The following is a 55777-nucleotide window of genomic DNA, read 5'->3' on the forward strand; positions in this document are numbered from 1 at the left end:
GCCCACACTTATCGGCTGTTAATTTTTAAAGAGCATTTCTGCGAGAAACTTCGCGCTTCTCAGCAGCGCTGCGTTTTCAGCAGCAGAGAAGTGAGATTATGAACCGTGTTTCGCAGCTCGTCAACAACTTTTTAACCACTTCGTTGCGACGCGGGGTCCATCTTCCTGCGCCAGCCGTGCGCCCAACCCGCTGCACACCACCGACTTCGCTTCCCCTCTCCCGCGCCGCGTTTCCGTTAGCGCGAAAGAGGCGTGATTCTATGCACCTCGCCCCCTTCGCGCAAGCCCCTTTGTGAAATTATTTTGAAAAAGCCACCGTGCGCTATCGCGCACGGTGGCTTGGGGCTCGACGGGTCGGGCGACCGCGCAGCAACCAGCGCCAACCAGTCGCCAGACACCTGTCGCGGCGCAGCCCACTCAGCGGTTCTTGAACTCGGGCTTCCGTTTCTCGACGAATGCCGCCATCCCTTCCTTCTGGTCCTCAGTCGCAAACAGCGAATGGAACAGCCGGCGCTCGAAGTGGACACCCTCTGCCAGCGTCGTCTCATACGCGCGGTTCACCGACTCCTTGACCATCATGACCGCCGGCAGCGAGAACTCGGCAATCGTCGCCGCGGCCGCAATCGCCTCGTCGAGCAGCTTGTCGGCCGGCAGCACGCGCGACACGAGCCCTGCTCGCTCCGCTTCGGCGGCGTCCATGAAGCGCGCGGTCAGGCACATGTCCATCGCCTTCGCCTTCGACACCGCGCGCGGCAGACGCTGCGTGCCGCCCGCGCCCGGCATGATGCCCAGCTTGATCTCCGGCTGGCCGAACTTGGCCGTGTCCGCCGCGAAGATGATGTCGCACATCATCGCGAGCTCGCAGCCGCCGCCCAGCGCAAAGCCCGACACCGCGGCAATGATCGGCTTGCGGATCTGACGGACCGTCTCCCAGTTGCGCGTAATGTAGTCGCCCCGGTAAACATCCATATAGGAATAGGTCGCCATCATGCCGATGTCCGCGCCGGCTGCGAACGCCTTCTCGCTCCCCGTCACGACGATCGCGCCGATGCCGTCGTCCGCATCGAACGCCTTCAGTGCATCGCCCAACTCATCCATCAACGCATCGTTCAGCGCGTTCAGCGCCTTCGGACGGTTCAGCGTAACCAGCCCGACACGCCCCCGGGTCTCCGCCAGGATGTTCTCGTAAGCCATCTATTTCTCCTCGATCAATGAAATGAGAAACGCCTCGCACATGCGAATAGTTTGATGCTAACATTCTCCGACCAACCGGTCGGTTAATTAATCGATCCAACCCCTCTCATCGTCCATCAGGCCGCCGCCATGACCCATGCACTGTTCACGAAGCACGAAGACACGTTGAAGCACGCACTCGCCGCCATCGAGAGCCGCGGGTACTGGAGCCCGTTCGTCGAAATGCCGAGTCCCAAAGTGTACGGGGAAAGCGCGAACGCAGACGGCGAAGCAGCTTTCAAGTCGCACCTCGACAAGACGTTCGCGCTCGACCAGCCGGCGTCCGGCGAAACGGTCGGCGCGGAGCGATCGCCGTACGGCATCGCACTGGGCATCCGGTATCCGAAGTCGACGCCCGACGCACTGATCGCCGCCGCAGCCGCCGCGCAACGCACGTGGCGCGAAGCCGGCCCCAGCGCCTGGATCGGCGTCAGCCTCGAAATCCTCGCGCGCCTGAACCGCGCGAGTTTCGAGATCGCCTATAGCGTGATGCACACCACGGGGCAGGCATTCATGATGGCGTTCCAGGCCGGCGGCCCGCACGCGCAGGATCGTGCACTCGAGGCTGTTGCCTATGCATGGGACGAACTGCGCCGCATCCCGGCCGATGCGCACTGGGAAAAGCCGCAAGGCAAGAACCCGCCGCTCGCGATGCACAAGCGCTACACGATCGTCCCGCGCGGCACGGGACTCGTGCTCGGCTGCTGCACGTTCCCGACCTGGAACGGCTACCCGGGCCTGTTCGCCGATCTGGCAACCGGTAACACCGTAATCGTCAAACCGCATCCGGGTGCGATCCTGCCGCTCACAATCACGGTCCGGATCGCCCGCGACGTGCTGCGCGAAGCCGGGTTCGATCCGAACGTCGTCACGCTCCTTGCGACCGAGCCCAACGACGGCGCCCTCGTTCAGGACCTCGCGCTGCGCCCCGAGATCAAGCTGATCGACTTCACGGGCAGCACGCAGAACGGCACGTGGCTCGAACGCCATGCCCACCAGGCACAGGTCTACACCGAGAAGGCCGGCGTCAACCAGATCGTGATCGACTCGACCGACGACCTGAAGGCCGCAGCCAAGAACATCGCGTTCTCGCTGGCGCTGTACTCCGGCCAGATGTGCACGGCGCCGCAGAACATCTATGTGCCGCGCGACGGCATCCGGACGGCGGACGGCCATGCGAGCTTCGACGAAGTCGCGCAAGCCATCGCGGTTGCCGTGCAAAAACTCACCGGAGACCCGGCACGCTCGGTCGAACTGATCGGCGCAATTCAGAACGACGGCGTGACCGCACGTATCGAGGACGCCCGCCAGCTAGGCCGCGTACTCGCCGACAGCGTGGCCCTTCAGCACCCCGCGTTCCCCGATGCCCGCGTGCGCACACCGCTCGTGCTGCAACTCGACGTGACCGATCGCGAGAAATTCACGCAGGAGTGGTTCGGCCCGATCTCGTTCGTGATCGCGACCGACTCGACCGCGCAGTCGCTCGATCTCGCCGGTGAAATCGCGGCGGAACATGGCGCGCTGACCTTCTCCGTCTACAGCACCGACGACGCAATCGTCGACGCCGCCCACGACGCAGCGGTGCGCGGCGGTGTCGCGCTGTCGATCAATCTGACGGGCGGCGTGTTCGTCAACCAGTCGGCCGCGTTCTCCGATTTCCACGGCACGGGAGCCAACCCGGCTGCCAACGCGGCGCTGGCCGACCCGGCGTTCGTCGCCAACCGGTTCCGCGTGGTGCAAAGCCGCGTCCATGTTGCCCCGAAGGCGGTACCCGCGGAAGCTGGCCAAACGGCATAACCCGAATGGCGGACGTGCAAACGCCGCCACGTTCTCTACCATGAACGAATCCGCCACCCGGCGGGTTCGTTGCCCATCGATACGCCCATGACAGACGCCTACATCTGCGACGCGATTCGCACCCCCATCGGCCGCTACGGCGGCGCCCTGAAAGATGTCCGTGCCGATGATCTCGGCGCGGTGCCGCTCAAGGCGCTGATCGAGCGCAATCGCCACGTCGACTGGACGGCGATCGACGACGTGATCTACGGCTGCGCGAACCAGGCAGGCGAAGACAACCGCAACGTCGCGCGCATGTCGGCGCTGCTCGCGGGCCTGCCGACCGCCGTGCCGGGTACGACGCTGAACCGGCTGTGCGGCTCCGGGATGGACGCGGTCGGCACGGCCGCGCGCGCGATCAAGTCGGGCGAAGCGCGCCTGATGATCGCCGGCGGCGTCGAGAGCATGACGCGCGCGCCGTTCGTGATGGGCAAGGCCGCGAGCGCGTTCGCACGCCAGGCCGACATCTACGATACGACGATCGGCTGGCGCTTCGTCAATCCGCTGATGAAACAGCTTCACGGCGTCGATTCGATGCCGGAGACGGCCGAGAACGTCGCGGTCGACTACAACATCAGCCGTGCCGACCAGGACCTGTTCGCGTTGCGCAGCCAGCAAAAGGCCGCGCGTGCGCAGCAGGACGGCACGCTCGCCGAGGAAATCGTCGCCGTCACGATTGCGCAGAAGAAGGGCGATCCGGTGGTCGTGTCGCGCGACGAACATCCGCGCGAGACGTCGCTCGAAGCACTCGCGAAGCTGAAGGGCGTCGTGCGCCCGGACGGCTCGGTGACGGCCGGCAATGCATCGGGCGTCAACGACGGCGCGTGCGCGCTGCTGCTCGCCAATGCACAGGCAGCCGATCAGTACGGCCTGCGCCGCCGCTCGCGCGTCATCGGCATGGCGACGGCAGGCGTCGAGCCGCGCGTGATGGGCATCGGCCCCGCGCCGGCCACGCAGAAACTGCTGCGCCAGCTCGGCATGACCATCGACCAGTTCGACGTGATCGAGTTGAACGAGGCGTTTGCGTCGCAGGGTCTCGCGGTACTGCGCATGCTCGGCGTCGCCGACGACGATCCGCGCGTGAACCCGAACGGCGGCGCGATCGCGCTGGGCCATCCGCTCGGCGCATCGGGGGCCCGGCTCGTGACCACGGCGCTCCATCAACTCGAGCGTACGGGCGGCCGCTTTGCGCTCTGTACGATGTGCATCGGCGTCGGCCAAGGCATCGCACTCGCGATCGAACGCGTGTAACCGACACGCCGCGCGCCTATAACGAAGTCATGAAGGAGACACTGCATGTCCTACCAAGCGATTCAGCTGGATATCGATCAGGCCGCGCGCGTGGCCACGATCACCCTCAACCGCCCCGACAAGCTGAACAGCTTCACGCGGGCGATGCATCGCGAACTGCAGTCGGCTCTCGATGAAGTCGAAGCGGCCGGCGCACGCGCGCTGATTCTGACGGGTGCGGGGCGCGGCTTCTGCGCGGGCCAGGACCTCGCCGACCTCGACTTCACGCCGGGCGCGTCCACCGACCTCGGCACGCTGATCGACGAGCATTTCAATCCGCTGATCCGCCGCCTGCAGCGTCTGCCGCTGCCGGTGATCGCCGCCGTCAACGGCACGGCGGCCGGCGCCGGCGCGAATCTCGCGCTCGCATGCGATCTCGTGTTCGCCGCCCGCTCGAGCAGTTTCATCCAGGCCTTCGTCAAGATCGGGCTCGTACCCGATTCAGGCGGCACGTGGTTCCTGCCGCAACGCGTCGGCATGGCACGTGCGCTGGGGCTCGCGCTGACCGGCGACAAGCTCGGCGCCGAACAGGCCGAACAGTGGGGCCTGATCTGGCGTGCGGTCGACGACGACGCACTCGCCACGTCGGCCCGCCAGCTCGCGACCCAGCTCGCGCAGCAGCCGACGCTCGCGATCGCATCGATCAAGCAATCGATGCGCGACAGCGTCACGAACACGCTCGACCAGCAGCTCGACCTGGAACGCGACATGCAGCGCAAGCTGGGCCAGTCGCTCGACTATGCGGAAGGCGTGAAGGCATTCGTCGAGAAGCGTGCTCCACGCTTCGAGGGGCGTTGACATGACGGCCGCCACCGCCACGCTCGATCCCGATTCGCTCGCCCGCGCCACCGCACAGGCCATGTACGACGCCGACGCATGCAGCCGCGCATTCGGCATGGAAATCGCGGAAGTACGCGCCGGCTACGCACGCCTGCAGATGCGCGTGCGGCCCGAATTCCTGAACGGGCATCGGACCTGCCACGGCGGGATCATCTTTACGCTCGCCGATTCGACGTTCGCGTTCGCGTGCAACTCGTACAACCTGAATACGGTCGCTGCCGGCTGCTCGATCGAATTCCTGCGCGCCGTGCACGGCGACGACGTGCTGACGGCCGAGGCGATCGAACAGGCGCGCGCCGGCCGCCACGGCATCTACGACATCCGCGTCACGAACCAGACAGGCGAAACGGTCGCGATGTTTCGCGGCAAATCCGCCCAGATCAAGGGCACGGTCATCCCGGAAGACCGCTGACGTCAACGGCTCGCACATAACAAACACTGGAGACATGCATGACTACCTCGCTACCGCTCGAGCCGATCGAGACCGCCTCACGCGACGAGCTGACCGCGCTGCAGCTCGAACGCCTCAAGTGGTCGCTCCGGCATGCGTATGACCACTCTCCCGTCTATCGTCGCAAATTCGACGACGCGGGCATGCATCCCGACGACCTGAAAACGCTCGCCGACCTGTCGCGCTTCCCGTTCACGACGAAAGGCGACCTGCGTGACAGTTACCCGTTCGGGATGTTCGCCGTGCCGCAGGACCAGATCTCGCGCATCCACGCGTCATCGGGCACGACCGGCAAGCCGACGGTCGTCGGCTATACGGCCGGCGACATCGACACGTGGGCGAATCTCGTCGCGCGCTCGATCCGCGCCGCCGGCGCACGTCGCGGCGACAAGGTACACGTCAGCTACGGGTACGGCTTGTTCACCGGCGGGCTCGGCGCGCACTACGGCGCCGAACGTGCAGGATTGACCGTGATCCCGTTCGGCGGCGGCCAGACCGAGAAGCAGGTACAACTGATCCAGGATTTCCGGCCCGACATCATCATGGTGACGCCGAGCTACATGTTGTCGATCGCCGACGAAATCGAGCGCCAGGGCCTCGATCCCGTGCAAAGCTCGCTGCGCATCGGCATCTTCGGCGCGGAGCCATGGACCAACGACATGCGCGTCGCGATCGAGCAGCGGATGGGCATCGACGCGGTCGACATCTACGGGCTGTCCGAAGTGATGGGCCCCGGCGTCGCGTCCGAATGCGTCGAGACCAAGGACGGCCCGACCATCTGGGAAGATCACTTCTATCCGGAAATCATCGATCCGGAAACCGGCGAAGTGCTGCCGGACGGCGAATTCGGCGAGCTCGTGTTCACGTCGCTGACGAAGGAGGCGCTGCCGATCATCCGCTACCGGACACGCGACCTCACGCGCCTGCTACCCGGCACCGCTCGCACGATGCGCCGGATGGAAAAGATCACCGGCCGCTCGGACGACATGATGATCGTGCGTGGCGTCAACGTGTTCCCGACGCAAATCGAGGAACAGTTGCTCAAGCAGCGCGCGCTCGCACCGCACTATCAGATCGTACTGACGAAGGAAGGCCCGCTCGACGTGCTGACGCTCAACGTCGAGCCCTGTCCCGACACCGCTCCGGATACGGCGGCGATCCACGCGGCGAAACAGGCGCTCGCGCATGACATCAAGTCGCTGATCGGCGTGACGGCCGTGATCAACGTGCTGCCCGTGAACGGGATCGAGCGCTCGGTCGGCAAGGCACGCCGCGTCGTCGACAAGCGCAAGGGCTGACGGCAGACGCTGCGCGTGCGTCGCGCGGAGAGGCAATCCCGTTGCGCAACAAACGAAACAGCCCGATCGGCCAACGCCAATCGGGCTATTTATTGTGTTCCGCGACGTCGTTCAACGCGACAGGCGCATCACACGAACTGAACCCACACGGGTACACCGCTCTCAAACCGACGCACTCCACGCGCACCGTCGCGCCCACGAATACCCCGCCTCATGCGCGGGCGGCTCCCGAGCAGCCGATGCCGCCTTACGTCACGAATTCGGGAACAGCAGCCACATCCGGCCGACCTGCTTCATCCGGCCGGCCTGGTCGCCTGCGTCGTCGCCGAGTCCCCAGAAATAGTCGGCCCGCACGCCGCCCTTGATCGCGGAGCCCGTATCCTGCGCGAACACGAGCCGGTTCATCGGCGTATTCGTCAGCGGGCGCGTGGTCTGCAGGAACACGGGCGTGCCGAGCGGGATCGACGACGGATCGACCGCGATCGAACGCTCCGCCGTCAGCGGCACGCCGAGCGCGCCGATCGGGCCGTCCGCGCCGCCGTGCGGCGCGTCTTCCTTGCTCGGCATGTCGCGGAAGAACACGAACCGCGGATTCGTGTCGAGCAACGCGTCGACGCGGTTCGGATTCGCCTTCGCCCACGCCTTGATGCCCTGCATCGTCGCTTGTGCAGGCGTCAGCTCGCCGCGATCGAGCAACCACTTGCCGATCGAGCGGTACGGCTGGTTGTTGGTACCGCCGAAGCCGACCCGCATCACCGAACCATCGTCGAGCAGCACGCGCCCCGAGCCCTGCACCTGCAGGAAGAACGCCTCGATCGGATCGTCGACCCACACGAGTTCGTTGCCGTTCAGGATGCCCGCACGCTCGAGCTGCGCGCGCGCAGGCAGCGCGGCGCCCGGGCGATAACCGGCCGGCCAGCGATAGAGCGCGTATTGATACGGGCCGCGGCGCACGCGCGAGCCATGCAGCAGCGGCTCGTAATAGCCGGTCACGAGCCCGTCGAGCGTGCCGTCGGTGTTCGCGAGCTGGAACGGCGTGAAATACGTTTCGAAGAAGGTGCGTGCGCTGCTGACATCGAGCTCGTCGAGCCGGTCGGCGGCCGCGCAAGCGCGCTGCCAGGCCGGCTGGCGCGCGAGCCGCGCGCAGTTCTGCCGCAGCGCGGCCGTCGCGCCGAGCAGCGAATCGTCCTGCCAGCCCGGCACCTGCTGCCACGCAACCGGCGTGAGCCGCTTCGCGGCAACCTGCCCCGGCACGATCGCCGCGCCGGTCGGCGGCTTGAGCGCAGACGTTCGCGTCGGCGCGCCGCCGCACGCGGCCAGCAGCGCCGCCGCCGCGGCCGCCGCAACCCAGCCGGCCAGCCGGGGCCCAAACCACATACAATGTCCGTTCTTGATGGAAACCGCCATGTCAGATTTTCTCGACCAATATCCGATGCTCATCTTCGCGCTCGAAGCCTTCGTAGCGCTTGCCCTGCTGATCTTCATCGTCGTGTGGACGTCGTCGGGCAGAAAGAAGCACGCCCGCAACAACGATCGCCAGCCGCGCTGACGCGCTCCGCGCGCGCTCAATGCAGCGTGCGCGGCATGTGCAGTGCAAACTCGTCGACCGGCGCCTCGAAACGCTCGCCGTCCTCCGCCACGCAGAAGTACGCGCCACGCATCGTACCGACCGGCGTCGCGATCACGGCCCAGCTCGTGTATTCGAACTGCTCGCCCGGCTGCAGCAGCGGCTGGTGCCCGACGACGCCGAGCCCCTTCACTTCCTGCACGTGGCTCTCGCTGTCCGTGATGATCCAGTGACGCGCGATCAGCTGCGCCGCGACCTGCCCCGTGTTGCGGATCGTCAGCGTGTACGCGAATGCGTATTGACGGCGATCGGGGTCGGATTGTTCCGGCAAGTAGCTGGTTTTCACCGAAACGGTGAACTGATACTGACTCATGGTGTTTCCACTGGAGGGTGACTGTCCGTGCCGGCATGGGCGACGGGGCCGCGGACGCGCCGCTTTGGTTCGGCATTCTGCTTGATGCGGAATCGGGCCGCAACCGCACGGCCTGCCGCCGCGAGCCGGCCGCCGGGCGGTAGAATGTCGGTTTTGCGCCGCAACGTCCCCGCTCCCCCTGCCATGACCCAATTCCGCATCGCTCCCAGCATCCTGTCGGCCGATTTCGCACGGCTCGGCGAAGAAGTCCGCAACGTGGTCGCCGCCGGCGCCGACTGGATCCACTTCGACGTGATGGACAACCATTATGTGCCGAACCTGACGATCGGCCCGCTCGTGTGCGAAGCGATCCGCCCGCACGTGCAGGTGCCGATCGACGTGCACCTGATGGTACGCCCGGTCGACCGGATCGTGCCCGATTTTGCGAAGGCCGGTGCGAACCTGATCAGCTTCCACCCGGAAGGCTCCGATCATATCGACCGCACGCTGTCGCTGATCCGCGACCACGGCTGCAAGGCCGGCCTCGTATTCAACCCGGCCACGCCGCTGAACTATCTCGACCACGTGATGGACCGCCTCGACTTCGTGCTGCTGATGTCGGTCAACCCCGGCTTCGGCGGCCAGTCGTTCATTCCGGAAACGCTGAACAAGCTGCGCGAAGCACGCGCACGTATCGACGCGTACACCGAGCGTACGGGCCGCGAGATCCTGCTCGAGGTCGACGGCGGCGTGAAGACCGACAACATCGCGGAAATCGCGGCGGCCGGCGCCGACACCTTCGTCGCCGGTTCGGCGATCTTCGGCAAGCCCGACTACCGCAAGGTGATCGACGAGATGCGCGCCGCGCTCGCCACCGTCGAGCGGAGCTGACGCCGTGGCCGAATCGTCGCTCGCCGGCCGTGCGCCGGCCGGGGCCGCAACGAACGCCGCCCCGATCCGCTTCGCCGCGCCGCGCATCGACGCGGCGCTGATCGATCTCGACGGCACGATGGTCGACACGGCCGACGATTTCACAGCCGGCCTGAACGGGATGCTTGCGCGGCTCGACGCGCCGGCCACATCGCGCGACGAAGTGATCGGCTACGTCGGCAAGGGCTCCGAACACCTGATCCGGAGCGTGCTGAAGCCGCGCTTCCCGGCCGGCGAGGCGCATGCGCGCTTCGACGACGCACTGGCGATCTACCAGACCGAATACGCGAAGATCAACGGCCGCCATACGCGCCTCTATCCGGACGTGGCCGCCGGTCTCGACGCGCTGCGCGCGGCCGGCATCCGGCTCGCGTGCGTGACGAACAAGCCGCACCGCTTCGCGGTCGAGCTGCTCGAACAATACGGGCTGGCCGATTGCTTCGGCATCGTGCTCGGCGGCGACAGCGTCGCACGCAAGAAGCCCGACCCGCTGCCGATGCTGATGGCCTGCGACGCACTCGGCGTCGCGCCGGACGCGGCGGTCGCGATCGGCGACTCGGAAAACGATGCGCTGGCGGGCCGCGCAGCCGGGATGGCGACACTGACGGTGCCGTATGGCTATAACCACGGCAAAGCTATACAAACGATAAATTCGGATGGTATAGTCGATTCGTTGCTGGTCGCGGCCCGCGCGATCACCGCGCACAACGCCGGCCGGCCAACCATCTGATTATTTCTTCCATCCGCATGTTTCTGAATAAAAAACGGAGTCTGAGCAGCATCGACCGGGGAGCCTGGCCCTGGCGTCGCTGGTCGCGCTAACCTCTTCGATGAGGTACGCTGAAGCACGTCTTCAGCGCCGTTTTTTATCTCGCTGCGCATCCGCGCGCCGATCGTCGCACCACCTCGAGTTCCACCGCGTCCGAACGCTTGCGTTCAGGATCGGCCGCAGGCTCGCGACGTTCACGCCCGGAGTGCCGGCCGGCAACAGGCACTTCTCGATCGACCGCCCTTTCGCCGACGGCAACCCGCGCAGCGTCAAGTGATCCCTGGCGCACGCGCCGCTCGTCCCGAACAGGACCGGAACATGACCGAACTCGAATTCCAATCGCTCGCGAACGAAGGCTACAACCGTATCCCGCTGATCGCGGAAGCCCTCGCCGATCTCGAAACGCCGCTGTCCCTCTACCTGAAGCTGGCCCAGCCCGAACGTGCGGGCGCCAACTCGTTCCTGCTCGAATCGGTGGTCGGCGGCGAACGCTTCGGCCGCTACTCGTTCATCGGCCTGCCCGCCCGCACGCTCGTGCGCACCCGCAACGGCGTGTCGGAAGTCGTGCGCGACGGCCAGGTCGTCGAGACGCATGACGGCGACCCGTTCCAATTCATCGAATCGTTCCAGGCGCGCTTCAAGGTGGCGCAGCGTCCGGGCCTGCCGCGCTTCTGCGGCGGTCTCGCCGGCTACTTCGGCTACGATGCGGTGCGCTACATCGAGAAGAAGCTCGCAAACACCGCGCCGCGCGACGATCTCGGCCTGCCCGACATCCAGTTGCTGCTGACCGAGGAAGTCGCGGTGATCGACAACCTCGCCGGCAAGCTGTACCTGATCATCTACGCGGACCCGGGCCAGCCGGAAGCCTACGCGAAGGCGAAACAGCGCCTGCGCGAACTGAAGCAGCGCCTGCGCACGACCGTGCAGCCGCCCGTCACGTCGGCGAGCGTGCGTACCGAGACGTTCCGCGAGTTCAAGAAGGAAGACTATCTGGCCGCCGTGCGCCAGGCGAAGGAATACATCGCGGCCGGCGAACTGATGCAGATCCAGGTCGGCCAGCGGCTGACCAAGCCGTATCGCGACAACCCGCTGTCGCTGTATCGCGCGCTGCGTTCGCTGAATCCGTCGCCGTACATGTATTACTACAACTTCGGCGATTTCCATGTGGTCGGCGCATCGCCGGAAATCCTCGTGCGCCAGGAAAAGCGCGGCGAAGACCAGATCGTCACGATTCGCCCGCTCGCCGGCACGCGCCCGCGCGGCAACACGCCCGAGCGCGACGCGGAACTCGCGACCGAGCTGCTCAACGATCCGAAGGAGATCGCCGAGCACGTGATGCTGATCGACCTCGCGCGCAACGACGTCGGCCGCATCGCCGAGATCGGCTCGGTGCAGGTGACCGACAAGATGGTCATCGAGAAGTACTCGCACGTGCAGCACATCGTCAGCTCGGTCGAAGGCAAGCTGAAGCCCGGCATGACGAACTACGACGTGCTGCGCGCGACGTTCCCGGCCGGCACGCTGTCCGGTGCGCCGAAGGTGCGCGCGATGGAACTGATCGACGAGCTCGAGCCGATCAAGCGCGGGCTGTACGGCGGTGCGGTGGGCTACCTGTCGTTCTCGGGCGAGATGGATCTCGCGATCGCGATCCGCACGGGCCTGATCCACAACGGCAACTTGTATGTGCAAGCGGCGGCCGGCGTCGTCGCGGATTCGGTGCCCGAATCCGAATGGCAAGAGACCGAGAACAAGGCGCGCGCGGTGCTGCGTGCGGCCGAACAGGTCCAGGACGGCCTCGATAGCGACTTCTGACCGGAGACTGACCATGCTGCTCATGATCGACAACTACGACTCGTTCACCTACAACCTGGTCCAGTACTTCGGCGAACTGGGCGAGGACGTGCACACGTACCGCAACGACGAAATCACGCTCGACGAAATCGCGCGCCTGAATCCCGACGCGATCTGCCTGTCGCCGGGCCCGAGCAACCCGCAGCACGCGGGCATCACGCTCGACGTGCTGCGCGAATTTTCGGGCAGGAAGCCGATTCTCGGCGTCTGCCTCGGCCACCAGGCGATCGGCGAAGCATTCGGCGGCCGCGTCGTGCGCGCGAAGACCATCATGCACGGCAAGGTGAGCCGGATCGAAACGGACTGCCGCGGCGTGTTCGCCGACCTGCCGAAGCATTTCGACGTCACGCGCTATCATTCGCTCGCGATCGAGCGCGAATCGCTGCCCGACTGCCTCGAGGTGTCCGCGTGGACCGACGACGGAGAAATCATGGGCGTGCGCCACAAGACGCTGCCGGTCGAGGGCGTGCAGTTCCACCCGGAATCGATCCTGTCCGAGCACGGCCATGCGCTGCTCGAGAATTTCCTGAAGCAGGCCCGCGCCGCGGCCGCGCAAGCCGCCTGACCGGAGCCTCATGATGACGATTACCCCGCAGGAAGCGCTGCAGCGCACGATCGAACACCGCGAGATCTTCCACGACGAGATGCTGCACCTGATGCGGCTCATCATGCGCGGCGACATGTCGCCCGTGATGGCCGCCGCGATCATCACCGGGCTGCGCGTGAAGAAGGAGACGATCGGCGAGATCGCCGCCGCCGCGACCGTGATGCGCGAATTCGCGAACCACGTCGACGTGCAGGACAACTCGAACTTCGTCGACATCGTCGGCACCGGCGGCGACGGCTCGCACACGTTCAACATCTCGACCGCGTCGATGTTCGTCACGGCGGCGGCCGGCGCAAAGGTCGCGAAGCACGGCAACCGCGGCGTGTCGAGCAAGTCAGGCAGCGCCGACGTGCTCGAGGCGCTCGGCGTGAACATCGACCTGCAGTCGGACCAGGTCGCCGCGTCGATCGCCGAAACGGGCATGGGCTTCATGTTCGCGCCGAACCATCACCCGGCGATGAAGAACATCGCGGCCGTGCGCCGCGAGCTCGGCGTGCGCACGATCTTCAACATCCTCGGCCCGCTGACCAATCCGGCCGGCGCGCCGAACCAGTTGATGGGCGTGTTCCACCCCGACCTCGTCGGCATCCAGGTGCGCGTGATGCAGCGCCTCGGCGCGCAGCACGTGCTCGTCGTATACGGCAAGGACGGGATGGACGAGGTGTCGCTCGGTGCCGCGACGCTCGTCGGCGAATTGCGCGACGGCAAGGTGCACGAATACGAGATCCATCCGGAAGACTTCGGCCTGCAGATGGTGTCGAACCGCACGCTGAAGGTGGAAAATGCCGAAGAATCGCGCACGCTGCTGCTCGGCGCACTGGACAACCAGCCGGGCGTCGCCCGCGAGATCGTCACGCTAAACTCGGGTACTGCGCTCTATGCGGCGAACGTCGCCGAATCGATCGCGGACGGCATCCAGCTCGCCCGCGAAGCGATCGCGAGCGGCAAGGCACGCGCGAAAGTCGACGAACTCGTGCGCTTCACGCAGCAGTTCAAGCGCTGACTCCCCTTACGACTCAAGCAGGAACCCACATGAGCGACATTCTCGACCGAATCATCGCCGTCAAGCGCGAAGAAGTCGCGGCGGCCATGCGCAGCACGCCGCTCGAGGCACTGAAGCTGGACGCATCCGCGCGCGACCTGCGCGACTTCGTCGGCGCGCTGCGTGCGAAGCACGCGGCCGGCGACGCTGCCGTGATCGCCGAAATCAAGAAGGCAAGCCCGTCGAAGGGCGTGCTGCGCGAGCATTTCGTGCCGGCCGACATCGCGCGCTCGTATGCGGCGCACGGCGCCGCGTGCCTGTCGGTGCTGACCGACGAGCAGTTCTTCCAGGGCAGCGTCCGCTACCTCGAAGAGGCGCGCGCGGCCTGCACGCTGCCGGTGCTGCGCAAGGACTTCATCGTCGACGCGTACCAGATCCTCGAAGCACGCGCGATGGGCGCCGACGCGATCCTGCTGATCGCCGCCGCACTCGACACGCCGCTGATGCAGGACCTCGAAGCATACGCGCACTCGCTCGGCCTCGCGGTGCTGGTCGAAGTGCACGACCGCAACGAGATGGAGCAGGCGCTGACGCTCAAGACGCCGCTGCTCGGCATCAACAACCGCAACCTGCGCACGTTCGAGACGTCGATCCAGACCACGCTCGACATGCTCGACATGATTCCGCAGGACCGGATCGTCGTGACCGAATCGGGCATCCTGTCGCGCACCGACGTCGACACGATGCGCGCGGCGAACGTGAACACGTTCCTCGTCGGCGAAGCGTTCATGCGCGCCGATCAGCCGGGCGAGGAGCTCGCACGGATGTTCTTCTGATGGCGATCGAAAAGGAAATCAAGCTCGCGCTGCCGGCCGGCCAGGCCGGTGCCGCGCGGCGCTTCTTCGAGACGCTGACCGGCGAACCCGGCCGCGACATCACGCTCGCGAACGTCTATTACGACACGCCCGATCTGGCGCTGGCCCGCTCGAAGAGCGCGGTGCGCGTGCGCCGCGCGCCGCAAGGCTGGCTGCAGACGTTCAAGACCGTCGGCAGCGCGGAAGGCGGCCTGCATCGCCGCCACGAATGGGAACTGCCTGTGGCCGGCGATGCGCTCGAGATCGATGCGCTCGTCGCGGCCTGCGACGTGCCGGAAGCCGCCGCTGCGCTGCGTGACGCGGCGAGCGCGCTGCGCGCACTGTTCCGCACGGATTTTTCGCGTACGCTGTGGCGCATCGCAATCGGCGGCGCAACCGTCGAAGCCGCGGTGGACCTCGGCGAGATCGTCGTCCAGGCGGACCACGAAACACGCCGCGAACCGATCAGCGAAATCGAACTCGAACTGATCGACGGCCCGGAAGCGGCGCTCGCGACGCTCGCCGCCGAACTGCAGCAGGCGCTGCCGGGCCTCGCTCCCGAAAACATCAGCAAGGCGCAGCGCGGCTACCGGCTGCGCGCGCAATAAACACGCATCACGCATGGCAACCCGCAAGACTTCCCGCGCGCCGCAACAGGCGTCGCTGTTCGACGATCCCGTGCCGGAAACGGCACCGGCCGATATTCCGTCCCCGACTTCCGCGTCGCCCTCCGCCGAGCGCAAGCCCGCAAAGAAAGCCGCCGCTTCGGCCCCGGCCTCCGCAGCGCCGCAGCCCGTTGCCGCTGACGTCCCGCATCTCGCCGCGCAATTCGACGCGCTGCCGGCCGCCTGGCGCGACGTGCTGAAACCCTTTACCGACAGCGACGCGTACGCGCCGCTGTGCCGCTTCGTCGACGACGAGCGCGCGGCCGGCAAGGCGGTCTACCCGACCGACGTGTTCCGCGCACTACGCCTCACAAGCCCGGACGACGTGAAGGTCGTGATCCTCGGCCAGGACCCGTACCACGGCGACGATCGCGGCACGCCGCAGGCGCACGGCCTCGCGTTCTCGGTGCCGCCGGCCGTCCGCACACCGCCGTCGCTGCGCAACATCTTCAAGGAAATCGCCGCGAACTTCGGTCACGACACGCCGCGCCACGGCTGCCTCGACACGTGGGCGCGCCAGGGCGTGCTGCTGCTCAACACCGTGCTGACAGTCGAGCGCGGCGCGGCCGCGAGCCACGCGAAGCGCGGCTGGGAGCAATGCACGGACACGCTGATCCGCGAACTCGCAGGCCGCCACCGCGGGCTCGTCTTCATGCTGTGGGGCGCACACGCGCAGGCGAAGCGCGCGCTGTTCGACGCGAGCGCGCATTGCGTGCTCGAGGCGCCGCATCCGTCGCCGCTGTCCGCGCACCGCGGCTTCCTCGGCTGCCGCCATTTCATGCTCGCGAACGACTATCTGGTCGAAGCTGGCCGCGAACCGATCGACTGGCGCCTGCCGGAAGTGGCCGAAACACTCGCGTAACGGCCGCGCCGGCTTTGTCGCCGGCCGGAATGCAAAAACGCCGCGCCCCTTCGGGGACGCGGCGTTTTTTTCGGACGATGCAGCGGGTGCGTCGCACCCGCATCGACCTTACGCGGCAGCGATCGCTTCGCGTGCGCTGGCGAGCGCGGCGCTCTGCGCATCCGGGCCCAGGTTCAGGCCTTCCGCGAAGATGAAGCTCACGTCGGTCATGCCGACGAAGCCGAGGAACGTGCGCAGGTAGGGCGTCTGGCTGTCGTTCGGCGTACCGGCGTACTTGCCGCCGCGGGCCGTCACCACGTGGACCTTCTTGCCCTTGATCAGGCCTTCCGGACCGTTCTCGGTGTAGCGGAACGTGACGCCTGCGCGTGCGATCCAGTCGAAGTACGTCTTCAGTTGCGACGAGATGCCGAAGTTGTACATCGGCGCGCCGATCACGATGATGTCGGCGGCTTGCAGCTCGGCGATCAGTGCATCGCTCTTAGCGACGATCGCATTCTGCTCCGCGCTGCGCTGGTCGGCCGGCGTGAAGAACGCGCCGAGCACCGATTCGTCGAGGTGCGGCAGCGCATCGGCCAGCAGGTCGCGAACCACGACCTTCGCGCCGGGGTTCGATTGTTGCAGCTTTGCCGTCAGTTCGTTGGCCAGCAGCGTGGATTGCGCGCCTTGCGAACGCGCAGCGGAATTGATTTGCAGAATGGTCGTCATGTCAGGCTCCGGTTGGGTTGCGCTTCGGTAGCGCGAGTGACGCCATTGTGCGTGGCCGCATTTGCCGGAAAAAGCGGGTTCAGGGCGACGGATTGTTGCAACAGCAGAACAATCCTCGATCGCGCCCCGATTGCTGCTGCCGTGCACTCAGCCCTTCAGCCAGGCCTCCCGGGCCTTCGATGCCGTGGCCGGCTTCGCTGCCGCCGTCAACCGGTAGCGCGTGACCTCCGGGCCGTCGAGCTTCAGTTTCGCGGTACGCAGCTCGTCGCGGCGAAACGCGTGAACCTCGACCTTGTCGCCCGGCCGGTAGCGCGCGAGCAGCGCGTCGAGGTTCGTGCCCGTGACGCGCAGCCCGTCGACCGCGATCAGCGTATCGCCGGCCGACAGCCCCGCGCGATGCGCGGCGCCGCCTTCATAGACAGCCGCGAACGTACAGTCCGCGCCGCCGCGCAAGCGCGCACCGATCGTCGGCTTCGCGGCCGCGCCGTTCGCGACATCCGGCGCGAGCGTGACGCCGAACGGCGCGAGCAGCTCGCCGAGCGGCAGGTCGCGCGTGCCGTGCACGGCGTCGGCGAACAGGCGACCGAGCGCGACGCCCGTCGCTTCTTCGATCAACGTCTCGACTTCATCTTCCGCGACGCCCGCCTGCTTGCCGCGATAGAAATCGCGCCCGTAGCGTTGCCACAGCAGGCGCATCACGTCGTCGAGCGACTTCCGGTTGCGCGTCTGCGCGCGGATCGCGAGATCGAACGCGAGCGCGACGAGCGAACCCTTCGTGTAGTAGCTGACGATCGCGTTGGTCGCGTTCTCGTCCTGGCGGTAGTACTTGATCCACGCGTCGAACGAGCTTTCCGCGACGCTCTGCTTGAGCCGCCCAGTGCCGCGCAGCACGCCGCCGATCGTGCGGCCGAGCGCCGCGAAATATTCGTCCTGCGACATCAGCCCGCTGCGCACCAGCATCAGGTCGTCGTAATACGACGTGAAGCCTTCGAACAGCCACAGCAGCGACGTGTAGTTCTCGCGCGTCAGGTCGTACGGCACGAACGCCGCCGGCTTGATGCGCTTCACGTTCCACGTATGGAAGTACTCGTGGCTGCAAAGGCCGAGATATGTGCGGTAGCCTTCGGTCGTCTCGGGCCGCCCCTTCACCGGCAGGTCGGTGCGATTGCAGATCAGTGCGGTCGATGCGCGATGCTCGAGGCCGCCGTAGCCGTCGCTGACCGCGAGCGTCATGAACACGTAGCGGTCCATCGGCGCCTTCTTCGATTTCGGCTCGAACAGCGCGATCTGCGCTTCGCACACGCGCTTCAGGTCGGTGCGCAGCCGCTCCAGGTCGAGCTGCGTCACGCGCCCCGCGACCACGATGTCGTGCGGCACGCCATGCGCGTCGAACGTCGCGAGCGCGAATTCGCCGATCGTCACCGGATGGTCGGAAAGCTCGTCGTAGTTCGCTGCGCGATACGCACCGAAGCCGTAGCGCTTCGTGCCGCGCGCCTCGGGCAGCGCGGTGCCGAGGCGCCACGCGCGGAATGCCGCGCCGGCCGGCTTCGCGATGTCGACTTCGCACGGCGCGTCCTCGCGGCCGGCGACGCTCAGGAACACGGCCGTCGCGTTGAAGAAGCCGCCCGATTCGTCGAGATACGCGGAGCGCACCGACAGGTCCCACGCATACACGTCGTAGCGCAGCGTCAGCGCGCCGCTCACGGGCGCGGCCTGCCACGTGTGCTTGTCGGTCTTCGCGATCCGCACCTTGCGGCCTGCGTCGTTGAACGCGCCGAGCGTCACGATGTTGCGCGCGAACTCGCGCACGAGGTAGCTGCCCGGAATCCACACCGGCAGCGAGAAGCGCTGGCCTTCGGGGTCGGGGTCGGCGACCGTCACCGACACTTCGAACAGGTGCGCGGCAAGATCTTTCGGAACAATCGAATAGCGGATCGGCTGGGTCATCGTGGCAATCGGTCGAATACGGCGGCGAAAACGAAGAGAGGCGCCGGCAGATCATGCGGGCGCCCCTCGCTGGCCGGGCCATGCGGCCCGGCGTGTCGGTCGGTTACTTGCTCGAGGCGAGCGCCTGGTTGAGCTGGTCGGCCGATACCGCGCCCGGCAGGCGGCGGCCGTCCGGCAGGAAGATCGTCGGCGTGCCCGTGACGTTCATCCCGCGGCCAAGCGCGAGGTTCTTGTCGAGCGCGCTGGTATCGCAGGTACCGGCGCCGGACGGCGCACGGTGGTCGAGCATCCAGCCCTCCCACGTCTTCGCGCGGTCGGTCGCACACCAGATCGCCTTCGACTTCACGGTCGAATCCGGCGACAGCACCGGGTACAGGAACGTGTAGACGGTGACGTTGTCGACCGACTGCAGCGTCGTCTCGAGCTTCTTGCAGTACGGGCAGTTCGGATCGGAGAACACCGCGATCTTGCGTGCGCCGTTGCCCTTGACGACCTTGATCGCATTCGCGAACGGCAGGCTCGCGAAGTCGATCTTGTTGATTTCGGACAGGCGTGCGTCGGTCAGGTTCTTGTGCGTCTTGGTGTCGACGAGATCGCCGAGCAGCACGTAGTCGCCGGCCGCGTCGCTATAGATGATCTGCGAGCCGAGGTTCACTTCGTAAAGGCCGGCGACCGGCGATTTCGACACGCTCTTGATCGGCGCGTCGTTGCCGAGACGGGCCTGCAGCGTGGCTTTCAGCTTGTCGGTGGTCTGGTCGGCCTGCGCGGTGCAGCCCAGCGTCGCCATCGTGACGGCCAGCGCCAGCGACGCGATGCGGATCGTTTTTTTCATCGAAATCTTCCTTCAGCTCAATCGGTGTGCACGGCACAGTGTACGCCGTAACGGAACCGAGTCCGACCGGCGAAGCGGCCGAAGGTTCGATCAGCCGAGCGCGGCCGACACGAGCCAGCGCTTCACGAGCGGCTGCGCCCCGACGAACGCCATGCCCGCGTTGCGCACGGCCTTCGCGAGCGGGCCCGGCACCGCGAACAGCCGCTGCAGGCCGTCGGTCGCGACCATCAGCGCGCGGATGTCCTCGCGGCGCGAACGCTCATAGCGGCGCAGCAGCACCGTATCGCCCAGATTGCGGAAGCTTTCCTTGCCGGCGATCGCGTCGGCGAGCGCCGCGACGTCGCGCAGCCCGAGGTTCATCCCCTGCCCCGCGAGCGGGTGGATCAGGTGCGCGGCATCGCCGACGAGCGCGACGCGCGGCGCGATCAGCTTGTCGACCGTCTGCAGCGCCAGCGGGAAGCCGGCGGCTGGCGTCACGCATTCGAGCGTGCCGACCTGGCCGTGCGACACGCGCTCGACCTCGGCCGCGAGCTGCGCCGGATCGAGTGCGAGCAGTTTGTCCGCATGCGCGGTGTGCGCGGACCATACGAGCGACACGTGGCCGTCCGGCAGCGGCAGCAGCGCGACGATCTCGCCTTCGTGGAACCACTGGTAAGCCGTCTCGCGGTGCGGCAGCGACGCCTTGAAGTTCGCGACGACGCCCGTCTGCCGGTAGTCGCGCCGTTCGACTTTGGCCCCCATTTGGGACCGTACCCACGAATGCGCGCCGTCCGCGCCGACGACGAGGTCCGCTTCGAGCACCTGCCCCGACGACAGCGTGAGCACGGCCGCATCGTCGCGCACGTCGAAGCCCTGCGCACGCGCATCGAACCACGTGAGGTTCGGCTGGAACCGCAGCGCGGCATCGAGCGACGCCTCGACCAGCGACGATTCGGCGATCCATGCGAGCTGCGGCACGGAGGCCTGGTACGCAGAAAAATGCAGCTCGGCGTGCGCATCGCCGTACACACGCATGTCGTAAACAGGCGCGAGCCGGCCGTGGTCGAGCGCCTGCCAGACCCGCAGCCGCTCGAGCAAGGCCTGCGAACTGGACGACAGCGCGTACACGCGCGTGTCGAACGCGAGATCGGCGGGGCGCGGCGTGGCCGGCTGGGCAAGCAAGGCTGTCTTGTAGCCGGACTGGGTCAGCGCGAGCGCGGCCGTCTTGCCGACGAGCCCGCCGCCGACCACGGCGACATCGAAGGTGTGGTGGGCAGTCATGGCGGGCATTATAGCCGCGGGGCCAAACCCTTACGCGGCCGGACTTTGCGGGAAATCAGCAGAATCGCAGGCCGATGCGGCGGCGCGCCGGCCCGCTGCATCGGCTGTTCGGCGCAACCCCGGAATCCGGGGCGTCGGCACGGTACAATAGCGTCTTTGACCGTCGGCCTGCCGCGCCCCAGGCGCCGGCCGCCCTTTTTTCCCGCGCCGCCGTGCCCTGTCCGGCCGCGCCGCCTTACCCGTCCGAAGGATTCCATGAGTCTCAAATGCGGCATCGTCGGCTTGCCCAACGTCGGCAAGTCCACCCTGTTCAATGCGCTGACCAAGGCCGGCATCGCCGCCGAGAACTACCCGTTCTGCACGATCGAGCCGAACGTCGGCATCGTCGAAGTGCCCGATACGCGCCTGAAGGGGCTCTCCGAGATCGTCAAGCCCGAGCGCGTCGTGCCGGCCGTCGTCGAATTCGTCGACATCGCGGGCCTCGTCGCGGGCGCGAGCAAGGGCGAAGGCCTCGGCAACCAGTTCCTCGCGAACATCCGCGAAACCGATGCGATCACGCACGTCGTGCGCTGCTTCGAGGACGAGAACGTCATTCACGTCGCCGGCAAGGTCAGCCCGATCGACGACATCGAGGTGATCAACACCGAACTCGCGCTCGCCGACCTGAGCACCGTCGAGAAGGCGCTCACGCGCTATTCGAAGGCCGCGAAGTCGGGCAACGACAAGGAAGCGGCCAAGCTCGTCGCGGTGCTCGACAAGGTGCGCGCGCAGCTCGACCAGGGCAAGGCCGTGCGCGGCCTCGCGCTGTCGGACGACGAAGCGGCGCTGCTCAAGCCGTTCTGCCTGATCACCGCGAAGCCGGCGATGTACGTCGCCAACGTGAAGGACGACGGCTTCGAGAACAACCCGCACCTCGATGCGGTGCGCAAGTACGCGGAAAGCGAGAATGCGCCGGTGGTCGCCGTATGCGCGGCAATCGAGGCGGAAATCGCGGATCTCGACGACGCGGACAAGGAAGCGTTCCTCGCCGACATGGGTATGGAAGAGCCGGGCCTCGACCGCGTGATCCGCGCGGGCTTCAAGCTGCTCGGCCTGCAGACCTACTTCACCGCGGGCGTGAAGGAAGTGCGCGCATGGACGATCCATATCGGCGACACGGCGCCGCAGGCGGCCGGCGTGATCCACACCGACTTCGAGCGCGGCTTCATCCGCGCGCAGACGATCGCGTTCGACGACTTCATCACCTACAAGGGTGAACAGGGCGCGAAGGAAGCCGGCAAGATGCGCGCGGAAGGGAAGGAATATGTCGTGCACGATGGCGACGTGATGAACTTCCTGTTCAACGTCTGAGCACATCAACCGACGCTGTTTCGTGCAGTGTCAGAGTAGCCCGGAAAGGCCCGCGAACAGCGGGCCTTTCTTTATTCAGGAGCGACTCGTGAAGGCTTGCGGGAAGTGTCCGCGGAGAGCCTGTTCGTCATCTTCGTCGGCACCGCCGATTGCAGATGCAGATGCAGATGCCGCACCCCATTGCCGAACGCCCTGCGTTGCCATCGGCAAGTGCATCCGTTTACCCCGACAAAGCAAGTGGCCCGACCGGAAAACGCCGATCGGGCCATTTTTCATGACGGGCGGCTCCGCCGCCACGCCGTCACATCACCTCATCACATCACCGACACCCGCCGCCCCGCGCTCGCCTGCGCATCGCGGCCGCGCTTGTTCAGCCACGACGCAAACAGCACGATCAACGCCAGCACGGCCGTCGCACCGACTTCCATCCGGTGCTCCTCGCTGACGAACATCACGGTCAGCGTGCTGCAGATGAACAGGATCACGGCCCACGTGAGCCACGGGAACATCCACATCCGCAGCGTCAGGTCGGCGCCGCCCGATTCGAGCGTCTTGCGCATCCGCAGCTGCGAGATCGCGATCACGAGATACACGAGCAGCGCGATCGCACCCGACGTCGCTAGCAGGAAGCCGAACACCTGCTCCGGCATCAGGTAGTTCGCGATCACGGTCACGAAGCCGAATGCCGTCGACGCGAGCACGGCCGCACGCGGCGTGCCGGTCGAATCGGTGCGATGCAGGAACGCAGGCGCGTCCTTGCGCTTCGACAGCGAGAACAGCATCCGCGACGCCGTGTACAGCGCCGAATTCAGGCAGCTCGCGACCGATACGAGCACGATCACGTCGATGATCGCCTTCGCGTTCGGGATGCCGATCAGCTCCATCGCGCGCTGATACGAGCCGTGCTTCGGCAGCAGCGGGTCGTTCCACGGCACGATGGCCGCGACGACGAGAATCGAGCCGAGATAGAACAGCGTGATGCGCCAGATCACCGAGTTCGTCGCACGCACGATCTGGCGCTGCGGGTTGTCCGATTCGGCGGCCGCGATCGTCACGATCTCGGTGCCGAGGAACGAGAACATCGTCGTCAGCATCGCCGCCAGCACCGCACCGGCGCCGTTCGGCATGAAGCCCTGATGCGCGAACAGGTTCGACACGCCCGATACGGCCGGCGCCGGAATGATCCCGACGATCGCCGCGCCGCCGATGCACAGGAACACGACGATCGCAACGACCTTGATCAGCGCGAACCAGAATTCGAATTCGCCGTAGTTCTTGACGGAAAAGAGGTTGGTGACGGTGAGCAGCAGCGTGATGCCGAGCGCGAAGATCCAGGTCGCAACGCCCGGGAACCATGCATTGAGGATGGTCGCCGCAGCCGTCGCCTCGATCGGGATCACGAGCACCCAGAACCACCAGTACAGCCAGCCGATCGAGAAGCCGGCCCAGTGGCCGATCGCGCGATCGGCATAGGTCGAGAACGACCCGCTGTCCGGATGCGCGACGGCCATCTCGCCGAGCATGCGCATCACCAGGACGACCAGCACGCCCGCGATCGCGTACGCGAGTATCGACGCCGGACCGGCTTCCGCGATCGCGTGGCCGGAGCCGACGAACAAGCCCGCGCCGATGACGCCGGCAATCGACATCATCGTCACGTGACGCTGCTTCAGGCCCGTGCCGAGGCCTGTGTTGCTTCCACTCATCTGTCTCTCTCCAAAAAACGGTTCCGGTACGACCGGGTGTCGCGTAAAGGCGGCGCGGGGAGTTGTCGTTCTTGAGTCGGGCCGGGCGCGGCGCCTGCGTCGCATGCAGGCCCGAGGCCGGATCGGGGCCGTTCCGGTGGGACGCGCCGCGCAGTCTGCGAAGCTGCGTGGGCGATGCGGCGCACGAGGCGCCGGCGCATCGCGTGCGCCCGTTCCGTCGGCTTTCGTCAGCCGCCTTCGAAGCGAAGGAGTGTAAGCATCAAACGGTTCTTCACTAAGAACCAATTGAAGAATTTCGATGGGACCACTTGTTGCGTCGATGCGAGCCGATGCAACAAGTGGTCCGGTTGGCGCCGGCTCGCGCCGTCAGGACGCTTCCGTCAAAGGCAATCCGGCAGTGTGGCGCGCCAGACGCTCAGTTCCCGCCGCGCGCGGCTTCGTCCCGCCATTTGGCAGGCACGATGGCGTGCCACTCTCGCAGAAGCAGGTTTTTCACGGCGTCGGGATGCGCGGCCGACAGGCGCACCAGCACGATCGGCCAGCCCGCGTAGTGATCGGTCACGTAATACACGTCGGGTTCCGATTCGATCAGCCACGCGCGTTCGTCGGGGCCGACGCCCTTCACGACGAGCGTGTCGCCGTCCTCGCGCAGCCGCGCGAGCAGCTTGCCCTTCACCTTGAGTGCGGGCGTGCCGTACGACGTGCCTTCCTCGACGCCGCGCCACGCCAGCGCGATCTGCCGGACTTCGTCGAATGTCACGATGCCTCCCCGACCGTTGGTCGACGGTTGACGGTTCGGCCACCCTATCGGAAATCGCGCGGCACGCCCAGCAGCGTGCGCTATCCGCCGGCCGCGCGCGCGGACACCGGCGCACGTCCGGTGGTCGCGACGATGGCGAACGCGATCGCATTGGCGACGGCGCTCGCGAGGATCGGCACGAGATAGCCGCCCCCCGCGTCGTAGATGAAGCCGGCAGCGGCCGGCCCGATCAGCGTGCCGAACGCGACGCTCGTGTACAGGATGCCGATGATCGCGCTCACGTTGCGTCCGCCGAAATAGTCCATCACGACCGCCGGCAGCACGGCGACCCAGCCGCCATAGAACACGCCGAACACGAGTGCGAACGCGGCAAGCGTCGCAATGGTGCCGGCGCCCGCCCACGCAACGAGTGCAACGGCCATGCCCGCGAACATCGCGAGCAGCGATGCGCGGCGGCCGAAGCGGTCGGCGAGGCCGCCGAGGAAAAAGCGGCCGGCCGTACTGCCGACGCCGATCGCGCCGAGCAGCAGCACGGCCGTCGATGGCGCGACGCCATGATCGAGCGCGTACGGCACGAGGTGGACGAACGGCACGAATACGCCGAACGAGCATACGAGACAAGCGGCGTAGAGGCTCGCGAACGGCCGCGACGTGACGGCCTCGCGCACCGTCGCGCCAGCGTGCACGGTCGTGGCGGCCGCGCCGGCTACGAAAGCACCGGTATTCCGGCCGCCGTCGCCGGCCGCGTCGCCATCCGGCAACAACCCGCGCCCGCGCGGATCGTTCTCGATCAGCAGCGACATGCCTGCCCCCAGGACCACCGCGATCGCTGCCAGCGTGAAATACGCACCGCGCCAGCCGACATGCGCGATCAACGCGGACGCGAGCGGCGGCATCGCGAGCGTGCCGACGCCGATCCCCGCGACCGCGAGCCCCGACGCGAAGCCGCGCCGGCGGACGAACCAGCGCTGCACCGCGCCGACGGCCGGCACATATGCGCAGCCGACGCCGAGACCGACACCGAGCCCGTACGCGACATAGACCTGCAGCAGCGTGTGCGCGGCGCCGGCGGCGGCGAGCCCGGCCCCCGTCAGCAGCATGCCGGCGACGGCGAGCCGCCGCGAGCCGAAGCGATCCGCAAGCGGCCCGCTGACGATACCGAAGCCGAAATACAGGAAGCCGGCGAGCGAGAACACGAGCGAGATCTGCCCGCGCGATGCGGCGAAATCGCGCTGCAGCGACTCGACGAACGCGCTGAACGTATACGCGCTGCCGAACCCGACGAACGTGACGGCGAACGCGGCCGCGACCACGTACCAGCCGTAGAAGTGGCGCGATGCGCCCGGGCGGTTCATGACGATGCTCCTCTCAGGTCCCTCCGGACGCCGCGCGGCATCCGGATTGCCTCATGGATATAGTTGAACTATGTTGATCGTATCGGCCGCCGCGAGGCAGCCCTGCAGAATGCGATCCGATGCGACAACGGTACTCGCGCGTACGTATCGCCTCAAACGATATTTCGTCGGCCTTTCGCTTTAGAAAATCTGAATGAATCGTTCCCGCCTGCCGCCGCTCAACGCGCTGCGTGCATTCGAAGCGGCCGCCCGCCACCTGTCGGTGAAGTCGGCGGCCGAGGAGCTGTCGGTCACGCCCGGCGCGGTGAGCCAGATGATCCGCACGCTCGAGACGCATCTCGGCGTGCAACTGTTCGAGCGCGTCAACCGCGGCATCCTGCTGACGGCCGCCGGCCGCGACTACCTGCCGCCGGTGCGCAACGCATTCCGGCAGATCGCCGATGCGTCGCAGCGCGTGTCGGGCGCCGCCGACAGCGGCGTGCTGACGGTGAGCGTCACGCCGTTCTTCGCGTCCGCGTGGCTCGTGCCGCGCCTCGCGCAGTTCCGGCACGCGTGCCCGGACGTCGACCTGCAGATCGTCACGAGCCATGCACTCGCGGATTTCGCACGCGACGGCGTCGACGTCGCGATCCGTCACGGCCTCGGGCGCTACATCGGGCTGTGCAGCGAGCGCCTGCTGACGGTGGAAATCGTCGCGCTCGCGTCGCCCGAACTCGTCGCGCGGCTCGGCATGCCGGCGACACCGGCCGATCTCGTCGGCTGGCCGCACCTGCACGATGCCGAGCGCAAGGGCTGGCACATCTGGTTCGGCGCGCAGCGTATCGACGATTTCGGCCCGCCCCGCGGCCCCGCGTTCGACGACTCCGGCCTGTTGCTGCAGGCGATCGTCGCCGGCCAGGGCGCCGGGCTGCTGCCGGCCGCGATGGTGCGCGGCGAGCTCGAAAGCGGCCGGCTTGTGCAGCTCGCCGACGTCGCGTGGCTCGACGATTTCGCGTACTACCTCGTCTATCCGCCGCATCACGCGGAACGGCCGAAGGTCGCCGCATTCCGCCGGTGGATTCTCGACGCCGCGCAGGCCGACGGCGCGGCATCGATGTCCGGCACGGCATAACGTCGCTCCACCGCGAGGCGCCGGCGCCGATCCATGGCCGATCGGCTAACATGCGGCGCGGGCCATCGGCCCGACATCGATAACAACAGACCGAGAGAGACCATGCCTGCCCTGCTCCGCCGCGCGACGCACGTTGCGACGCTGTCGATCGCGCTCTTCGTCGCGTGCGCCGCCCAGCCTCCTTCCGCATATGCGTACCGCGCACCGCCCGGCTACGGCCACGAAGCCGATCTCGACCGTCACGACACGTATCGCAACCGCGACGGCGAAACCGTGCATGCGCCCGCACATTCGAAATCGGGCCGCGTGCCCGACGGCGCAAGCGCGCGCTGCCGCGACGGCACGTACAGCTTCAGCCGCCACCGGCGCGGCACGTGCTCGGGGCACGGCGGCGTCGCCGCGTGGCTGTGAACGCCGCGCGTCCGAATGCGTGCGTCGTTCCAGCGACACCCGGCGGCGAAGTACAATAGCCGCTCGCGCCGCCGCCATACGGCGACGCCGCCGCGCCTTGCGCGGCACGCTCCGTACCGAATCACCCGACGCCGCCATGCCAGCGCGCTGCGCGGCCGTCTCAACTTCTGACTTTCACACCCAAATGGCCCAATACGTTTTCACGATGAACCGGGTCGGCAAGATCGTGCCGCCCAAGCGCCAGATCCTGAAGGACATCTCGCTGTCGTTCTTTCCGGGCGCGAAGATCGGCGTGCTCGGCCTGAACGGCTCGGGCAAGTCGACGCTGATCCGCATCATGGCGGGCGTCGACAAGGACATCGAAGGCGAAGCGACGCCGATGCCGAACCTGAACATCGGCTACCTGCCGCAGGAACCGCAGCTCGACCCGACGAAGACCGTGCGCGAAGCCGTCGAGGAAGGCCTCGGCGACCTGTTCCAGGCCAACAAGAAGCTCGAAGAGATCTACGCGGCGTATGCCGAGCCGGACGCCGACTTCGACGCGCTCGCGGCCGAACAGGCGAAGTACGAGGCAATTCTCGCGTCGAGCGACGGCGGCAGCCCCGAGCAGCAGCTCGAAGTGGCCGCGGACGCGCTGCGCCTGCCGGCGTGGGACGCGAAGATCGAGCACCTGTCCGGCGGCGAAAAGCGCCGCGTCGCACTGTGCAAGCTGCTGCTCGAAAAGCCCGACATGCTGCTGCTCGACGAACCGACCAACCACCTCGACGCCGAATCGGTCGACTGGCTCGAGCAGTTCCTGGTGCGCTTCCCGGGCACCGTCGTCGCCGTCACGCACGATCGCTACTTCCTCGACAACGCGGCCGAGTGGATTCTCGAACTCGACCGAGGCCACGGCATTCCGTGGAAGGGCAACTACAGCAGCTGGCTCGACCAGAAGGAAGAGCGCCTGAAGCAGGAAGAAGCGTCGGAATCGGCGCGCCAGAAGGCGATCAAGAAGGAACTGGAGTGGGTGCGCCAGAACCCGAAGGGCCGTCAGGCCAAGTCGAAGGCGCGTATTGCACGCTTCGAGGAGCTGAACAGCCAGGAATACCAGAAGCGCAACGAAACGCAGGAAATCTTCATTCCGGTCGGCGACCGCCTCGGCAATGAAGTGATCGAGTTCAAGAACGTCAGCAAGGCGTTCGGCGACCGCCTGCTGATCGACAACCTGAGCCTGAAGATCCCGGCCGGCGCAATCGTCGGCATCATCGGCCCGAACGGCGCCGGCAAGTCGACGCTGTTCCGGATGCTGACGGGCAAGGAGCAGCCGGATTCGGGCGAGGTCGTGATGGGCCCGACGGTGAAGCTCGCGTACGTCGACCAGAGCCGCGATGCGCTCGACGGCTCGAAGACGGTGTTCGAGGAAATCTCGGGCGGCGCCGACGTGCTGACGGTCGGCAAGTACGAGACGCCGTCGCGCGCGTACATCGGTCGCTTCAACTTCAAGGGCGGCGACCAGCAGAAGATCGTCGGCAACCTGTCCGGCGGCGAACGCGGTCGCCTGCACCTCGCGAAGACGCTGATCTCGGGCGGCAACGTGCTGCTGCTCGACGAACCGTCGAACGACCTCGACGTCGAAACGCTGCGCGCGCTGGAAGACGCACTGCTCGAATTCGCGGGCTCGGTGATGGTGATCTCGCACGATCGCTGGTTCCTCGACCGGATCGCGACGCACATCCTCGCGTTCGAAGGCGATTCGCAGGTGACGTTCTTCGACGGCAACTACCAGGAGTACGAAGCCGACAAGCGCGCGCGCCTCGGCGAGGAAGCCGCGAAGCCGCACCGACTGCGCTACAAGCCGATCAGCCGCTGACCGGCGCGGCCCGGGCGCCCGGCACTGCGGCAACGCGGGGCCGGATGCCGTAGGTGGCCGCTCCCGGAGGCAAAACGACAAAGCGGGCCCGTGGCCCGCTTTTTTTATCTGCCGGGCGCTCGCCCGCCGCCTACGCGAGCGCGCCCAGCTCGCGCAACCGCGCCTCGGTCTGCGCCGCACTCGTGTGATGAATGCCGTGCCAGCCGAGCGCCGTCGCGGCCGCTGCGTTCTTCGCGTTGTCGTCGATGAACACGAGCTCGTGCGGCGCGATGCCCGGCAGGTGCGGTTCGATCCGCGCGTGCATCTCGCGGTAGATCGCCGGATCGGGTTTCACGAGCTTCACGCGGCCCGACACGACGATGTCCTTGAAGCGCCGCAGGACCGGGAAATTGTCCCACGCATACGGAAACGTCTGCGCGGACCAGTTCGTCAGCCCGAACAGCGGCATCCCCTGCGCGTCGAGCCGGTCGACGAGCGCGGCGCCTTCGTCGAGCACGCCGCCGATCATCTCGTGCCAGCGTGCGTAGAACGCGCGGATCAGCGCGTCGTGCTCCGGAAACTTCGCGACGAGCTCGGCCGTACCTTCGTCGATCGTCTGCCCGCCGTCCTGGCGAATCACCCAGTCCATCGCGCAGACATGCGTGAGGAACCAGCGTCGCTCGGCCTCGTCGGGAATCAGTTGCCGGTAAAGGTAGTCGGGGCTCCAGTCGATCAGCACGCCGCCGAAATCGAACACCACGGCCTTGATCGTCATGCGAACTCCGTCGCAAGCACGTCGGCGAGAGGACGCGGCGTGACCGCGTTGCCCGACAGCGAATTGTTTGCCCAGACAAAGTGATGATGCGCGACGATCTGCGCGGCCGCCAGGTGCGCACGCTCGTTCGTCGTGTGCAGGTCGGACACGACGGTCGTCCGGTAGCCGAGCAGTGCCGCACGGCGCGCGGCCGAATCGACGCAGAACTCGGTCGCATAGCCGCAGATCAGCACCGAACGGATGCCGTGGCGGTCGAGCTGCGCCGCGAGCGGCGTGTCGTGGAACGAGTCGCTCACCTGCTTGCGCACGCGCCAGTCGTCGCTCCCGACGACCAGCCCCGCATGCAGCTCCCAGCCCGGCGTGCCGGGCACGATGTCGTCGTCCGCGTCGCCGTCGTGCTGAACGAAGCACACGGGCGCATTCGCCGCGCGTGCCGCCGCCGTCAACCGGTTGATGCCCGACACCACGTCGTCGAGCCGGTACGCGGGCTGCGCCCGCTCCACCAGCCCGCGCTGCATGTCGACCACGATCACTGCGGTGTCCGCCATATTTTGCCCTCGCTGTTGTGGTTCGGCCGTCGTCCGGCCGTTATCGCACGTCGCGTCAGATCGGCTGCGTGCGCGCGTCGAGCCATGCCTTCGCGTCGCCGCTCAGGTGCCGGCCGACGCGCTCGCGCACCGTCGCGTGATACGTGTTCAGCCACGCGCGCTCTTCGTCGTGCAGCATCTCGATCAGCACGCAGCGCGTGTCGATCGGGCACAGCGTCAGCGTCTCGAACGCGAGGAAATCGCCGAACTCGGTCTTCCCGGCCGCGCGGTTCACGACCAGGTTCTCGATCCGGATGCCCCACTGGCCGGGGCGGTACACGCCCGGCTCGATCGACGTGATCATCCCCTCTTCCATCGCCGTGTACGGCTCGGCCGGCGCGTAGTGCGAGATGACCTGCGGGCCCTCGTGCACGTTCAGGAAATAGCCGACGCCATGCCCCGTGCCGTGGCCGTAGTCGAGCCCGGCCGCCCACATCGGCGCGCGCGCGATCGCGTCGAGCATCGGCGAGCGGATGCCGCGCGGGAAGCGTGCGCGCGACAGCGCCATCATCGATTTCAGCACGATCGTGAAATCGCGCCGCTGCAGGTCGCTGACGGTGCCGACCGGCACGACGCGCGTGATGTCGGTCGTGCCCGTCACGTACTGGCCGCCCGAATCGATCAGCAGCAGGCCGTCGCCGGCGATCGTCGCGTGCGACTCGGGCGTTGCATGGTAATGCGGCATCGCGCCGTTCGCGTTGAAGCCGGCGATCGTCGCAAAGCTCGGCGATACATACCCGGGGCGCCGTGCGCGCGCGGCCGTGAGCTTCTCCTCGATCGTCAGTTCGGTGATCGTCTCGCGGTTCACTGCCTGCTCGAACCAGGCGAAGAATTCCGCGAGCGCGGCGCCGTCGTGCTCCATCGTCACGCGCACGTGCTCGATCTCGGCGGACGTCTTGCGCGACTTCGCGAACGTCGACGGATTCACGGCCTCGACGAGCTTCACGCCGGCCGGCACGGCCTCGAGCGTGCCGAACGTCACGCGGCGCGGGTCGACCAGCAGCGTCGCACCGTCGGGCAATGCCGCGAGCGATGCGCGTGCGGCATCGTATGCACGGACGTCGACGCCGTCCTGCGCGAGCGACGCGGCCAGCGCCGGCGACACCTTGCCGTCGGCGACGAACAGCGTCGCGCGATCGGCGCCGATCATTGCGTGCGCAACGAACACGGGATTGAAGTTGACGTCGGCGCCGCGCAGGTTGAACAGCCAGGCCAGATCGTCGAGCGTCGACACGAAATGCCACTGCGCGCCCTGCGCATGCATCGCGCGGCGCACTTCCGCCAGCTTGCTCGCGCGCGTCGTGTCCGCCTGCGGCGCCGCGTGCTCGAACACCGCGTCGCCGGGCAGCCCCGGCCGCTCGGGCCAGATCGCGTCGAGCAGGTCGAGATCGGTGCGCAGCGCGATGCCGCGCGCGCTCAGCGCGGCCGTCAGCCCGCGCGCGGCCGCGACGCCGAGCACGGCGCCGTCGACGCCGACCGTCGCGCCCGCCGCCACGTTCTGCGCGAGCCAGTCGACGTGCGGCGCGCTCTGCTGCCCGCCCGTCATCTTCATCAACTGCACGCCCGTGCCGGCCAGTTCGGCATCGGCCTGCACCCAGTAGCGGCTGTCGACCCACAGCCCCGCGAAATCCGCGGTCACGACCAGCGTGCCGACCGAGCCCGTGAAGCCGGACAGCCAGCGGCGGGCCTGCCAGCGCTCGGGCAGGTATTCGGACAGGTGGGGATCGGCGGACGGCACGAGATAGGCGGCCAGGTCCTCGCGGGCCATGGCGCCGCGCAGCAGCGCGAGGCGGGCCGGCACCGACGAGACTTCGGGAAGACGGGCATTCATGATTTCACCTGAGAGCATTCAGCGACGGGCCGACAGCGCGACCGTCACGGCTACGGCAAGGAACGCGACGCCGGTGCAGACCGGCCATTCGAGCGTCTCGCCATCGTAAAACAGTCCCGAGAGATTGCCGGCCATGCGGGCGGCAGCCGCACCCACGATGCCGACGAGTACCGCGACCCACCACGCCGGCCGGCCCGTGCGCCGCATCGGGTGCAGCCATCGGCCGAACAGCCCGACGGCCGCTCCCAGGACAAGGATTCCAAACCAGTTCATTCGACGCCTTCTATAAATTCGGATTCGTCCCATAGGCGTGAACGTTGCCAGCGGCTAGCATCGATTCATCCATCGAACCCGAGACCAGCCGGGCGCCGCGAACGTTCGAGTGTAGGGGCCGACTCGACGTTATGGCAAGCGCGCACCGGCTACCGTATTGAAGAAACTCTCATGCGAATCGCTCTGATCGATCCGGAGGCGCGTCATGCCGCGCTCCTGAACCGCCTGCTCTTTGCAGGCGGTCATGTGTGCCACGCGTTTTCGTCCAGCACGGCGTTCTTCGAATGGCTCGCCACCGACACCTGCGACATGCTGATCACCGGCAACTGGGCCGGCGACCAGCCTGCCGAGGAAGTCATACCGCGCGCGCAGACGATCCTGCCCGGGCTGCCGGCCATCGCCGTGATGCAGTTGCCGCGCGAAAGCGAAATCGTATCGTGCCTGCACGCGGGCGCCGACGATTGCCTCGTGCGCCCCGTGAGCGGGCCCGAACTGCTCGCGCGCGTCAACGCGCTGAGCCGGCGCGCCGGCGTGCGCCGGTCGCCGACCCGCTCGCGCGAAATGTATGGCGAATACGCATTCGACGCCACGCATTGCCTTGTGCGCTTCGGCAACGCAATCGTTTCACTCACGCCCAAAGAGTTCCGCTTCGCGCAGTTGCTGTTCGCGAACCTGTCGCGGCCCGTGTCGCGCGCCCATATCCTCGAAACGGTGTGGGCCCGCCGCCGCGACATGAAGTCGCGCACGCTCGATACGCATGCGTCCCGGCTGCGCAGCAAGTTACAGCTGCTTCCGGAGCATGGCTACCGCCTGTTGCCGCTCTACGGCTATGGCTACCAGCTCGACCGCGTGCCGATCGAGCCCCCAAATTCCCGGCCGCGCCACGCCGATGCCCGGTATGCGGCGAGTGAGGAAATCGCTGAAACGCTATAATATGGGGCTAAACGATAGCCCTCGATATGCAACTCCTCACGATCGGAATCAATCACCACACTGCGCCTGTCGCCCTGCGCGAACGCGTGGCGTTTCCGCTCGAGCAGATCAAGCCGGCTCTCGTCACGTTCAAGAACGTGTTTCTCGGGCCCCAGGCGCCCAATACGCCCGAAGCGGCGATCCTCTCCACCTGCAACCGCACCGAACTGTATTGCGCGACCGACGATCGCGCAGCACGTGAAGGCGCGGTCCGCTGGCTGTCGGAGTATCACCGGATTCCGGTCGACGAGCTCGCCCCGCATGTTTATGCGCTGCCTCAGTCGGAAGCGGTCCGCCATGCATTCCGCGTCGCATCCGGCCTCGATTCGATGGTGCTTGGCGAAACGCAGATTCTGGGCCAGATGAAGGACGCCGTGCGCACCGCGACGGAAGCCGGCGCGCTCGGCACCTATCTGAACCAGCTGTTCCAGCGCACGTTCGCGGTGGCGAAGGAAGTACGCGGCACGACCGAGATCGGCACGCAATCGGTGTCGATGGCCGCCGCCGCGGTCCGCCTCGCACAGCGGATCTTCGAAAAGGTATCGGATCAGCGCGTGCTGTTCATCGGCGCCGGAGAGATGATCGAGCTGTGTGCGACGCACTTCGCCGCGCAAGGCCCGCGCGAACTCGTCGTCGCGAACCGCACGGCCGAACGCGGCCAACGGCTCGCCGAACGCTTCAACGGCCGCGCGATGCCGCTCGCTGATCTGCCGGCCCGCATGCAGGAATTCGACATCATCGTGTCGTGCACGGCGTCGACGCTGCCGATCATCGGCCTCGGCGCGGTCGAGCGCGCGGTGAAGGCGCGCCGCCACCGGCCGATCTTCATGGTCGACCTCGCGGTGCCGCGCGACATCGAGCCCGAAGTCGGCAAGCTGAAGGACGTGTTCCTCTACACCGTCGACGATCTCGGCGCGATCGTGCGCGAAGGCAACGCATCGCGCCAGGCGGCGGTCGCGCAGGCTGAAGCGATCATCGAAACGCGCGTGCAGAATTTCATGCAATGGCTCGACACGCGCAGCGTCGTGCCCGTGATTCGTCACATGCATACGCAGGCCGACGCGCTGCGCCGTGCCGAAGTCGACAAGGCGCAGAAGCTGCTCGCGCGCGGCGACGATCCGGCCGCCGTGCTCGAAGCGCTGTCGCAGGCGCTGACTAACAAGCTGATCCACGGCCCGACGAGCGCGCTCAACCGCGTGAACGGCGCCGATCGCGATTCGCTGATCGACCTGATGCGCGGCTTCTACCAGCACGCGCCGCGGTCGAACGACCAGTCCGGCCACTAGCGCCGGCCGGTCGCCCTGCCGCCGGCCGCGAGCCGGCCTATCCTTTCCGAATACCCTTGCCCGGGAGCGCCGCTCCACACCATGAAGACGAGCATGCAACGCAAGCTCGACCAGCTGTCCACACGGCTGGCCGAACTGAACGACCTGCTGAGCCGCGAAAACGTCACGGCCGATCTCGACCAGTACCGCAAGCTGACGCGCGAACATGCGGAACTCGGCCCGGTCGTCGAGCAGTACGCGCTGTGGCGCCAGTCGCGCAGCGACGAAACGGCCGCGCAGGAGCTGCTCGCCGATCCGTCGATGCGCGATTTCGCCGAGGACGAGATCCGCAGCGCGCGAGAAAGCATGGCCCGCCTCGAGGTCGAGTTGCAGAAAATGCTGCTGCCGAAGGATCCGAACGACGATCGCAACATCTTCCTCGAAATCCGCGCGGGCACGGGCGGCGACGAATCGGCGCTGTTCGCGGGCGACCTGCTGCGCATGTACCTGCGCTTCGCGGAACGCCATCGCTGGCAGGTCGAGATGATGTCGGAGAGCGCGTCGGATCTCGGCGGCTACAAGGAAGTGATCGTGCGGATCGCGGGCCAGGGCGCGTATTCGCGCCTGAAGTTCGAATCGGGCGGCCATCGCGTGCAGCGCGTGCCGGCGACCGAGACGCAGGGGCGCATCCATACGTCCGCGTGCACGGTCGCGGTGATGCCGGAAGCCGACGAGATCGGCGAGGTCGAGATCAATCCGGCCGACCTGCGGATCGATACGTTCCGTGCGTCCGGTGCGGGCGGCCAGCACATCAACAAGACCGATTCGGCGGTGCGCGTCACGCACATCCCGACCGGCATCGTCGTCGAGTGCCAGGACGACCGTTCGCAGCACAAGAACAAGGATCGCGCGCTGAAGGTGCTCGCCGCGCGCATCAAGGACAAGCAGTATCACGAGCAGCACGCGAAGGAAGCGGCGACGCGCAAGAGCCTGATCGGCTCCGGCGACCGCTCGGAGCGGATCCGCACGTACAACTTCCCGCAAGGCCGGATGACCGATCACCGGATCAACCTGACGCTGTACCGGCTCGAGGCGATCATGGACGGCGATCTCGACGAACTGATCGGCGTGCTCGTCAGCGAGCACCAGGCCGAACTGCTCGCGTCGCTCGGCGACGCCGACTGAGGCTGCGATGCCCGACACCACCGCCGACGAACTGCTGCGCGCGTCGCCGCTCGACGCGGTCGATGCGCGCGTGCTGCTCGCGCACGCGCTCGGCTGGACCCGCACGCAACTGATCACGCGTGGCGACGCACCGCTCGACGCTGCCGCGGTCGAACGTTATCGCGCGCTCGAAGCGCGCCGCGTGGCCGGCGAACCGGTCGCGCAGCTCGTCGGGATGCGCGAATTCTTCGGCAGGCCGTTCGACGTGACGCCCGACGTGCTGATCCCGCGCCCCGAAACCGAACTGCTCGTCGAAGCCGCGCTCGACGCGATCGACGGGCTGCCGCATCCGGCCGTGCTCGATCTCGGCACCGGCAGCGGCGCGATCGCCGTATCGATCGCGGCCGAGCGTCCCGATGCACGCGTGTGGGCGCTCGACCGTTCGCCGGCCGCGCTCGCAGTCGCGCAACGCAACGCCGGCAAGCTGCTCGACGCGCACCGCCCCGGCGGCCCGCTGCACTGGCTGCAGAGCGACTGGTACACGGCGCTCGATCCGGCGCTCGCATTCGACACGATCGTCAGCAACCCGCCGTACATCGCGCAGCACGATCCGCACCTCGCGCAGGGCGATCTGCGTTTCGAGCCGCGCGGCGCGCTTACCGACGACGCCGACGGCCTCAGCGCGATCCGCACGATCGTCGCGGGCGCCGGCGCCTACCTGAAACCGGGCGGCACGCTGTGGATCGAGCACGGCTACGACCAGGCCGAAGCCGTCCGCGCGGTGCTGTCGTCGCACGGCTTCGTCGCGGTCGAATCGCTCGCCGATCTCGCGGCGATCGAACGCACGACCGGTGGCCGCCTGCCGGGCTGATGCCCGGCCCGCCCGGTTGAAATCCGCTATCATTTCGATCTAACGCCCCGCAAACGCAAGGTCAGTCATGGACACCCAACAACGTATCAAGCAAATCGTCGACGAAAACCAGGTCGTGCTCTTCATGAAGGGCAACGCGCAATTCCCGATGTGCGGCTTCTCGGGCCGCGCGGTGCAGGTGCTGAAGGCCTGCGGCGTCGACCAGTTCAAGACGGTCAACGTGCTCGAGGACGACGAGATCCGCCAGGGCATCAAGGAATTCTCGAACTGGCCGACCATCCCGCAGCTCTATGTGAAGGGCGAATTCATCGGCGGCTCGGACATCATGATGGAGATGTACCAGTCGGGCGAGCTGCAGCAACTGTTCGCCGCCGCGTAACACGCCCCACCCGCTCCCCTTTCGATGGCATCTCCCAGCGCGCCGCCACGCCGGCTGATCGTCGCGATCACCGGCGCCACCGGCGCGATCTACGGCGTGCGGCTGCTCGACCTGCTGCGCGCCGCCGGCGGCGTCGAAACGCATCTGCTGATTTCGAACGCCGGCTGGCTCAACATCCAGCATGAACTGAAGCTGCCGAAGGCCGATGTCGAAAGCCGTGCGGACGTCGTGCATTCGGTGCGCGACGTCGGCGCGACGATCGCGTCGGGCTCGTTCGCAACCGACGGGATGGTGATCGCGCCATGCTCGATGAAGACGCTCGCGAGCGTCGCGCACGGGCTGTCCGACAACCTGATCACGCGCGCGGCCGACGTCACGCTGAAGGAACGCCGCCGTCTCGTGCTGATGGTGCGCGAAACGCCGTTCAACCTCGCGCATCTGCGCAACATGACCGCCGTCACCGAAATGGGCGGCATCGTCTTTCCGCCGTTGCCCGCGTTCTACGCGATGCCGAAGACGATCGAGGAACTCGTCGACCAGACCGTCACCCGCGTGCTCGACCTGTTCGCGCTCAGCGCACCGCTGACGACACCGTGGGCCGGCATCCGGCACGCGCAGTAAGCCGATCGCCGCACCCGCTTCTTCGTGCATCTTCGCCGATTCAATCGGCAATTCATTCGATTTCACGCGTACTGACGTCTATCCACACCAGAGCGCGTTGCATCGCGACGATTATCAACAAACAAGCATCAATCAAATTCCGCGACGCGGATTTATCAATGCACGGTGCGCGCCTATAGTCACAGGCAAACCCTTTTGCAGGCCACCGCCATGAACCGCTTGCCTTCGCTGTACCTGTCCCACGGCGCGCCGACGCTGCCGATCGACCCGACGCTGCCGTCCGGCGCGTTCACGCACCTCGGCGCCGAATTGCCGCGCCCGCGCGCGGTGCTGATGCTGTCCGCGCACTGGGGCACGCAACAGCCGGTCGCGAGCGTCGCCGCGCACCCGGAAACGATCCACGACTTCTACGGCTTTCCGCGCGCGCTGTACGAGATCCGCTATCCGGCGCCGGGTGCCCCCGACGTCGCCGAGCGCGCGGCCGCGCTGCTGAACGCGGCGGACATCGCGACCGCGACGACCGAGCACGGGCTCGACCACGGCGCGTGGGTGCCGATGCTGCTGATGTTCCCGGAGGCCGACGTGCCGGTCGCGCAGTTGTCGATCCAGCCGCGCGCGGACGCGGCCCATCACTTCGCGCTCGGCCGCGCGCTGCGGCCGCTGCGCGACGAAGGCGTGATGGTGATCGGCTCGGGCCAGATCACGCACAACCTGCGTGCCGCCGATTTCAGCGCGGCGCCCGAGGATGCGGACCCGCGCGTGGCGGAATTCACCGACTGGTTCGAGGCGAAGCTCGCCGCGCGCGACGTCGACGCGCTGCTCGACTACCGCCGGCAGGCACCGCATGCGGCGCTGATGCATCCGACCGACGAACATCTGCTGCCGGTGTTCACGGCGCTCGGCGCGGCGGACGACGACTACCAGCTCGGCATCCAGTCGCTCGGCACCTACCAGCGCGTGCTCGCGATGACGAACTACGTGTTCGCGAGCGCGGCCGCCTGAATTCCGCGAGACAACCGGCGACAACAAACGAAAAACCCGCCCGGGCATTGCCCGGGCGGGTTTTTTTCGCTGCTTCCTGCCGCCGCCGGATCCGGCGGCAGGTCACGCGTCAGACACCGACCCCTTCGAGGATCTCGTCGTGCGACTCGCGCTCGTCGAGATACTGGGTCCGGTAGCCGGTACTCACGCCCCAGAAGTAGAACACGAGCGAAATCGCGGCAACGATCAGCATGTCCCAGCCGTACGGCAGATAGCCGCGACCGCCGAATTCCTTGCTGCCGATCAGCGACAGCACGGCCATCGTCGGCAGGTACGCGACCAGCCACCATGCGGCCTTCAGGTCGGCGCCCCAGCCGGTCCAGCCCGATTTCGCCTGGAAGTAGAAATACACCGGCAGTGCGACGATCATCAGCAGGATGATTTCGCCCGTCAGCGGCCACTTCGCCCAGTACAGGATCAGCGACGCGCAGACGAACGCGAACGGTGCGATCAGCTTCATCAGCGGAATCGACAGCGGGCGCTCGATGTCGGTCGCCGCGCGGCGCAGCGCCATCAGGCTGATCGGGCCGGTCAGGTACGAGATCACCGTCGCGACCGAGATCACCGCCGCGAGCGAGCTCCAGCCGCGGAAGAAGAACAGGAAGATGAACGAGACCAGCAGGTTGAACCACATCGCCTGGCGCGGCACGCCGTAGAGCGGGTGCACGTTGCCGAACATCTTCGGCATCGTGTTGTTGCGCTCCATCGCGTAGATCATCCGGGTGGTCGTCGCCATGTAGGTCGTGCCGGTGCCGCTCGGGCTGATGAACGCGTCGACGTACAGCAGGATCGCAAGCCAGTTCAGGTTCAGCGCGATCGCGAGTTCCGCGAACGGCGACGAGAAATTGAAGTGCGACCAGCCCTGCGCGACGTCGGCCGGATTCACCGAGCCGATATAGGCCACCTGCAGCAGCACGTAGATCACGAGCGCGATCAGGATCGACGAGATCACCGCGAACGGCACGCTGCGCGACGGATTGCGCGCTTCGCCCGCGAGGTTCACGGGGCTCTGGAAACCGTTGAACGCGAACACGATGCCGCTCGTCGCGACCGCGGTCAGCACCGCCGACCAGCCGTACGGCGCGAAGCTTGCATTGGATGCAGTGCCGAGGTTCTCCGAATGGAAGCTCGTCAGCATCAGGCCGAGGATCGTGAGGCCGGGGATCAGGAACTTGAAGATCGTGATTGCGGTGTTCGCACGCGCGAAGGCCTTCACCCCCCAGTAGTTCAGCATGAAGTAGATGACGACCAGCACGGCCGACAGCAGCAGCCCTGGTGTCGTCAACTCGCCGTTCACGAACAGGCTGTGCGCCCACGGATACGGCCACGTGCTCATGTACTGGATCGACGCTTCGGCCTCGATCGGGATCACGGAGACGATCGCGATCCAGTTGGCCCATGCGCTGATGAAGCCCACCAGCGAACCGTGCGAATAGCGCGCGTAGCGCACCATGCCGCCCGACTCGGGGAACATAGCGCCCAGTTCGGCATAAGTCAGTGCAATCGCGAGAATCACGACCGCGCCGATGATCCATGCGCAGATCGCCGCCGGACCGGCAATCTTCGCGGCCTTCCAGGCACCGAACAGCCAGCCCGAGCCGATAATCGAACCCAGCCCCGTCAGCATCAATGCAAACGGGCCGATGTTCCGTTGAATAGAACTCTTCACATCCTCTCCTGTGTCTCAAAAAGCATGGTCGGCCCGCGGTCCGGGATCGGCTCGGACAGCACCGCGCACGCATTCTTGGGGGGACGAGTCATCCGATCGGGGCAACCCGTCCGCGCGGCGCGTAGTTTAACGGTTGCACCTCGAACGTGGCGCCAAAATCGTTCGTCCCCTACAAAAAATTCGCATCGCTCGCAAGCTTTGTAAACCTGATCTACGCAATAACCCTGAGAGCATGGAAATACGGTTGACCACACGATCGATTAGCCGTATAAAGGACTTCGCAGGATTTCAAGCGGCGAGTGAATTGGTTCTTTCGTAGTTCGCCCATCAACGGTACTCCGGTTGGTCCTATTACCCCCTTCCTTGATTTTCCGCACCCCATGGGCTTCGGCCCCGTTTTATCTTTTTAGGAACAAGTAACATGGCAACCGGTACCGTCAAGTGGTTCAATGACGCAAAGGGCTTCGGCTTCATCACCCCGGAAGGCGGCGGCGACGATCTGTTCGCGCACTTCTCGGAAATCCGCACCGAAGGCTTCAAGACGCTGCAAGAAAACCAGAAGGTCGAATTCGAAGTGAAGACGGGCCCGAAGGGTCTGCAAGCTGCGAACATCAAGCCGCTGTAAGTTCTGCGCGAGATTTGATGTAAAAAAGCCCCGCTTCGGCGGGGCTTTTTGTTTTTCCGCGCCAATCCGGCACGGTGGAACGCGGCTGTCTACATTCAACCGAACAGCCGCTGCGCGTGAATGCCGAGCCCCGTCGCGACACTCGCGAGGCGGTCGCCGAATACCGGCTGCGCATCCGGGAATGCGCCCGCGAGCGCACCCGACAGGAACGCGAGTCCCGTCGAGCCGCCGGTGAAATACAGTGCGCCGACGTCGCGCGGCGCAACGCCCGCGAGCCGCACCGTCTCGCGCGCGGCGTCGACGATGCGCGCGGTGTCGTCGCGGCTCGCATCGACGAGACGATCGGCGTCGAACGCGATCAGCAGGTCTTCTTCCACGTCGTTCAGGTCGATCATCGTCTCCCCGCCCGCCGCGACGCCGATCTTCGCCTCTTCCGCGCGCGCCATCAGCGCATGCCCGAGCCGCTGCTCGACCACGCTCGTGAGCCGGTCGTACTGCTGCGCATCCTGGTACAGGTGCTTCATCAGCTTCAGCTCGCCGAGCCGCTTCGGCGTGTAGACCGTGTTGATCAGGTGCCAGGTCGCGAGATCGAAGTAGATCTTGTTCGGCAGTTCGCGCCCTTCCGGGTCGAGCGAACGGTAGCCGAACGCGGGCAGGATCGCCGCCAGTTCGACACGCCGGTCGTAGTCGGTGCCCGCGACGTGCACGCCGTGGTGAGCCAGCACGTCGTCCTTGCGCTCGAGCCGCGCCATCCGCTCGGGCCCGACGCGCACCAGCGAGAAGTCGGACGTGCCGCCGCCGATGTCGGCGACGAGCACGAGGCGTTCGGCCTGCTGGCGCGATTCGTAATCGAACGCGGCGGCAATCGGTTCGTACTGGAAGTGAACGTCCGCGAAGCCGACCGACCGCGCGGCCGCCTCGAGCTGATCCTGCGCGAGACGGTCGGCGCGCGGATCGTCGTCGACGAAGAACACGGGCCGGCCGAGCACCGCGCGGCCGATCGGCGCGCCCGCGCGCGCTTCGGCCTTGCGCTTCAGGTGCGTCAGGAAGCGCGCGATGATTTCGGTGTACGCGATCGCGCTGCCGTCGCCGAGATCGGTCGTCGTTTCCGCGAGCGGCGAGCCGAGGATGCTCTTCATCGAACGCATCAGCCGGCCGTCGAAACCGTCGATATAGGACGCCAGCGCCGCGCGGCCGTACTCGACCGTCTCCTCGTCGTTGTTGAAGAAGATCGCGGTGGGCAGCGTCAGGTGGTCGCCCTCGACGGGCGCGAGGCGCATGCCGTCGCCGTCGGGCAGCGCCACGGCGGAATTGGACGTGCCGAAATCGATCGCGCAGTAAGTCATGGGAAGTTGCCGCAGCAGGGCCGGCGCGAAAACGGAAAGGACGGGCTTTTTAACATGAAGCCCGCGGGATCACAACCGGGGCCCGCCACCGGTGCCGCGGAACGGGCTTCGGTGACGACGGCGCGCGGCCTGGCGCGCCGCGGATACGCGCGGACGGGGTGCGCGACGCAGCCGCCCGCCTGGCAGGTCAGGCTGCCACGTCGAAGCTCTTCTTCCACGCGCCCGCATACACGACCTCGCCGATCGCATGGCGCGTACGCGGTGCCTTCTCGCGATCGCGCAGCACGGGATCGAGCTTGTCGACGTTGCCGTAGTGGCCGAGCGAGATGATCGACAGGATCGCGACGTCGGACGGAATCGCAAACGCGTCGCGGAACGCCTTCGTGTCGAAACCGCTCATCTGGTGCGCGGCGAGGCCGAGCGCATGCGCCTGCAGCACCAGCGACATCGCGGCGGCGCCCGCGTCGTACAGCGCGGTCGGCGCCGGTTCGCCCTTCGGCGTGAGCGTATGCGCGGTCACCGCGATCAGCACGGGCGCCGGCGCATTCCAGCCCTGATTGAACGGCACCAGCGTCGCGAACGCGTGCTTGAATGCGTCTTCGTCCTGCGTGCGCTCGAATACGATGAAGCGCCACGGCTGCGCGTTGTACGCGGACGGCGCCCAGCGCGCGGCTTCGAGCACCGCGTGCAGATCGCCGGCGCTGACGGACTCATCCGAATAGGCGCGCGGGCTCCAGCGGCCCGCGATCAGATCGTGAATCGAAACAGTGGTGGGAGCAGGTTTGACGGACATGCGGTTCCTCGCTGACATCGATGAAGGGGCGCGAACGCCTGGCGAACCGCAAGCATACCCGCTTGAGCGGTTGCGCGCCCGATCCTCCCGCGCTATGCAAATCACCGTACCTGCAATGGCCGGCCGCATGCGGTGCGGCCGGCCGGGCCACCGTGCTCAGGCTGCCTGCGCTGCCGCACGCGACGGGCCGCGGTTGATTCGCAGCACGATCAGCGCTCCGACGATGCACAGCCCGCCCGAGATCATCGACGCGATCGTGTAGGTACCGAGGCTCGCGCGCAGCAGCCCCGCGCCGAGCGCCGCGAACGCCGCGCCGAGCTGGTGGCCGGCGACGATCCAGCCGAACACGACCGGCGCCGCAGCCTTGCCGAACACGTCGGTCGCGAGGCGCACGGTCGGCGGCACGGTCGCGATCCAGTCGAGCCCGTAGAACATCGCGAACAGCGGCAGCCCGAAGAAATCGATGCCGAACGCATGCGGCAGGTAGATCAGCGACAGCCCGCGCAGCCCGTAATACCAGAACAGCAGCACGCGGTTGTCGTAGCGATCGGACAGCCAGCCCGACAGCGTCGTGCCGAACAGGTCGAATACGCCCATCGCCGCGAGCAGCGACGCGCCCTGCACTTCGGTCATCCCGTAGTCGCTGCACATCGCGATCAGGTGCGTGCCGACGTAGCCGTTGGTGCTCGCGCCGCAGATGAAGAAGCTGAAGAACAGCAGCCAGAAATCGCGCGAACGGCTCGCCATCAGCAGCGTGCGGAACGCGACCGCGAGCGGGTTCTCCTTCGTCGCGTCGGGCGCGGGCGGCGCATCGGCCGGCTCGCCGTACGGGCGCAACTGCACGTCGGTCGGCCGTTCGGGCAGCAGGAACGCGACGAGCGGAATCACGATCGCGGCCGCCACCGCGACGACGAGCACGACCGGCCGCCAGCCATGGCGCTGCGCGATCGCCGCGAGCATCGGCAGGAACACGAGCTGGCCGGTGGCCGTGCTCGCGGTCAGGATGCCCATCACGAGGCCGCGCCGCGCATGGAACCAGCGCGTGACGAAGGTCGCGGACAGCGTCAGCGCGACGACGCCCGTCGAGCAGCCCACCATCAGGCCCCAGATCACGACCATCTGCCAGCTCTGCGTCATCATCGACGACAGCGCGACGCCCGCGCTCATCGTCACGAGCGCGGTGAGGATCGTCGGGCGCAGCCCGAAGCGCTGCATCGCGGCGGCCGCGAACGGCCCCGTCAGCCCGTACAGCGCTATGTTCACCGAGATCGCCAGCGAAATCGCCGCGCGGCTCCAGCCGAGTTCGCGCTCGAGCGGCACCATCAGCACGCTCGGCGTCGCGCGCGTGCCGGCTGCCGCCAGCAGGATCAGGAATACCACCGCTGCCGCGAGCCATCCATAGTGGAAGCGCCCGCCGATTCGTGTCACCGCCCAGTTCATCGTCATGTTCTCCAATTGGCGGCTCCGGCGCGATCGCACCTGCTCCGCCCCACCCAGCCAGGCCACCTCCGCCGCACACTGCATCGGCTGACCCGGGCCGACGCTTGGCATTTGTCTGTCGATCCGGCCGGCATTGTTACCGATCGGTCACAACAGTGTTGCGATCGTAGTTACCAGTCGGTAACATGTCAAGCAATTCATCACGTAGTCGAGGGTCATCATGTCCGGCATCGAAGCCGCCAAACCGCCGCTAGCGCGCCGCACGCGCCGGCCGATCGACGGGGCCACCGCGCACGAGCACCTGCTGCGCGCCGCCGAGGAGCTGTTTTACAGGGAAGGCGTTCGCACGGTCGGCGTCGAGGCGGTCGTCGAGCGCGCGGGTGTCAACAAGATGAGCCTGTACCGCCAGTTCTCGTCGAAGGACGAGCTGATCCTCGCGTACCTGGAGCGGATGGACGCGTGCTTCTTCGAGCGTCTCGAGACGAGCGTCGCCAAGCATCCGGGCCAGCCGAAGGCGCAATTGATCCAGTATTTCGTCGATCTTGCCGAGCGCGCGACGCAGAAGGACTATCGCGGCTGCCCGTTCGTCAACGTCGCCGCGGAATTCCCGGATGCGTCGCACCCGGCGCGCGAGCGCGTCGCGCAGAACAAGGAACAGTTGATGAAGCGGCTCGTCGCGCTGTGCGAAGGCGCCGGCGCACGGCAGCCGCAGGCGCTCGCCGATGCGCTCGCGCTGGTGGTCGAAGGCATCTACGCGGCGAGCCAGACCTACCGGCACGGCGAAACGCCGATCGGCATCGCGCCGGCGCTCGTCACGCAGTTGATCGAGGCCGCGTGCGCGTGACGGGCGGCGCACGCCCGAACCCGGCGTGCCCGCTACAATGCGGCCCTCTCCACGCCACCGCCCGACTGGTTTCACGATGACCGACACCCGCCCCGAATCGCACGACGATATCCTCGCCGCCACGCGGCATTGGCTTGCGCGCGCGGTGATCGGGCTCAACCTGTGCCCGTTCGCGAAAAGCGTCTATGTGAAGGAACAGGTGCGCTATGCGATCAGCGAAGCGACGACGCTGGAAGACGCGCTCGCCGAGCTCGAAACCGAGCTGCGCGCGCTCGACGCGGCGGACCCGCAGCAGGTCGACACGACGCTCGTGATCTTCCCGCATGCGTTCGCCGATTTCGTCGACTACAACGATGCGCTGTTCTTCGCCGACCGGCTCGTGCAGCAGTTGCGGCTCGACGGCGTGCTGCAGATCGCGAGCTTCCATCCGCACTACCGGTTCGAAGGCAGCGACCCCGACGACATCGAGAACTACACGAACCGCGCGCCGTATCCGATCCTGCACCTGCTGCGCGAAGACAGCATCGCGCGCGCGGTCGACGCGTTCCCGGACGCGTCCGCGATCTACGAAAAGAATCAGGAAACGCTGCGCCGCCTCGGCCACGACGGCTGGCGCGAATGGATGCGCCGGCCGGGCGACGACGTCTGATGCGCTGCGCGCTCGCGCCGGCCGCTACGCGGTTCGGCCCGCTCGCGCGTCAGCCTTCGGCCGGCGCGACGGCCTCGCCGGCCGCTGCCGCGGCCTCCGGCACGAAGAAGCGCTCGTTCAGTTCGGCGAGCCCGAACATGCCGAGGATCTCGTTCAGCCGCTCGCCGGGCCGCCGGCGCGGCAGGTTCTTGTACTGCGCGATGATCAGCTCGTTCTTCATCGAATGCTCCCAGCCGACCAGCTCGGTCACGCTGACCTGGTAACCATGCGCCTCGAGCTGCAGGCAGCGCAGCACGTTGGTGATCTGGCTGCCGAATTCGCGCGTATGCAGCGGATGCCGCCACACCTCGGTCAGCGCGTTCGCGAGCGACTTGCCCTTGTTCCGGCGCAGCACGCCCGCGACTTCCGCCTGGCAGCACGGCACCAGCACGATGTGCTGCGCACGCTTCGCGAGCGCGAAGCGGATCGCGTCGTCGGTCGCCGTGTCGCACGCGTGCAGCGCGGTGACGACGTCGACCGTTTCGGGCAGCTGCGGCGACGTGATCGAATCGGCGACCGACAGGTTCAGAAACGACATGCCGCCGAACCCGAGCCGCGCGGCGAGTTCGGCCGAGCGCGTGACGAGCTCCTCGCGCGTCTCGATCCCGTACACGTGCGATGCGAACGCCGGCGTGCCGTGCCCCGGCTGCTGCTTGAAGAACAGGTCGTACAGGATGAAGCCGAGATACGACTTGCCGGCGCCGTGATCGACGAGCGTCACGCTGCCCTTGTCGGCCTGCACGCCGGCAAGCAGCGGCTCGATGAACTGGAACAGGTGATAGACCTGCTTCAGCTTGCGGCGGCTGTCCTGGTTCAGCTTCCCGTCGCGGGTGAGGATGTGCAGCTCCTTCAGCAGCTCGACGGACTGCTCCGGGCGGATTTCGTGGGTCTTGTTCGACATCGTGATGCGGCGCCGGGCCACGGTCGGTCGACCACGGCCCGGCGGCGGGAATTCGTGAGGGAGAGTGACAGTTTACCGAAAATGCGCGGTCAGGCTCGGGCGCCGAGCCGCCACAGCGAAGTGACCTCGGCACGGCGTGCCGCATGCAGCGGATCGTCGGCGTCGGTCGACTTCGGGTGCGCGGGGCGGATGTCGTCGCGGCCGAGCACGACGAGGCCCGCCTCGTCGATCCATTGCAGCAGCGTGTCGCGCGGCCGCAGGCCGAGGTGCTCGGCGAAATCGGACAGGATCAGCCAGCCCTCGCCGCCCGGCTCGAGATGTGCGGCGAGCCCCGCGAGGAAACCGCGCAGCATGCGGCTGTCGGGATCGTAGACCGCGTATTCGATCGGCGCGCTCGGCCGGGCCGGCACCCAAGGCGGGTTGCAGACCACGAGCGGCGCACGGCCGGCCGGAAACAGGTCGGCCTCGACGACGTCGACGCGATCCGCATGACCGAGCCGCGCGACGTTCTCGCGCGCACAGGCGAGCGCACGCGGATCCTGGTCGGTCGCGACGACGCGCTCGACGCCTCGCGACGCGAGCACGGCCGCGAGCACGCCGGTGCCCGTGCCGACGTCGAACGCAAGCGACGTCGCCGGCAGCGGCGCGCGCGCGACGAGTTCGACATATTCGCCGCGCACCGGCGAGAACACGCCGTAGTGCGGATGGATCGGCGCGCCGCCGAGCGCCGGGATCGGCACGCCCTTCTTGCGCCATTCATGCGCGCCGACGAGGCCGAGCAGTTCGCGCAGCGACACGACCGACGGCGCGCCGCCAGGGCCGTACGCCTCCTCGCATGCGGCGCGCACGTCGGGCGCGCGGCGCAGCGGGATCGTGTAATCGGCGTCGAGAGGAATCAGCAGCATCCCGAGCGTGCGGGCACGCTGCGACTGCGCGAGACGATGCAGGTTGAATGCGTCGACGCCGGCCGCGGCCTTCGCCTTCTTCGGCTTGCGCTCGACGCGGCGCGCCATCGCCTGCACGAGCTGGCGCGCATTCTGGAAGTCGCCCTGCCAGACGAGCGCGGTGCCCTCGCACGCAAGGCGGTAGGCCGCGTCGGCAGTGAGGCGGTCGTCGGCGGGCACCGCGCGCTTCGGCGGCTGCACGCCGGCTTCGGAGCGCCAGCGCACGGCATAATCGGCGCCGTCGGCGTCGGTCCAGTGGAAAACGGGGAAATCGGTCACGCGAACTCGGTTACGGTTGGGCTTCAACGGGCGGCGGCATCGCGCCGCGCGGCTCACACCATACCGCGCTTTGCCCGCGCGGCAAAGCGCGGGCGGCGGCACGCACCGCCGCCCGGGACGCGCGCGTCAGGTCTCGTCGTCGAGCGCCGCGTCGGGCGCGTTCTGCTTCACCGACGCGATGCCGTTCTCGCGGCCCGCTTCGGCCTTGTACAGCTCGCTCGTGCCGATGACCTCGTGATTGCCGGCCTTCAGGTTGAACATGAACTGGCCGTTGCTCGCGGTCTTGCGCTCGTAGCGCGCGTCGTCCGGCGCGTTCTTGCGCACCGACGCGACGCCGTTCTCCGCCGACGCCTTGGTCTTGTAAAGCTCGCTACGCAGGATGATCTCCCCGTTGCCGGCCTTCAGGTGGAACAGGAACTGACCGTCGCTCGCTTTCTTGATGACGAATTTAGCTGCCATTGGGATCCCCTCGAGTGAAAGTTCGTCCGGCCCTCCGGACCCGGCCAGTTTAAGCGCGATCCCGCCGGGAAACGCAAGGCCGATGCAATTCAATCGTCAGGAATCGTCAGGGCCGGCGCGCGCCGCTTCGTCCGGGATGACGCCGGCATCCGCGCGGCGCGCGGGCTATCCGCCCCATCCCGGCATCGCGGGCAGGCGCAGCGTGCCCGCGTCGTTGAAGTGCACGGTGCCGAGCACGCCGCCGGCGAGCCGGCCGCGCAGCGCATACGGCAGCTCGCCGTTCGCGGCCGCGCCGGGCAGGTTCCACGCCTGCCGCGCGGCGGCGAATGCCGACACGGAAACCGGCACGTCGAGCACGGCCTCGCCGAAACGCGGCACGGTGCCCGAGCGATCGCTGACGCCGCTCGCGAACGGCGTGCCGTTCAGGTCGAGCGCGACCGAGATGCCGTCGTACTCGATCGGCGCATCGTTCGGGTTCTGCACGCGCAGCTTCAGGCTGAAACGCATCTCGAGCCCCTGCCCGACGAGCGGGTCGAGCCCGGCGACCGACACGCGCACGGGGTCGCGCGTCAGCCCCGCGCAACCGCCGAGCAGGAACACGGCGGCGAACAGCAGCAGCACGGCGCGCAGCGGCGCGATACGGAACAGGGCTCGTGGCATCGGAAGGTCTCCTCGCGGCAATCGGTGAACGGGTCGTCGATGCATTGTACCGAGCGTGCCGCGGCACGCCGGGTTTCGTAGTTTTCGCAGCCCCGCCAGATCGTTAATAGATTAAAACTACGAAGCCATCAGTCAAACGGAAAGCGTATTAATGACTTCCAGCATTCAATGAAGCGGGAAAAATTCAATAGATGCATCTTCTAAATTTTTCGTTTCCTTTACCTAAAACCATCAAGTATATTTACGCATCCTTCGAGCTAGCCGACAAACCTTGAAGCCGCATGACGGCGAATTTACGGAACGGCAACCCGCCTTCCTTCCGTCCTGCGGACTGGCCCGGCCAGCCCCGTAGGTCGTCGGTTCAAAGGGATTGCGCGCCCATGCAGGGCGTGCCGCCCCGTGTCGTGCGCGCGAAATCAATTCAGTACAACACGCGCCCGTCCATTTTGAACCGGCAAGTTAACCGACATCCGGAAATCCAGAGGGGGCAGTAAACCATGATTACCTTCACGTAGTCGGCCGCCGTCTTTTTCGAATAATCCGTCATTGGCATTTTCATCGCTGTTGATTAACGGCGAGGGGATTGCTTTTGCCGGCGTTTTCGCAGCACTGAACGATTCTTTCAACAATCGAGGTTTCAGTCATGTCGATCAACATTCGCAAGATGCGTTATCTGCCGCTCGTCGCCGCACTCGCGCTCGCCGGATGCGGCGGCGACGACGGCGGCGCGGGCTCGGCTTCCGCGCTCAGCTCCGCCGGCGCGCCGCACTCGGGCTCGTCGCCCGCCGTCACCGCGCCGCCGAGCGCATCCAACGTCGACAAGAGCGTGTCGCCTGTCGAGCTGCCGGACACCGTCGTACCCGTGAACTACCGGCTGTGGTTCCGCCCGAACGAAGCGCTGAACGCGTTCGACGGTCGCGCCGACGTCGAGATCAAGGTGCTGAAGCCGGTCAACAACATCGTGATCGCCGGCCACCGGATCAAGTTCGCGAACGGCCGCATCACGCTGCAGCCGGGCAACATCCAGCTGATCGCGACGCCGCAGGACAAGGGCGACTTCTATCAGCTGCGTCCGCCGAGCGGGACCATCGCGCCGGGCAACTATTCGCTGCACATGGAGTGGTCGGGCATCATCAACTTCAAGTCGTATGACGATCCGGTCAACCACACCGGCGGCAGCTGCGGCGACGATCCGTATCCGGGCTGCTCGGCCGCGGAAGGCATCTTCCGCGTCGACCTGAAGAGCACCGACGGCACGACGAGCGGCGCGATCCTCACGCAGGGCGAAACCAACCTCGCGCGCCAGTGGTTCCCGGGCTGGGACGAGCCGGCATTCCGCCCGACCTATGAAGTGACGGCCGAAGTGCCGCAGAACTGGCGCGTCGTGTCGAACGCGGCCGAGAAGCCGTCGACCAGCGTCGGCGGCGGCTACAAGCTCGTGCAGTTCGAGAAGACCCCGCCGATGCCTTCGTACCTGCTGTTCTTCGGCGGCGGCCTGTTCGACACCTACGAGGACGACTTCACGAGCCCGCTGCCGGGCGGCAAGGGCGGCCTGCACCTGCGCGTGTTCACGCCGCCGGGCATGAAGGACTGGGCGAAGCCGGCGATGGACCGCACCAAGCAGGCGCTCGACTACTACTACCGCTACACGGGCATCGCGCTGCCGCTGACGAAGTTCGACACGGTCGCCGCAAACGACGCGTTCAAGGAGCAGAAGGACCTGAACTTCGGCGGGATGGAGAACTGGGGGTCGATCCTCGAGTTCGCCGACGACATCCTGCCGCAGCCGGGCCAGCCGATGTCGCGCTACGGCAACGAGGTGCTGACGCACGAAGTCGCGCACCAGTGGTTCGGCGATCTCGTCACGGCCGACTGGTGGGACAACGTGTGGCTCAACGAATCGTTCGCGACGTTCTTCGAGACGAAGACGACGATCCAGTTCTTCCCCGACGAGTTCAGCTGGCTCGACCAGGTGAAGAACAAGTACCGCGTGATCAATCGCGACATCGGCCCGAACGCGTTCCCGGTCGCGCCGAACTTCAACGACTGGGCGTCGAACGACTTCGTGCTGAGCGCCAGCGCGTTCACGTACGACAAGGGCGGCCACGTGCTGAAGACGCTCGAGAACTATCTCGGCGAACAGACGCTGCGCAAGGGTCTGCAACAGTACCTGGTCGACTACTCGTTCGGCAACGGCACGCCGAAGCGCCTGTGGGATGCGCTGTCGAAGGAGAGCGGCCAGTCGGTCGGCCCGATCGGCGACAGCTACGTGCGCCAGACCGGCGTGCCGCTGATCTCGCTCGACACGCAGTGCGACATGACGAAGAACCAGACGATCGTCACGCTGAAACAGCAGCCGTTCCCGAACAAGAACGCGTATCCGGGCCTGCAGTGGACGGTGCCGATCACGCTCGCGTACGGCCAGGGTCTCGCGAAACGCACGACGCTCGCGCTGAAGGACACGCAGGCGCAAACGCGGATCGACGGTTGCACGGGCGTGGTCGCGGACCCGAGCGGGCTCGACTACTACGTCGTGAACTACAGCGACGCGGCCTGGAGCGGGTTGCTCACGCAGGTCAACGGCTCGCCCGATCCGGTCCTGCTGTCGAACCTGAAGAGCGAGGCCGCGCTGCTGGTCGCGAACAACCTCGCGCCGGCTTCGCGCTCGACGTCGATCGGTTCGGTCGCTTCGCCGGCCGCGATGAAGCTGCGCCAGACGCCGACCTTCGGCGGCATCGCGCCGGCGACGAAGGAACGCCCGGCCCTGCAATACCAGGGCATCTTCAAGCCGCGCAAGGTAGTGACGCAGTAACGGTGCGCGTCCGGCCGGCGCCGCGCAGCCTGCGGCGCCGGCCGGCGTACCTCCTCCCGACCTTTGACGGGCCTCGCGAGCGAGGCCCTTTTTTCTTTCGGCGCGGCGCTATCGCCCGACGCCCCTTCCTGCGCTTACGCCCACGCGGCATCCCACGCCGGCTGCGCGAACCACGTTGCCAGGAACGCGACGAGCCGCGACGCACGCGCGCTGCCGCGAGCCTGCTGGCGCAATACGTGGATCGTCGCGTGCTCGGGCGCCGCCGCATACTGCGGCAGCACCGCGCGCAACCGTCCGTCGCGCAATGCATCCCCGGCGAGCCAGGTCGGCAGGTGCGCGAGACCGAGCCCGTCGATCGCGGCTTCGAGCAACGCCTCCGAATGATTGCTGCGAAACCGTGGCTGCGCCGGCACGTGGCGGCGGTCGCCAAAGCGCCAGGCGCCCGGCGGCGGCGCGCCATGCCACGCGAGACAGTCGTGTCCGGCGAGCGCGTCGGGCGATTCGGGCTCGCCGCGCCGCGCGAGGTAGGCCGCGCTCGCGCACAGCACGCGCCGCTGCGGCGCCAGTACGGTCGCGACGAAGCGCGTGTCCTCGAGCGGGCCGATGCGCACCGCGAGATCGACATCGGAGCCGAGCCGCGCACCCTGCAGGTCGACCATGCTGTCGGTCAGCACCAGGTCGACCTGCAGCGCCGGATGACGCTGCATGAACGCGGCCAGCGCGGCCATCAGGTGCAGGCGGCCGAACGGCGCCGGACAGTCGACGCGCAGCAGCCCGCTCGGCTCGTCGTGCTGGCTGTGCAGGTCTTCCTGCAGGCCGCGCAGCTCGGCCAGCATCCGCAGCGCGCGCCCGTACAGCAACTGCCCGGCCTCGGTCGGCCGCAGCGCATGGGTGGTGCGATGCAGGAGGCGGATGCCGAGCTGCGCCTCGAGCCGGTCGATGCGCCGCGTGACCGACGACGCCGCGACGCCCAGCCGGCGCGCGGCCGCCGAGAAGCTCTGCTGGTCGACCACGTCGACGAATAGCGCCAGATGCGGGGAAAGGAAGTCGTCCATTCAGGGGCCTCGGGTTTTGCTATGCGTAAATCGCAAAACAATCATCCTCCTTTGCGTATTTCCACGTCAAATCGCCCCGACTAGACTGCATTCATCCTTTCCACCCGTTGCACGCGCCGGCCCGCCGGGCAGCGCGGCAACCATCCGCCACGGAGATCATCATGCGCAGCATCCGCTTCGACGCCCCCGCCGCCGACATCGAGTCGCTCGACGCGCGCGTCAGGGAAATCGACCAACCCGTGCCGGCCGACGGCCAGATGCTGATCGAGGTACACGCGGCCGGCGTCAACCCGAGCGACGTGAAGGCCGCGCTCGGCCGCATGCCGCACGCGGTGTGGCCGCGCACGCCGGGGCGCGACTGGGCCGGCATCGTGCGCAGCGGCCCTGCCGAGTGGATCGGCGCGCCCGTGTGGGGGTCGGGCGGCGATCTCGGCGTGGGGCGCGACGGCTCGCACGCGGAATGCCTCGTGCTCGACGCGGCACTGGTGCGCCGCAAGCCGGCCGTGCTGACGCTCGACGAAGCGGCTGGCGTCGGTGTGCCGTTCGTCACCGCGTACGAGGGTTTGCGCCGGGCCGGCATGCCGACGGCCGACGAGGTCGTGCTGGTGTTCGGTGCGAACGGCAAGGTCGGCCAGGCCGCGATCCAGCTCGCGACCGCGCGCGGCGCGACCGTGATCGGCGTCGAGCGCGGCCCCGGCGGCTATCGCGGCCATGCATCGGGCGACGTGCACATGATCGACGCGTCGCGCTGGCCCGTCGCCGATGCCGTGCACGCGGCGACCGGCGGCCGCGGCGCGGACATCGTCTACAACACGGTCGGCAGCCCGTATTTCGAAGCCGCGAACGCATCGATGGCGATCGGTGCGCGGCAGATCTTCATCTCGACGATCGAGCGCAGCGTGCCGTTCGACATCTTCGCGTTCTATCGCGGCCAGCATACGTACGTGGGTATCGATTCGCTGCAGCTCGGCGGCGCCGCGGTCGCGCAGATCCTCGACACGCTCGCGCCCGGCTTCGGCAACGGCACGCTGCGCCCGTTCCCGATCGGCGACGACTACGTGTACCCGCTCGAACGCGCGCACGACGCGTACCGCGCGGTGCTGGCCGGTGCGCGCGAGCGCGTCATCCTCAAGCCCTGACGCCGGACCGCACGGGAGACCGCCATGATGGATTACTTGACTTCGCTCGCGGTGGGCCTCGGCGTCGGCGTGGTGTATGCGCTGCTGCACGTGCGCTCGCCGGCCCCGCCGCTCGTCGCGCTCGTCGGCCTGCTCGGGATGGTGATCGGCGAACGCGCGATCGCGCTGCTGCGCTGACGAGCTGCAACGGCGCCGGCGCTAGCGATCGTCGCGACGTCGGAACGCCCACCATGCGGCGAGCGCCGTGAAGCCCGCGACGAGCAGCACCATCAGCCAGAAGCCGTGCTTGTTCTCCGAGAACGGCACGCCGCCGACGTTCATCCCGAAGAAGCCGGCGACGATGTTGATCGGCAGCGCGATCACGGTCACGAGCGTCAGCGTGAACAGCGTCCGGTTGTTCTGCTCGTCGAGACGCGACCCGATCTCTTCCTGCAACAGCTTGATCCGCTCGTTGAGCCCGGCCAGATCGCCGAGCACCAGCGAGAACTCCTCGGTCGATTCGCGCAGCTCCTGCGTGTCTTCCACGTGCAGCCACGCGGGCGGCTTCGCGAGCAGCCGGAAGATCGACCCGGGCTCGGGCGCGAGCATGCGCTGCAGGCGTGTCAGCGTGCGGCGCATCGCGCCGAGCTCGATGCGGCTCGACGTGAGCCGCTGCGACAAAAAGCGATCCTCGATGCGATCGACGTCGA

General features: G+C 67.1%; 55 protein-coding genes (1 of these 55 cut by a window edge). 30 read left to right on the forward strand and 25 right to left on the reverse strand.

Going from position 1 to position 55777, the window contains the following annotated elements; genetic code table 11:
* Window positions 1-417: 417 nt before the first annotated feature.
* Entirely contained in the window at window positions 418-1194 is a 777-nt protein-coding gene (locus ACPUER_RS20910) for an enoyl-CoA hydratase (protein WP_175963149.1), read from the reverse strand.
* Window positions 1195-1323: 129 nt separating this feature from the next.
* On the opposite strand from ACPUER_RS20910, the gene paaN reads away from it, so the two are divergent.
* From paaN to paaK, 5 genes are all read left to right on the forward strand, one after another.
* Window positions 1324-3030: a phenylacetic acid degradation protein PaaN gene (gene paaN / locus ACPUER_RS20915; RefSeq protein ID WP_425132009.1), complete on the forward strand. Its 1707-nt coding sequence runs from the start codon at window positions 1324-1326 to the stop codon at window positions 3028-3030.
* 87 nt (window positions 3031-3117) lie between these two features.
* Window positions 3118-4320 (forward strand): 3-oxoadipyl-CoA thiolase, encoded by a 1203-nt coding sequence (pcaF, locus tag ACPUER_RS20920; protein ID WP_425132010.1) that lies wholly within the window; start codon window positions 3118-3120, stop codon window positions 4318-4320.
* A gap of 45 nt (window positions 4321-4365) precedes the next feature.
* A complete protein-coding gene (paaG, locus tag ACPUER_RS20925) occupies window positions 4366-5157 on the forward strand; it encodes a 2-(1,2-epoxy-1,2-dihydrophenyl)acetyl-CoA isomerase PaaG (RefSeq protein ID WP_425132011.1) in 792 nt (263 codons plus the stop codon).
* 1 nt (window position 5158) lies between these two features.
* The gene (gene paaI, locus ACPUER_RS20930) at window positions 5159-5611 is read left to right on the forward strand and encodes a hydroxyphenylacetyl-CoA thioesterase PaaI (protein WP_175963153.1); all 453 of its coding nucleotides are present in this window, start codon (window positions 5159-5161) and stop codon (window positions 5609-5611) included.
* A 38-nt stretch (window positions 5612-5649) separates the two neighbouring features.
* Window positions 5650-6948: a phenylacetate--CoA ligase PaaK gene (paaK, locus tag ACPUER_RS20935; protein ID WP_425132012.1), complete on the forward strand. Its 1299-nt coding sequence runs from the start codon at window positions 5650-5652 to the stop codon at window positions 6946-6948.
* A gap of 252 nt (window positions 6949-7200) precedes the next feature.
* Here the strand turns inward: paaK and ACPUER_RS20940 are convergent, their stop codons facing one another.
* Complete coding sequence (locus tag ACPUER_RS20940; protein ID WP_175963155.1) at window positions 7201-8433, reverse strand: MltA domain-containing protein; 1233 nt, start codon at window positions 8431-8433, stop codon at window positions 7201-7203.
* A gap of 80 nt (window positions 8434-8513) precedes the next feature.
* Window positions 8514-8888, reverse strand: a complete 375-nt coding sequence (apaG, locus tag ACPUER_RS20945; protein ID WP_083534227.1) for a Co2+/Mg2+ efflux protein ApaG — start codon at window positions 8886-8888, stop codon at window positions 8514-8516.
* A gap of 183 nt (window positions 8889-9071) precedes the next feature.
* On the opposite strand from apaG, the gene rpe reads away from it, so the two are divergent.
* The 8 genes from rpe to ACPUER_RS20985 all read left to right on the forward strand — a co-directional run bounded on the left by rpe (window position 9072) and on the right by ACPUER_RS20985 (window position 16387).
* Window positions 9072-9758 (forward strand): ribulose-phosphate 3-epimerase, encoded by a 687-nt coding sequence (gene rpe / locus ACPUER_RS20950; protein WP_011883156.1) that lies wholly within the window; start codon window positions 9072-9074, stop codon window positions 9756-9758.
* Window positions 9759-9762: 4 nt separating this feature from the next.
* The gene (locus ACPUER_RS20955) at window positions 9763-10527 is read left to right on the forward strand and encodes a phosphoglycolate phosphatase (RefSeq protein ID WP_425132013.1); all 765 of its coding nucleotides are present in this window, start codon (window positions 9763-9765) and stop codon (window positions 10525-10527) included.
* Window positions 10528-10884: 357 nt separating this feature from the next.
* On the forward strand, window positions 10885-12378 hold the full coding sequence (gene trpE, locus ACPUER_RS20960) for an anthranilate synthase component I (RefSeq protein WP_105392259.1): 1494 nt from the start codon (window positions 10885-10887) through the stop codon (window positions 12376-12378).
* A 13-nt stretch (window positions 12379-12391) separates the two neighbouring features.
* On the forward strand, window positions 12392-12982 hold the full coding sequence (locus ACPUER_RS20965; RefSeq protein WP_072443047.1) for an aminodeoxychorismate/anthranilate synthase component II: 591 nt from the start codon (window positions 12392-12394) through the stop codon (window positions 12980-12982).
* A gap of 13 nt (window positions 12983-12995) precedes the next feature.
* On the forward strand, window positions 12996-14027 hold the full coding sequence (trpD, locus tag ACPUER_RS20970) for an anthranilate phosphoribosyltransferase (protein ID WP_425132025.1): 1032 nt from the start codon (window positions 12996-12998) through the stop codon (window positions 14025-14027).
* Between the two features lie 29 nt (window positions 14028-14056).
* Entirely contained in the window at window positions 14057-14842 is a 786-nt protein-coding gene (gene trpC, locus ACPUER_RS20975) for an indole-3-glycerol phosphate synthase TrpC (protein ID WP_175963157.1), read from the forward strand.
* On the forward strand, window positions 14842-15468 hold the full coding sequence (locus ACPUER_RS20980; RefSeq protein ID WP_175963158.1) for a CYTH domain-containing protein: 627 nt from the start codon (window positions 14842-14844) through the stop codon (window positions 15466-15468). The genes trpC and ACPUER_RS20980 overlap by 1 nt, the downstream gene beginning before the upstream one ends.
* Window positions 15469-15481: 13 nt before the next feature.
* The gene (locus ACPUER_RS20985; RefSeq protein ID WP_175963159.1) at window positions 15482-16387 is read left to right on the forward strand and encodes a uracil-DNA glycosylase; all 906 of its coding nucleotides are present in this window, start codon (window positions 15482-15484) and stop codon (window positions 16385-16387) included.
* A 108-nt stretch (window positions 16388-16495) separates the two neighbouring features.
* On the opposite strand, the gene ACPUER_RS20990 is transcribed toward ACPUER_RS20985, so the two are convergent.
* The 4 genes from ACPUER_RS20990 to ACPUER_RS21005 form a co-directional block, all read right to left on the reverse strand.
* Window positions 16496-17092, reverse strand: coding sequence for an FMN-dependent NADH-azoreductase (locus tag ACPUER_RS20990; protein ID WP_072443039.1), 597 nt, complete (start codon window positions 17090-17092; stop codon window positions 16496-16498).
* Between the two features lie 147 nt (window positions 17093-17239).
* Window positions 17240-19039 carry a M61 family metallopeptidase gene (locus tag ACPUER_RS20995; protein ID WP_425132014.1) on the reverse strand — a complete coding sequence of 600 codons (1800 nt, stop codon included), beginning with the start codon at window positions 19037-19039 and terminating at the stop codon, window positions 17240-17242.
* A 103-nt stretch (window positions 19040-19142) separates the two neighbouring features.
* Window positions 19143-19871, reverse strand: a complete 729-nt coding sequence (locus tag ACPUER_RS21000; RefSeq protein WP_175963161.1) for a DsbC family protein — start codon at window positions 19869-19871, stop codon at window positions 19143-19145.
* Window positions 19872-19961: 90 nt separating this feature from the next.
* The gene (locus tag ACPUER_RS21005) at window positions 19962-21140 is read right to left on the reverse strand and encodes a UbiH/UbiF family hydroxylase (protein WP_175963162.1); all 1179 of its coding nucleotides are present in this window, start codon (window positions 21138-21140) and stop codon (window positions 19962-19964) included.
* 246 nt (window positions 21141-21386) lie between these two features.
* On the opposite strand from ACPUER_RS21005, the gene ychF reads away from it, so the two are divergent.
* Entirely contained in the window at window positions 21387-22481 is a 1095-nt protein-coding gene (gene ychF, locus ACPUER_RS21010; RefSeq protein WP_175963163.1) for a redox-regulated ATPase YchF, read from the forward strand.
* 314 nt (window positions 22482-22795) lie between these two features.
* Here ychF and gabP read toward each other — a convergent pair whose 3' ends face one another.
* The 3 genes from gabP to ACPUER_RS21025 form a co-directional block, all read right to left on the reverse strand.
* Window positions 22796-24187, reverse strand: a complete 1392-nt coding sequence (gabP, locus tag ACPUER_RS21015) for a GABA permease (protein WP_310141788.1) — start codon at window positions 24185-24187, stop codon at window positions 22796-22798.
* 415 nt (window positions 24188-24602) lie between these two features.
* Window positions 24603-24947 carry an MmcQ/YjbR family DNA-binding protein gene (locus tag ACPUER_RS21020; protein ID WP_072443030.1) on the reverse strand — a complete coding sequence of 115 codons (345 nt, stop codon included), beginning with the start codon at window positions 24945-24947 and terminating at the stop codon, window positions 24603-24605.
* 80 nt (window positions 24948-25027) lie between these two features.
* Window positions 25028-26302 (reverse strand): MFS transporter, encoded by a 1275-nt coding sequence (locus ACPUER_RS21025; RefSeq protein WP_425132015.1) that lies wholly within the window; start codon window positions 26300-26302, stop codon window positions 25028-25030.
* A gap of 193 nt (window positions 26303-26495) precedes the next feature.
* Between ACPUER_RS21025 and gcvA the strand changes: the two genes are divergently transcribed.
* The 3 genes from gcvA (at window position 26496) to ettA (ending at window position 29676) form a co-directional block, all read left to right on the forward strand.
* A complete protein-coding gene (gene gcvA, locus ACPUER_RS21030; RefSeq protein ID WP_072443026.1) occupies window positions 26496-27413 on the forward strand; it encodes a transcriptional regulator GcvA in 918 nt (305 codons plus the stop codon).
* A gap of 102 nt (window positions 27414-27515) precedes the next feature.
* Window positions 27516-27824, forward strand: coding sequence for a DUF3761 domain-containing protein (locus ACPUER_RS21035; protein ID WP_425132016.1), 309 nt, complete (start codon window positions 27516-27518; stop codon window positions 27822-27824).
* Between the two features lie 184 nt (window positions 27825-28008).
* Window positions 28009-29676, forward strand: coding sequence for an energy-dependent translational throttle protein EttA (gene ettA / locus ACPUER_RS21040; RefSeq protein WP_096472348.1), 1668 nt, complete (start codon window positions 28009-28011; stop codon window positions 29674-29676).
* A gap of 130 nt (window positions 29677-29806) precedes the next feature.
* On the opposite strand, the gene ACPUER_RS21045 is transcribed toward ettA, so the two are convergent.
* From ACPUER_RS21045 to ACPUER_RS21060, 4 genes are read right to left on the reverse strand one after another with little or no spacing between them, the layout of a single operon-like run.
* Window positions 29807-30430 carry an HAD family hydrolase gene (locus tag ACPUER_RS21045; RefSeq protein ID WP_425132017.1) on the reverse strand — a complete coding sequence of 208 codons (624 nt, stop codon included), beginning with the start codon at window positions 30428-30430 and terminating at the stop codon, window positions 29807-29809.
* Window positions 30427-30978: a cysteine hydrolase family protein gene (locus ACPUER_RS21050; protein ID WP_175963169.1), complete on the reverse strand. Its 552-nt coding sequence runs from the start codon at window positions 30976-30978 to the stop codon at window positions 30427-30429. The genes ACPUER_RS21045 and ACPUER_RS21050 overlap by 4 nt, the downstream gene beginning before the upstream one ends.
* Before the next feature lie 55 nt (window positions 30979-31033).
* Window positions 31034-32848: an aminopeptidase P family protein gene (locus ACPUER_RS21055; protein ID WP_175750190.1), complete on the reverse strand. Its 1815-nt coding sequence runs from the start codon at window positions 32846-32848 to the stop codon at window positions 31034-31036.
* Window positions 32849-32866: 18 nt separating this feature from the next.
* Window positions 32867-33121 carry a hypothetical protein gene (locus ACPUER_RS21060; protein WP_072443015.1) on the reverse strand — a complete coding sequence of 85 codons (255 nt, stop codon included), beginning with the start codon at window positions 33119-33121 and terminating at the stop codon, window positions 32867-32869.
* Window positions 33122-33292: 171 nt separating this feature from the next.
* On the opposite strand from ACPUER_RS21060, the gene ACPUER_RS21065 reads away from it, so the two are divergent.
* The 7 genes from ACPUER_RS21065 (at window position 33293) to ACPUER_RS21095 (ending at window position 39395) form a co-directional block, all read left to right on the forward strand.
* Entirely contained in the window at window positions 33293-34054 is a 762-nt protein-coding gene (locus ACPUER_RS21065) for a response regulator transcription factor (RefSeq protein WP_175963171.1), read from the forward strand.
* Window positions 34055-34080: 26 nt separating this feature from the next.
* Window positions 34081-35379, forward strand: coding sequence for a glutamyl-tRNA reductase (gene hemA, locus ACPUER_RS21070; protein ID WP_175963172.1), 1299 nt, complete (start codon window positions 34081-34083; stop codon window positions 35377-35379).
* Between the two features lie 81 nt (window positions 35380-35460).
* Complete coding sequence (prfA, locus tag ACPUER_RS21075; RefSeq protein WP_034183706.1) at window positions 35461-36543, forward strand: peptide chain release factor 1; 1083 nt, start codon at window positions 35461-35463, stop codon at window positions 36541-36543.
* Window positions 36544-36550: 7 nt separating this feature from the next.
* On the forward strand, window positions 36551-37393 hold the full coding sequence (gene prmC / locus ACPUER_RS21080) for a peptide chain release factor N(5)-glutamine methyltransferase (RefSeq protein ID WP_204425618.1): 843 nt from the start codon (window positions 36551-36553) through the stop codon (window positions 37391-37393).
* A 67-nt stretch (window positions 37394-37460) separates the two neighbouring features.
* Window positions 37461-37772 carry a Grx4 family monothiol glutaredoxin gene (gene grxD, locus ACPUER_RS21085; protein WP_011883132.1) on the forward strand — a complete coding sequence of 104 codons (312 nt, stop codon included), beginning with the start codon at window positions 37461-37463 and terminating at the stop codon, window positions 37770-37772.
* A 24-nt stretch (window positions 37773-37796) separates the two neighbouring features.
* Window positions 37797-38393, forward strand: a complete 597-nt coding sequence (locus ACPUER_RS21090) for a UbiX family flavin prenyltransferase (RefSeq protein ID WP_034183704.1) — start codon at window positions 37797-37799, stop codon at window positions 38391-38393.
* Between the two features lie 210 nt (window positions 38394-38603).
* Complete coding sequence (locus ACPUER_RS21095; protein WP_425132018.1) at window positions 38604-39395, forward strand: DODA-type extradiol aromatic ring-opening family dioxygenase; 792 nt, start codon at window positions 38604-38606, stop codon at window positions 39393-39395.
* A gap of 109 nt (window positions 39396-39504) precedes the next feature.
* On the opposite strand, the gene ACPUER_RS21100 is transcribed toward ACPUER_RS21095, so the two are convergent.
* On the reverse strand, window positions 39505-41103 hold the full coding sequence (locus ACPUER_RS21100; protein ID WP_175963175.1) for an APC family permease: 1599 nt from the start codon (window positions 41101-41103) through the stop codon (window positions 39505-39507).
* Between the two features lie 421 nt (window positions 41104-41524).
* On the opposite strand from ACPUER_RS21100, the gene ACPUER_RS21105 reads away from it, so the two are divergent.
* A complete protein-coding gene (locus ACPUER_RS21105; RefSeq protein WP_034183701.1) occupies window positions 41525-41728 on the forward strand; it encodes a cold-shock protein in 204 nt (67 codons plus the stop codon).
* A gap of 95 nt (window positions 41729-41823) precedes the next feature.
* On the opposite strand, the gene ACPUER_RS21110 is transcribed toward ACPUER_RS21105, so the two are convergent.
* The 3 genes from ACPUER_RS21110 to ACPUER_RS21120 form a co-directional block, all read right to left on the reverse strand.
* Window positions 41824-43074, reverse strand: a complete 1251-nt coding sequence (locus tag ACPUER_RS21110; RefSeq protein WP_175963176.1) for an Hsp70 family protein — start codon at window positions 43072-43074, stop codon at window positions 41824-41826.
* Between the two features lie 187 nt (window positions 43075-43261).
* Window positions 43262-43867 (reverse strand): nitroreductase family protein, encoded by a 606-nt coding sequence (locus ACPUER_RS21115; protein ID WP_425132019.1) that lies wholly within the window; start codon window positions 43865-43867, stop codon window positions 43262-43264.
* 156 nt (window positions 43868-44023) lie between these two features.
* Window positions 44024-45307, reverse strand: a complete 1284-nt coding sequence (locus ACPUER_RS21120) for an MFS transporter (RefSeq protein ID WP_175963253.1) — start codon at window positions 45305-45307, stop codon at window positions 44024-44026.
* A 220-nt stretch (window positions 45308-45527) separates the two neighbouring features.
* Here ACPUER_RS21120 and ACPUER_RS21125 point away from each other — a divergent pair, with 220 nt between their 5' ends.
* On the forward strand, window positions 45528-46151 hold the full coding sequence (locus ACPUER_RS21125) for a TetR/AcrR family transcriptional regulator (protein ID WP_425132020.1): 624 nt from the start codon (window positions 45528-45530) through the stop codon (window positions 46149-46151).
* Between the two features lie 76 nt (window positions 46152-46227).
* Window positions 46228-46800: a DUF1415 domain-containing protein gene (locus ACPUER_RS21130; RefSeq protein ID WP_175963179.1), complete on the forward strand. Its 573-nt coding sequence runs from the start codon at window positions 46228-46230 to the stop codon at window positions 46798-46800.
* A gap of 49 nt (window positions 46801-46849) precedes the next feature.
* Here ACPUER_RS21130 and ACPUER_RS21135 read toward each other — a convergent pair whose 3' ends face one another.
* From ACPUER_RS21135 to ACPUER_RS21155, 5 genes are all read right to left on the reverse strand, one after another.
* Window positions 46850-47740: a class I SAM-dependent methyltransferase gene (locus ACPUER_RS21135; RefSeq protein WP_175963180.1), complete on the reverse strand. Its 891-nt coding sequence runs from the start codon at window positions 47738-47740 to the stop codon at window positions 46850-46852.
* Between the two features lie 89 nt (window positions 47741-47829).
* Window positions 47830-48963: a methyltransferase gene (locus ACPUER_RS21140; protein WP_425132021.1), complete on the reverse strand. Its 1134-nt coding sequence runs from the start codon at window positions 48961-48963 to the stop codon at window positions 47830-47832.
* A gap of 126 nt (window positions 48964-49089) precedes the next feature.
* Complete coding sequence (locus tag ACPUER_RS21145) at window positions 49090-49422, reverse strand: YegP family protein (RefSeq protein WP_072442988.1); 333 nt, start codon at window positions 49420-49422, stop codon at window positions 49090-49092.
* A 165-nt stretch (window positions 49423-49587) separates the two neighbouring features.
* A complete protein-coding gene (locus ACPUER_RS21150) occupies window positions 49588-50082 on the reverse strand; it encodes an LEA type 2 family protein (RefSeq protein ID WP_034183694.1) in 495 nt (164 codons plus the stop codon).
* A gap of 416 nt (window positions 50083-50498) precedes the next feature.
* Window positions 50499-50708 carry a hypothetical protein gene (locus ACPUER_RS21155; protein WP_165948084.1) on the reverse strand — a complete coding sequence of 70 codons (210 nt, stop codon included), beginning with the start codon at window positions 50706-50708 and terminating at the stop codon, window positions 50499-50501.
* 17 nt (window positions 50709-50725) lie between these two features.
* Here ACPUER_RS21155 and ACPUER_RS21160 point away from each other — a divergent pair, with 17 nt between their 5' ends.
* Window positions 50726-52894, forward strand: coding sequence for a M1 family metallopeptidase (locus ACPUER_RS21160; protein ID WP_425132022.1), 2169 nt, complete (start codon window positions 50726-50728; stop codon window positions 52892-52894).
* A 134-nt stretch (window positions 52895-53028) separates the two neighbouring features.
* On the opposite strand, the gene ACPUER_RS21165 is transcribed toward ACPUER_RS21160, so the two are convergent.
* Window positions 53029-53949 (reverse strand): LysR family transcriptional regulator, encoded by a 921-nt coding sequence (locus ACPUER_RS21165; protein ID WP_034183692.1) that lies wholly within the window; start codon window positions 53947-53949, stop codon window positions 53029-53031.
* Window positions 53950-54110: 161 nt separating this feature from the next.
* On the opposite strand from ACPUER_RS21165, the gene ACPUER_RS21170 reads away from it, so the two are divergent.
* Both ACPUER_RS21170 and ACPUER_RS21175 read left to right on the forward strand, forming a co-directional pair.
* Window positions 54111-55088, forward strand: coding sequence for a zinc-binding alcohol dehydrogenase family protein (locus ACPUER_RS21170; protein WP_310141835.1), 978 nt, complete (start codon window positions 54111-54113; stop codon window positions 55086-55088).
* Between the two features lie 24 nt (window positions 55089-55112).
* Complete coding sequence (locus tag ACPUER_RS21175; protein ID WP_072442978.1) at window positions 55113-55265, forward strand: DUF1427 family protein; 153 nt, start codon at window positions 55113-55115, stop codon at window positions 55263-55265.
* Window positions 55266-55286: 21 nt separating this feature from the next.
* Here ACPUER_RS21175 and ACPUER_RS21180 read toward each other — a convergent pair whose 3' ends face one another.
* Window positions 55287-55777, reverse strand: partial view of a transporter gene (locus ACPUER_RS21180; RefSeq protein ID WP_175963185.1) — the end only. The gene runs 538 nt beyond the window's last position; 491 of the gene's 1029 nt are visible here — the last part of the coding sequence; its start codon lies off the right edge, out of view — the gene reads right to left on this strand; it ends in the stop codon at window positions 55287-55289.

Origin of the sequence: Burkholderia sp. DN3021 (assembly GCF_049805555.1) — a bacterium.
GTDB lineage: Bacteria > Pseudomonadota > Gammaproteobacteria > Burkholderiales > Burkholderiaceae > Burkholderia > Burkholderia pyrrocinia_C.

What these genes read in the sequence shown, in the direction of transcription:
- ACPUER_RS21065 (WP_175963171.1), top strand. Translation starts at nt 33,293, where the DNA reads ATGCGAATCGCTCTGATCGATCCGGAGGCGCGTCATGCCGCGCTCCTG.
- ACPUER_RS21055 (WP_175750190.1), bottom strand. Translation starts at nt 32,848, where the DNA reads ATGAATGCCCGTCTTCCCGAAGTCTCGTCGGTGCCGGCCCGCCTCGCG.
- ACPUER_RS21050 (WP_175963169.1), bottom strand. Translation starts at nt 30,978, where the DNA reads ATGGCGGACACCGCAGTGATCGTGGTCGACATGCAGCGCGGGCTGGTG.
- ACPUER_RS21125 (WP_425132020.1), top strand. Translation starts at nt 45,528, where the DNA reads ATGTCCGGCATCGAAGCCGCCAAACCGCCGCTAGCGCGCCGCACGCGC.
- ACPUER_RS21145 (WP_072442988.1), bottom strand. Translation starts at nt 49,422, where the DNA reads ATGGCAGCTAAATTCGTCATCAAGAAAGCGAGCGACGGTCAGTTCCTG.
- ACPUER_RS21135 (WP_175963180.1), bottom strand. Translation starts at nt 47,740, where the DNA reads ATGTCGAACAAGACCCACGAAATCCGCCCGGAGCAGTCCGTCGAGCTG.
- grxD (WP_011883132.1), top strand. Translation starts at nt 37,461, where the DNA reads ATGGACACCCAACAACGTATCAAGCAAATCGTCGACGAAAACCAGGTC.
- ACPUER_RS21115 (WP_425132019.1), bottom strand. Translation starts at nt 43,867, where the DNA reads ATGTCCGTCAAACCTGCTCCCACCACTGTTTCGATTCACGATCTGATC.
- hemA (WP_175963172.1), top strand. Translation starts at nt 34,081, where the DNA reads ATGCAACTCCTCACGATCGGAATCAATCACCACACTGCGCCTGTCGCC.
- ACPUER_RS21005 (WP_175963162.1), bottom strand. Translation starts at nt 21,140, where the DNA reads ATGCCCGCCATGACTGCCCACCACACCTTCGATGTCGCCGTGGTCGGC.
- trpE (WP_105392259.1), top strand. Translation starts at nt 10,885, where the DNA reads ATGACCGAACTCGAATTCCAATCGCTCGCGAACGAAGGCTACAACCGT.
- ACPUER_RS20980 (WP_175963158.1), top strand. Translation starts at nt 14,842, where the DNA reads ATGGCGATCGAAAAGGAAATCAAGCTCGCGCTGCCGGCCGGCCAGGCC.
- paaK (WP_425132012.1), top strand. Translation starts at nt 5,650, where the DNA reads ATGACTACCTCGCTACCGCTCGAGCCGATCGAGACCGCCTCACGCGAC.
- ACPUER_RS20965 (WP_072443047.1), top strand. Translation starts at nt 12,392, where the DNA reads ATGCTGCTCATGATCGACAACTACGACTCGTTCACCTACAACCTGGTC.
- ACPUER_RS20985 (WP_175963159.1), top strand. Translation starts at nt 15,482, where the DNA reads ATGGCAACCCGCAAGACTTCCCGCGCGCCGCAACAGGCGTCGCTGTTC.
- ACPUER_RS20940 (WP_175963155.1), bottom strand. Translation starts at nt 8,433, where the DNA reads ATGAAGATCAGCAGGGCAAGCGCTACGAAGGCTTCGAGCGCGAAGATG.
- pcaF (WP_425132010.1), top strand. Translation starts at nt 3,118, where the DNA reads ATGACAGACGCCTACATCTGCGACGCGATTCGCACCCCCATCGGCCGC.
- ACPUER_RS21090 (WP_034183704.1), top strand. Translation starts at nt 37,797, where the DNA reads ATGGCATCTCCCAGCGCGCCGCCACGCCGGCTGATCGTCGCGATCACC.
- ACPUER_RS21060 (WP_072443015.1), bottom strand. Translation starts at nt 33,121, where the DNA reads ATGAACTGGTTTGGAATCCTTGTCCTGGGAGCGGCCGTCGGGCTGTTC.
- paaG (WP_425132011.1), top strand. Translation starts at nt 4,366, where the DNA reads ATGTCCTACCAAGCGATTCAGCTGGATATCGATCAGGCCGCGCGCGTG.
- ACPUER_RS21045 (WP_425132017.1), bottom strand. Translation starts at nt 30,430, where the DNA reads ATGACGATCAAGGCCGTGGTGTTCGATTTCGGCGGCGTGCTGATCGAC.
- ACPUER_RS21130 (WP_175963179.1), top strand. Translation starts at nt 46,228, where the DNA reads ATGACCGACACCCGCCCCGAATCGCACGACGATATCCTCGCCGCCACG.
- ACPUER_RS21000 (WP_175963161.1), bottom strand. Translation starts at nt 19,871, where the DNA reads ATGAAAAAAACGATCCGCATCGCGTCGCTGGCGCTGGCCGTCACGATG.
- paaI (WP_175963153.1), top strand. Translation starts at nt 5,159, where the DNA reads ATGACGGCCGCCACCGCCACGCTCGATCCCGATTCGCTCGCCCGCGCC.
- trpC (WP_175963157.1), top strand. Translation starts at nt 14,057, where the DNA reads ATGAGCGACATTCTCGACCGAATCATCGCCGTCAAGCGCGAAGAAGTC.
- apaG (WP_083534227.1), bottom strand. Translation starts at nt 8,888, where the DNA reads ATGAGTCAGTATCAGTTCACCGTTTCGGTGAAAACCAGCTACTTGCCG.
- rpe (WP_011883156.1), top strand. Translation starts at nt 9,072, where the DNA reads ATGACCCAATTCCGCATCGCTCCCAGCATCCTGTCGGCCGATTTCGCA.
- ACPUER_RS21035 (WP_425132016.1), top strand. Translation starts at nt 27,516, where the DNA reads ATGCCTGCCCTGCTCCGCCGCGCGACGCACGTTGCGACGCTGTCGATC.
- gcvA (WP_072443026.1), top strand. Translation starts at nt 26,496, where the DNA reads ATGAATCGTTCCCGCCTGCCGCCGCTCAACGCGCTGCGTGCATTCGAA.
- prmC (WP_204425618.1), top strand. Translation starts at nt 36,551, where the DNA reads ATGCCCGACACCACCGCCGACGAACTGCTGCGCGCGTCGCCGCTCGAC.
- paaN (WP_425132009.1), top strand. Translation starts at nt 1,324, where the DNA reads ATGACCCATGCACTGTTCACGAAGCACGAAGACACGTTGAAGCACGCA.
- ACPUER_RS21175 (WP_072442978.1), top strand. Translation starts at nt 55,113, where the DNA reads ATGATGGATTACTTGACTTCGCTCGCGGTGGGCCTCGGCGTCGGCGTG.
- ACPUER_RS21095 (WP_425132018.1), top strand. Translation starts at nt 38,604, where the DNA reads ATGAACCGCTTGCCTTCGCTGTACCTGTCCCACGGCGCGCCGACGCTG.
- ACPUER_RS21105 (WP_034183701.1), top strand. Translation starts at nt 41,525, where the DNA reads ATGGCAACCGGTACCGTCAAGTGGTTCAATGACGCAAAGGGCTTCGGC.
- ACPUER_RS20910 (WP_175963149.1), bottom strand. Translation starts at nt 1,194, where the DNA reads ATGGCTTACGAGAACATCCTGGCGGAGACCCGGGGGCGTGTCGGGCTG.
- ACPUER_RS21120 (WP_175963253.1), bottom strand. Translation starts at nt 45,307, where the DNA reads ATGAACTGGGCGGTGACACGAATCGGCGGGCGCTTCCACTATGGATGG.
- ACPUER_RS21170 (WP_310141835.1), top strand. Translation starts at nt 54,111, where the DNA reads ATGCGCAGCATCCGCTTCGACGCCCCCGCCGCCGACATCGAGTCGCTC.
- ACPUER_RS21110 (WP_175963176.1), bottom strand. Translation starts at nt 43,074, where the DNA reads ATGACTTACTGCGCGATCGATTTCGGCACGTCCAATTCCGCCGTGGCG.
- ychF (WP_175963163.1), top strand. Translation starts at nt 21,387, where the DNA reads ATGAGTCTCAAATGCGGCATCGTCGGCTTGCCCAACGTCGGCAAGTCC.
- gabP (WP_310141788.1), bottom strand. Translation starts at nt 24,187, where the DNA reads ATGAGTGGAAGCAACACAGGCCTCGGCACGGGCCTGAAGCAGCGTCAC.
- ACPUER_RS20990 (WP_072443039.1), bottom strand. Translation starts at nt 17,092, where the DNA reads ATGACGACCATTCTGCAAATCAATTCCGCTGCGCGTTCGCAAGGCGCG.
- trpD (WP_425132025.1), top strand. Translation starts at nt 12,996, where the DNA reads ATGACGATTACCCCGCAGGAAGCGCTGCAGCGCACGATCGAACACCGC.
- ACPUER_RS21160 (WP_425132022.1), top strand. Translation starts at nt 50,726, where the DNA reads ATGTCGATCAACATTCGCAAGATGCGTTATCTGCCGCTCGTCGCCGCA.
- ACPUER_RS21165 (WP_034183692.1), bottom strand. Translation starts at nt 53,949, where the DNA reads ATGGACGACTTCCTTTCCCCGCATCTGGCGCTATTCGTCGACGTGGTC.
- ettA (WP_096472348.1), top strand. Translation starts at nt 28,009, where the DNA reads ATGGCCCAATACGTTTTCACGATGAACCGGGTCGGCAAGATCGTGCCG.
- prfA (WP_034183706.1), top strand. Translation starts at nt 35,461, where the DNA reads ATGAAGACGAGCATGCAACGCAAGCTCGACCAGCTGTCCACACGGCTG.
- ACPUER_RS20995 (WP_425132014.1), bottom strand. Translation starts at nt 19,039, where the DNA reads ATGACCCAGCCGATCCGCTATTCGATTGTTCCGAAAGATCTTGCCGCG.
- ACPUER_RS21025 (WP_425132015.1), bottom strand. Translation starts at nt 26,302, where the DNA reads ATGAACCGCCCGGGCGCATCGCGCCACTTCTACGGCTGGTACGTGGTC.
- ACPUER_RS21150 (WP_034183694.1), bottom strand. Translation starts at nt 50,082, where the DNA reads ATGCCACGAGCCCTGTTCCGTATCGCGCCGCTGCGCGCCGTGCTGCTG.